The 56574-nt window shown below is 74.9% G+C and carries 56 protein-coding genes and 1 pseudogene (1 of these 57 only partly in view); 17 read left to right on the top strand and 40 right to left on the bottom strand.

What is annotated here, in order from left to right; genetic code table 11:
• Both ACR9E3_RS27545 and pyk read right to left on the bottom strand, forming a co-directional pair.
• On the bottom strand, positions 1-169 hold the 5' end (the start) of the coding sequence (locus tag ACR9E3_RS27545) for a MalY/PatB family protein (RefSeq protein WP_460384005.1). Its footprint begins 1019 nt before the window's first position; 169 of the gene's 1188 nt are visible here — the first part of the coding sequence; its start codon is at positions 167-169; its stop codon lies off the left edge, out of view.
• Between the two features lie 11 nt (positions 170-180).
• Positions 181-1599, bottom strand: coding sequence for a pyruvate kinase (gene pyk / locus ACR9E3_RS27540; protein ID WP_460384004.1), 1419 nt, complete (start codon positions 1597-1599; stop codon positions 181-183).
• 86 nt (positions 1600-1685) lie between these two features.
• On the opposite strand from pyk, the gene ACR9E3_RS27535 reads away from it, so the two are divergent.
• The 6 genes from ACR9E3_RS27535 (at position 1686) to ACR9E3_RS27510 (ending at position 8054) form a co-directional block, all read left to right on the top strand.
• Entirely contained in the window at positions 1686-2954 is a 1269-nt protein-coding gene (locus tag ACR9E3_RS27535) for an AI-2E family transporter (protein WP_460384003.1), read from the top strand.
• 157 nt (positions 2955-3111) lie between these two features.
• Positions 3112-4764, top strand: a complete 1653-nt coding sequence (locus tag ACR9E3_RS27530) for a hypothetical protein (protein ID WP_460384001.1) — start codon at positions 3112-3114, stop codon at positions 4762-4764.
• Between the two features lie 96 nt (positions 4765-4860).
• A complete protein-coding gene (locus ACR9E3_RS27525) occupies positions 4861-5361 on the top strand; it encodes a hypothetical protein (RefSeq protein ID WP_460383999.1) in 501 nt (166 codons plus the stop codon).
• Between the two features lie 62 nt (positions 5362-5423).
• Positions 5424-6275 (top strand): DUF4097 family beta strand repeat-containing protein, encoded by an 852-nt coding sequence (locus ACR9E3_RS27520; protein WP_460383998.1) that lies wholly within the window; start codon positions 5424-5426, stop codon positions 6273-6275.
• 10 nt (positions 6276-6285) lie between these two features.
• Positions 6286-7257: an ATP-binding cassette domain-containing protein gene (locus ACR9E3_RS27515; RefSeq protein ID WP_460383997.1), complete on the top strand. Its 972-nt coding sequence runs from the start codon at positions 6286-6288 to the stop codon at positions 7255-7257.
• Positions 7254-8054 (top strand): ABC transporter permease, encoded by an 801-nt coding sequence (locus ACR9E3_RS27510; protein ID WP_460383995.1) that lies wholly within the window; start codon positions 7254-7256, stop codon positions 8052-8054. The genes ACR9E3_RS27515 and ACR9E3_RS27510 overlap by 4 nt, the downstream gene beginning before the upstream one ends.
• Here the strand turns inward: ACR9E3_RS27510 and ACR9E3_RS27505 are convergent.
• The 9 genes from ACR9E3_RS27505 to ACR9E3_RS27465 form a co-directional block, all read right to left on the bottom strand.
• Positions 8051-10411, bottom strand: a complete 2361-nt coding sequence (locus tag ACR9E3_RS27505) for a RelA/SpoT family protein (RefSeq protein ID WP_460384111.1) — start codon at positions 10409-10411, stop codon at positions 8051-8053. The two genes, ACR9E3_RS27510 and ACR9E3_RS27505, sit on opposite strands and share 4 nt — an antisense overlap.
• Positions 10412-10836: 425 nt before the next feature.
• Positions 10837-11382 (bottom strand): adenine phosphoribosyltransferase, encoded by a 546-nt coding sequence (locus ACR9E3_RS27500; protein ID WP_460383994.1) that lies wholly within the window; start codon positions 11380-11382, stop codon positions 10837-10839.
• On the bottom strand, positions 11379-12806 hold the full coding sequence (gene secF / locus ACR9E3_RS27495; protein WP_460383993.1) for a protein translocase subunit SecF: 1428 nt from the start codon (positions 12804-12806) through the stop codon (positions 11379-11381). The genes ACR9E3_RS27500 and secF overlap by 4 nt, the downstream gene beginning before the upstream one ends.
• Positions 12803-14629, bottom strand: a complete 1827-nt coding sequence (secD, locus tag ACR9E3_RS27490; RefSeq protein WP_460383991.1) for a protein translocase subunit SecD — start codon at positions 14627-14629, stop codon at positions 12803-12805. The genes secF and secD overlap by 4 nt, the downstream gene beginning before the upstream one ends.
• 101 nt (positions 14630-14730) lie before the next feature.
• Positions 14731-15177, bottom strand: coding sequence for a preprotein translocase subunit YajC (gene yajC, locus ACR9E3_RS27485; RefSeq protein ID WP_460383990.1), 447 nt, complete (start codon positions 15175-15177; stop codon positions 14731-14733).
• A 69-nt stretch (positions 15178-15246) separates the two neighbouring features.
• Positions 15247-16305 carry a Holliday junction branch migration DNA helicase RuvB gene (gene ruvB, locus ACR9E3_RS27480; RefSeq protein ID WP_460384110.1) on the bottom strand — a complete coding sequence of 353 codons (1059 nt, stop codon included), beginning with the start codon at positions 16303-16305 and terminating at the stop codon, positions 15247-15249.
• Positions 16306-16325: 20 nt separating this feature from the next.
• Complete coding sequence (ruvA, locus tag ACR9E3_RS27475) at positions 16326-16934, bottom strand: Holliday junction branch migration protein RuvA (RefSeq protein WP_460383988.1); 609 nt, start codon at positions 16932-16934, stop codon at positions 16326-16328.
• A gap of 46 nt (positions 16935-16980) precedes the next feature.
• Positions 16981-17922 carry an alpha/beta fold hydrolase gene (locus tag ACR9E3_RS27470; RefSeq protein ID WP_460383986.1) on the bottom strand — a complete coding sequence of 314 codons (942 nt, stop codon included), beginning with the start codon at positions 17920-17922 and terminating at the stop codon, positions 16981-16983.
• 131 nt (positions 17923-18053) lie between these two features.
• On the bottom strand, positions 18054-18683 hold the full coding sequence (locus ACR9E3_RS27465) for a crossover junction endodeoxyribonuclease RuvC (RefSeq protein WP_460384109.1): 630 nt from the start codon (positions 18681-18683) through the stop codon (positions 18054-18056).
• Positions 18684-19045: 362 nt separating this feature from the next.
• Here ACR9E3_RS27465 and ACR9E3_RS27460 point away from each other — a divergent pair.
• Positions 19046-19492: pseudogene (locus tag ACR9E3_RS27460) on the top strand (nuclear transport factor 2 family protein); the annotation flags it as partial.
• A gap of 18 nt (positions 19493-19510) precedes the next feature.
• Here ACR9E3_RS27460 and ACR9E3_RS27455 read toward each other — a convergent pair.
• Positions 19511-20131 carry an alpha-ketoglutarate-dependent dioxygenase AlkB gene (locus ACR9E3_RS27455; RefSeq protein ID WP_460383985.1) on the bottom strand — a complete coding sequence of 207 codons (621 nt, stop codon included), beginning with the start codon at positions 20129-20131 and terminating at the stop codon, positions 19511-19513.
• 38 nt (positions 20132-20169) lie between these two features.
• Between ACR9E3_RS27455 and ACR9E3_RS27450 the strand changes: the two genes are divergently transcribed.
• The gene (locus ACR9E3_RS27450; RefSeq protein WP_460383984.1) at positions 20170-20436 is read left to right on the top strand and encodes an acylphosphatase; all 267 of its coding nucleotides are present in this window, start codon (positions 20170-20172) and stop codon (positions 20434-20436) included.
• Positions 20433-21545, top strand: a complete 1113-nt coding sequence (locus tag ACR9E3_RS27445; RefSeq protein WP_460383982.1) for a winged helix DNA-binding domain-containing protein — start codon at positions 20433-20435, stop codon at positions 21543-21545. Before ACR9E3_RS27450 ends, ACR9E3_RS27445 begins: the two co-directional genes overlap by 4 nt.
• Here ACR9E3_RS27445 and ACR9E3_RS27440 read toward each other — a convergent pair.
• The 3 genes from ACR9E3_RS27440 to ACR9E3_RS27430 are packed head-to-tail and all read right to left on the bottom strand — an operon-like array spanning position 21529 to position 23805.
• A complete protein-coding gene (locus tag ACR9E3_RS27440) occupies positions 21529-22518 on the bottom strand; it encodes an endonuclease/exonuclease/phosphatase family protein (protein WP_460383981.1) in 990 nt (329 codons plus the stop codon). The two genes, ACR9E3_RS27445 and ACR9E3_RS27440, sit on opposite strands and share 17 nt — an antisense overlap.
• 2 nt (positions 22519-22520) lie before the next feature.
• Positions 22521-23024, bottom strand: a complete 504-nt coding sequence (locus ACR9E3_RS27435; protein WP_460383979.1) for a GNAT family N-acetyltransferase — start codon at positions 23022-23024, stop codon at positions 22521-22523.
• A 19-nt stretch (positions 23025-23043) separates the two neighbouring features.
• Positions 23044-23805: a YebC/PmpR family DNA-binding transcriptional regulator gene (locus tag ACR9E3_RS27430; RefSeq protein ID WP_460383978.1), complete on the bottom strand. Its 762-nt coding sequence runs from the start codon at positions 23803-23805 to the stop codon at positions 23044-23046.
• Between the two features lie 192 nt (positions 23806-23997).
• Here ACR9E3_RS27430 and ACR9E3_RS27425 point away from each other — a divergent pair, with 192 nt between their 5' ends.
• The 3 genes from ACR9E3_RS27425 (at position 23998) to ACR9E3_RS27415 (ending at position 26585) form a co-directional block, all read left to right on the top strand.
• Entirely contained in the window at positions 23998-24492 is a 495-nt protein-coding gene (locus ACR9E3_RS27425; protein WP_460383977.1) for a PaaI family thioesterase, read from the top strand.
• 109 nt (positions 24493-24601) lie between these two features.
• On the top strand, positions 24602-26026 hold the full coding sequence (locus ACR9E3_RS27420) for a PQQ-dependent sugar dehydrogenase (protein WP_460383975.1): 1425 nt from the start codon (positions 24602-24604) through the stop codon (positions 26024-26026).
• 85 nt (positions 26027-26111) lie between these two features.
• Positions 26112-26585 carry an SRPBCC family protein gene (locus tag ACR9E3_RS27415; protein WP_460383974.1) on the top strand — a complete coding sequence of 158 codons (474 nt, stop codon included), beginning with the start codon at positions 26112-26114 and terminating at the stop codon, positions 26583-26585.
• A 7-nt stretch (positions 26586-26592) separates the two neighbouring features.
• Here the strand turns inward: ACR9E3_RS27415 and ACR9E3_RS27410 are convergent, their stop codons facing one another.
• The 16 genes from ACR9E3_RS27410 to ACR9E3_RS27335 form a co-directional block, all read right to left on the bottom strand.
• On the bottom strand, positions 26593-27072 hold the full coding sequence (locus ACR9E3_RS27410; protein ID WP_460383973.1) for a winged helix-turn-helix transcriptional regulator: 480 nt from the start codon (positions 27070-27072) through the stop codon (positions 26593-26595).
• Positions 27069-28112, bottom strand: coding sequence for an LLM class flavin-dependent oxidoreductase (locus ACR9E3_RS27405; RefSeq protein ID WP_460383972.1), 1044 nt, complete (start codon positions 28110-28112; stop codon positions 27069-27071). Before ACR9E3_RS27405 ends, ACR9E3_RS27410 begins: the two co-directional genes overlap by 4 nt.
• The gene (locus tag ACR9E3_RS27400) at positions 28112-28624 is read right to left on the bottom strand and encodes an SRPBCC family protein (RefSeq protein WP_460383971.1); all 513 of its coding nucleotides are present in this window, start codon (positions 28622-28624) and stop codon (positions 28112-28114) included. The genes ACR9E3_RS27405 and ACR9E3_RS27400 overlap by 1 nt, the downstream gene beginning before the upstream one ends.
• Positions 28625-28716: 92 nt before the next feature.
• Positions 28717-29337, bottom strand: coding sequence for a pyridoxal 5'-phosphate synthase glutaminase subunit PdxT (gene pdxT / locus ACR9E3_RS27395; RefSeq protein WP_460383970.1), 621 nt, complete (start codon positions 29335-29337; stop codon positions 28717-28719).
• Positions 29338-29363: 26 nt separating this feature from the next.
• Positions 29364-29816: a hypothetical protein gene (locus ACR9E3_RS27390; protein WP_460383968.1), complete on the bottom strand. Its 453-nt coding sequence runs from the start codon at positions 29814-29816 to the stop codon at positions 29364-29366.
• Positions 29817-29838: 22 nt separating this feature from the next.
• Positions 29839-30414: a hypothetical protein gene (locus ACR9E3_RS27385; RefSeq protein WP_460383966.1), complete on the bottom strand. Its 576-nt coding sequence runs from the start codon at positions 30412-30414 to the stop codon at positions 29839-29841.
• Between the two features lie 43 nt (positions 30415-30457).
• Positions 30458-31360 carry a pyridoxal 5'-phosphate synthase lyase subunit PdxS gene (gene pdxS, locus ACR9E3_RS27380; protein ID WP_460383965.1) on the bottom strand — a complete coding sequence of 301 codons (903 nt, stop codon included), beginning with the start codon at positions 31358-31360 and terminating at the stop codon, positions 30458-30460.
• A 106-nt stretch (positions 31361-31466) separates the two neighbouring features.
• Positions 31467-32519: an NUDIX hydrolase gene (locus ACR9E3_RS27375; protein WP_460383963.1), complete on the bottom strand. Its 1053-nt coding sequence runs from the start codon at positions 32517-32519 to the stop codon at positions 31467-31469.
• Positions 32516-33706, bottom strand: a complete 1191-nt coding sequence (locus ACR9E3_RS27370; RefSeq protein WP_460383962.1) for a glycosyltransferase family 4 protein — start codon at positions 33704-33706, stop codon at positions 32516-32518. The genes ACR9E3_RS27375 and ACR9E3_RS27370 overlap by 4 nt, the downstream gene beginning before the upstream one ends.
• Positions 33707-33719: 13 nt before the next feature.
• Entirely contained in the window at positions 33720-33992 is a 273-nt protein-coding gene (locus tag ACR9E3_RS27365) for a hypothetical protein (RefSeq protein WP_460383960.1), read from the bottom strand.
• Positions 33993-34026: 34 nt separating this feature from the next.
• A complete protein-coding gene (locus tag ACR9E3_RS27360; protein ID WP_460383959.1) occupies positions 34027-35490 on the bottom strand; it encodes a sugar porter family MFS transporter in 1464 nt (487 codons plus the stop codon).
• A complete protein-coding gene (locus ACR9E3_RS27355; protein WP_460383958.1) occupies positions 35487-36464 on the bottom strand; it encodes an ROK family glucokinase in 978 nt (325 codons plus the stop codon). Before ACR9E3_RS27355 ends, ACR9E3_RS27360 begins: the two co-directional genes overlap by 4 nt.
• Positions 36461-37210 carry an HAD family hydrolase gene (locus ACR9E3_RS27350; RefSeq protein WP_460383957.1) on the bottom strand — a complete coding sequence of 250 codons (750 nt, stop codon included), beginning with the start codon at positions 37208-37210 and terminating at the stop codon, positions 36461-36463. Before ACR9E3_RS27350 ends, ACR9E3_RS27355 begins: the two co-directional genes overlap by 4 nt.
• A complete protein-coding gene (locus ACR9E3_RS27345; protein WP_460383956.1) occupies positions 37207-39855 on the bottom strand; it encodes a glycoside hydrolase family 65 protein in 2649 nt (882 codons plus the stop codon). The genes ACR9E3_RS27350 and ACR9E3_RS27345 overlap by 4 nt, the downstream gene beginning before the upstream one ends.
• 55 nt (positions 39856-39910) lie before the next feature.
• Complete coding sequence (otsB, locus tag ACR9E3_RS27340) at positions 39911-40732, bottom strand: trehalose-phosphatase (protein WP_460383955.1); 822 nt, start codon at positions 40730-40732, stop codon at positions 39911-39913.
• Between the two features lie 274 nt (positions 40733-41006).
• Complete coding sequence (locus ACR9E3_RS27335; protein WP_460383953.1) at positions 41007-42212, bottom strand: ROK family transcriptional regulator; 1206 nt, start codon at positions 42210-42212, stop codon at positions 41007-41009.
• A gap of 192 nt (positions 42213-42404) precedes the next feature.
• Between ACR9E3_RS27335 and ACR9E3_RS27330 the strand changes: the two genes are divergently transcribed.
• Together ACR9E3_RS27330 and ACR9E3_RS27325 are read left to right on the top strand one after the other, a co-directional pair.
• Complete coding sequence (locus ACR9E3_RS27330) at positions 42405-42785, top strand: metalloregulator ArsR/SmtB family transcription factor (protein ID WP_460383951.1); 381 nt, start codon at positions 42405-42407, stop codon at positions 42783-42785.
• On the top strand, positions 42775-43512 hold the full coding sequence (locus ACR9E3_RS27325; RefSeq protein WP_460383950.1) for a DUF899 family protein: 738 nt from the start codon (positions 42775-42777) through the stop codon (positions 43510-43512). The genes ACR9E3_RS27330 and ACR9E3_RS27325 overlap by 11 nt, the downstream gene beginning before the upstream one ends.
• A gap of 6 nt (positions 43513-43518) precedes the next feature.
• On the opposite strand, the gene ACR9E3_RS27320 is transcribed toward ACR9E3_RS27325, so the two are convergent.
• The 6 genes from ACR9E3_RS27320 to ACR9E3_RS27295 all read right to left on the bottom strand — a co-directional run bounded on the left by ACR9E3_RS27320 (position 43519) and on the right by ACR9E3_RS27295 (position 50155).
• Positions 43519-44442 (bottom strand): hypothetical protein, encoded by a 924-nt coding sequence (locus ACR9E3_RS27320; protein ID WP_460383949.1) that lies wholly within the window; start codon positions 44440-44442, stop codon positions 43519-43521.
• 223 nt (positions 44443-44665) lie between these two features.
• Positions 44666-45592, bottom strand: a complete 927-nt coding sequence (locus ACR9E3_RS27315) for a phosphatidylinositol mannoside acyltransferase (protein ID WP_460383947.1) — start codon at positions 45590-45592, stop codon at positions 44666-44668.
• Positions 45589-46251 (bottom strand): phosphatidylinositol phosphate synthase, encoded by a 663-nt coding sequence (gene pgsA, locus ACR9E3_RS27310; protein WP_460384107.1) that lies wholly within the window; start codon positions 46249-46251, stop codon positions 45589-45591. The genes ACR9E3_RS27315 and pgsA overlap by 4 nt, the downstream gene beginning before the upstream one ends.
• A complete protein-coding gene (locus tag ACR9E3_RS27305; RefSeq protein ID WP_460383946.1) occupies positions 46248-46802 on the bottom strand; it encodes an HIT family protein in 555 nt (184 codons plus the stop codon). Before ACR9E3_RS27305 ends, pgsA begins: the two co-directional genes overlap by 4 nt.
• Positions 46802-48859 carry a threonine--tRNA ligase gene (gene thrS, locus ACR9E3_RS27300; protein ID WP_460383945.1) on the bottom strand — a complete coding sequence of 686 codons (2058 nt, stop codon included), beginning with the start codon at positions 48857-48859 and terminating at the stop codon, positions 46802-46804. The genes ACR9E3_RS27305 and thrS overlap by 1 nt, the downstream gene beginning before the upstream one ends.
• Before the next feature lie 39 nt (positions 48860-48898).
• Entirely contained in the window at positions 48899-50155 is a 1257-nt protein-coding gene (locus ACR9E3_RS27295) for an alpha/beta hydrolase fold domain-containing protein (RefSeq protein ID WP_460383944.1), read from the bottom strand.
• Positions 50156-50249: 94 nt separating this feature from the next.
• On the opposite strand from ACR9E3_RS27295, the gene ACR9E3_RS27290 reads away from it, so the two are divergent.
• Positions 50250-51461, top strand: coding sequence for a helix-turn-helix domain-containing protein (locus tag ACR9E3_RS27290; RefSeq protein ID WP_460383943.1), 1212 nt, complete (start codon positions 50250-50252; stop codon positions 51459-51461).
• A 10-nt stretch (positions 51462-51471) separates the two neighbouring features.
• Here the strand turns inward: ACR9E3_RS27290 and ACR9E3_RS27285 are convergent, their stop codons facing one another.
• From ACR9E3_RS27285 to ACR9E3_RS27275, 3 genes are all read right to left on the bottom strand, one after another.
• Positions 51472-52626 carry a fatty acid desaturase family protein gene (locus ACR9E3_RS27285; protein ID WP_460384106.1) on the bottom strand — a complete coding sequence of 385 codons (1155 nt, stop codon included), beginning with the start codon at positions 52624-52626 and terminating at the stop codon, positions 51472-51474.
• 357 nt (positions 52627-52983) lie between these two features.
• Positions 52984-54150, bottom strand: coding sequence for an iron-containing alcohol dehydrogenase family protein (locus ACR9E3_RS27280; protein WP_460383942.1), 1167 nt, complete (start codon positions 54148-54150; stop codon positions 52984-52986).
• Between the two features lie 106 nt (positions 54151-54256).
• Positions 54257-55342: a mandelate racemase/muconate lactonizing enzyme family protein gene (locus ACR9E3_RS27275; RefSeq protein ID WP_460383941.1), complete on the bottom strand. Its 1086-nt coding sequence runs from the start codon at positions 55340-55342 to the stop codon at positions 54257-54259.
• A 72-nt stretch (positions 55343-55414) separates the two neighbouring features.
• Between ACR9E3_RS27275 and ACR9E3_RS27270 the strand changes: the two genes are divergently transcribed.
• Both ACR9E3_RS27270 and ACR9E3_RS27265 read left to right on the top strand, forming a co-directional pair.
• Positions 55415-55867, top strand: a complete 453-nt coding sequence (locus ACR9E3_RS27270; protein ID WP_460383940.1) for a hypothetical protein — start codon at positions 55415-55417, stop codon at positions 55865-55867.
• On the top strand, positions 55864-56574 hold the full coding sequence (locus ACR9E3_RS27265) for an IclR family transcriptional regulator (protein ID WP_460383939.1): 711 nt from the start codon (positions 55864-55866) through the stop codon (positions 56572-56574). The genes ACR9E3_RS27270 and ACR9E3_RS27265 overlap by 4 nt, the downstream gene beginning before the upstream one ends.

The following is a 56574-nucleotide window of genomic DNA, read 5'->3' as shown; positions in this document are numbered from 1 at the left end:
GCCGCACCGCCTCGGCCACGGCGTCGGCCACCGGGTAGTCCATCTCGGCGACGAACGCGCCGATCAGGCCCCGCCCGTGGGACTGCCCGGGCGTCGACCACTTCCAGCTCCCGGCGGCCCGCATGTGCTCGGCGGTCAGGGCGTCGAAGCGGTGTCCCGTCGTCGTCATCGGCGGCGAAACTATCGGGCGTCCTCACCGATCTTGTGCACCCGCAGCAGGTTGGTCTTGCCCACGGTGCCGGGCGGCGACCCGGAGACGATCACGACGAGCTCGCCGGCGCCGAACCGGCCGATCTCGAGCAGCGACGCGTCGACCTGGCGGATCATGGCGTCGGTGGTGTCGGCCCACGGCACGAGGAAGGTCTCGACGCCCCAGCTCAGCGCCAGCTGGCTGCGCACCTCGGGCACCGGGGTGAACGCGAGCACCGGCAGCCGGGTGTGCAGGCGGGCCAGGCGCCGCACGGTGTCGCCGGTGCGGGTGAACGCGACGAGCGCACGCGCGTTGAGGCGCTCGCCGATGTCCCGCGCGGCCGTGGTGACCACGCCGCGCTGGGTGCGCGGCACGTGCTGGATCGGCGGCACCGACGCCGGCCCGACCTCCACGGCGGCGACGATGCGCGACATCGTCTGGACCGTCTCGATCGGGTAGTCGCCGACGCTGGTCTCGCCGGAGAGCATCACCGCGTCCGCGCCGTCGAGCACGGCGTTGGCGACGTCGGAGGCCTCGGCGCGGGTCGGGCGGAAGCTGTGGATCATCGACTCGAGCATCTGCGTGGCGACGACCACCGGCTTGGCGTTCTCGCGCGCGATCTGCACCGCGCGCTTCTGCACCAGCGGCACGTCCTCGAGCGCGAGCTCCACGCCCAGGTCGCCGCGCGCGACCATGATCGCGTCGAAGGCGAGCACGATCGCCTCGAGCGCGTCGACGGCCTCGGGCTTCTCGAGCTTGGCGATCACCGGCAGCCGCGCGCCGTACTCGTCCATGATCTTGTGGACGAGCTCGGCGTCGGCCGGCGACCGCACGAACGACAGCGCGATCATGTCGACGCGCAGGCCGAGCGCGAAGCGCAGGTCGGCCTCGTCCTTGTCGCTCATCGCGGGCACCGACACGGCGGTGTTCGGCAGCGAGATGCCCTTGTGGTCGGACACCCGCCCGCCCTCGATCACGCGGGCGACGACGTCGCGGCCCTCGACGGCGGTGACCTCGAGGGCGACGTTGCCGTCGTCCACCAGCAACGACTCGCCGGGACGGCAGTCGTCGGCGAGGCCCGAGTACGTGGTGGAGACGCGGTCGTGGGTACCCGCGACGTCCTCGGTGGTGATGCGCACGGTCTCGCCCGCCGCCCACATCTGGGGGCCGTCGACGAAGGTCCCGAGGCGGATCTTCGGGCCCTGGAGGTCGGCGAGGATGCCCACCGCCCGGCCCTCGGCGTCGGCCGCCTCGCGCACGCGCAGGTAGGTCCGTTCGTGGTCGGCGTGGGTGCCGTGGCTGAAGTTGAGCCGGGCGACGTCCATGCCGGCGCGGACGAGGTCACGGATGGCCTCGGGTGAGGACGTCGCAGGCCCCAGCGTGCACACGATCTTGGCTCGTCGGCTCACGGCCCCATGCTAGACGCCTCTGCACCGATCCAGCAGCGCTCCCACGACACCGAACGCCGCTCGGCACGCAGGGTTACGGTGCGGGGGTGACGCCGTCCGCCGCCCCGGACCCCGCCGCGGGCGACGGGGCCGATCATCCCGCCGGCGGCGTCCTGCTGCCGGACCGCAAGCGTCGCTGGCAGGTGCCCGCGGGCCTGGAGATCGCCACCGGGCTGGCCTGGCGCCTGCTGCTGCTCGCCCTCGCGCTCGCGGTGGTCCTGTACGTCCTGGGCCTGCTCGGCGCCGTCGTCGTCCCGGTCGTGCTCGCGCTGATCGCCGCCTCGCTGCTCGCCCCGTCGGCGCACGCCCTCTCGCGCATCCCGTGGCTGCCCCACGCGGTCGCGACGGCGATCGTGATCGTCGGCGGTGTCGCGCTCGTGAGCGCGGTCTTCTACGGCGTCGGGCTGGCCTTCGTCTCCGGCATCCCCGAGCTCTCCTCCCAGCTCGTCGCGAGCGTCGCCGGCATCCAGGAGTGGCTGCGCACGGGACCGCTCGGACTGAACAACGACCAGTTCACCGCGATCGGCAACCAGGTCCTCGCCACCCTCCAGTCCAGCCAGGCTTCGCTGGCCCAGAGCGCGCTCGGTGCGGTGAGCACCGTCGGCGAGGTCCTCACCGAGCTGCTGCTCGCGCTGTTCACGCTGATCTTCTTCGTCTACGACGGCGGGACGGTGTGGCGGTTCGTCCTGAAGGCCTTCCCCCGCCAGGCCCGCGACCGCGCGGACATCGCCGGGCGCCGGGCGTTCGCCTCGCTCGTGGGCTACACCCGCGCGACGATCCTCGTCGCCGCCGCGGACGCGATCACCGCGGGCGTGGGCCTGTGGCTGATCGGCATCCCGCTGCCGGTCCCGCTCGCCGCCCTGATCTTCTTCGGCGCCTTCGTCCCGACCCTCGGCGCCGTGGTGTCCGGCGTCGTGGCCGTGCTGGTCGCCCTTGTCAGCGGCGGGATCACCGACGCGCTGCTCGTCGTCCTGCTGCTCGTGCTGGTGCAGAACCTCGAGGGCTACATCCTCCAGCCCCTGCTGCTCGGGCGGTCGATCAAGCTCCACCCGCTCGCCGTGGTGCTGCCCATCGCCTGCGGGCTCGTGCTCGCCGGCATCGCCGGGGCCCTGCTCGCGGTCCCGCTCGTCACCGTCATCGACTCCGGCGTCCGGTCGCTCACCCGGCCCTCGGATGGCCCCGGCCTCGACCCGGACTCCGTGGACGCGCTCGACCCCCGCTCGGCCCGACCGGACTGGTACGACGTCGACCAGCCGCCGCGGAGCTTCGTGGCCCGCGCGGTCGACTCCCTGGCGCACCGGCGCTCGGCGGGCTAGGTCGACCCCCGGGGACGGAGAGATCCAGGACCGTCCGCGCGTCCATTCGGGTGACGTTGTTACACCGGTGGCCCGTCTGGCGATGCACCGCACGGATCACGCACGGGGGCCGTGCGGTCGGATCCTGACATCCGGGGGGATCGCCATGGGGGGTTCGGTGAGCGCGGCCCACGCCGCCGCCGAGGACACGAGTGCCGGGGACCGCGGGACGGTGCGCCGACGACCGTGGTCGGTGGCGTGGAGCGCGGTGGTGGCCGTGGTCGCCGCGGTGCCGGTCGTCGCCGTGCTGCTGCCCGCACAGCTGGTGGTGATGGACGGCGGCCTGCACCTGTCATCGTCGGTGGCCCTGCGCTCGACGGTGACGGGCCGGTGGCCCGAGCTCCTCTCGTGGCGCCCCGGGCTGCCCCCGAACCTCACGGTCGAGCTGCTGATGGCCGCGCTGAGCGGCCTGGTCGACCCGGACGTCGCCGTCCGCGCGGTCGTCGTGCTGGCACTCGTCGGTTTCGCCGTCGCGGCGGTGGTCCTGGTCCGCGCCGCGGGGGCGCCGCCGTGGACGGCACTGCTCGTCCTGCCGATGCAGATGAACGCGATGGTCATGGTGGGCCTGCTGGGCTTCCTCGTCGCGGTCACCCCGGCCCTGCTCGCCGTCGCCCTGGTGCTGCGACGGCCCGGGCGCTTCTCGGTCGCCGCGGTCACGGCCCTCCTGGTGCTCACCTGGCTCACCCACCTCGTGCCGGCACTCGCGGGCCTGGTCGGCGTGGTCGCGGTGGTCGTCGCCCACGAGCTGCCCGGTGCGCCCGGTGGCGCCGTGCGGGCCCTGCGCCGCCTGGCCGCCCCGGTGGTGGTCGTACTCGGGCTCACGGTGCTCTTCCTCCTCGCCGGCGGCACCGACGGGTCCCGCGGGGCGTCGCCCTTCGGCGGCGGTCTCGACGTCCTCGAGCTGCGGACGCCCCTGATCGCGCTCGCCCAGCCCGAGTACCTCCTCGCCCGCGTGCTGTCCGTCGCGCTGTACGGCGCGGCGGTGGTGCTGGTGCTCCAGCGGTGGCGCCGCGGCGCGCTCCGGCCGGTCGCGGCGGACGGGCTGCTGGTGGCCGCGGTCGTGCTGGGTGTCGCCGCGGCCGTGGCACCGGACCGGATCGGCTCCACCTCCTACGTGGCGGGCCGGCTCTCGATCTTCCTGCCGATCTTCCTCGGGGCGTGGGTCGCCACCGGCTGGACGACGACGCCCGACCGGTGGGCCCGCCGCGCCGTCGCCGCGGCCGCGGCATTGGCCACCGTCGTCGCCCTCGCGGTCCCGCTGGCCCGGGTCCCGGCGATGGCGTCGTTCGGTCAGGACCTCGCCGAGCTGCGCGGCCTGGCGCCGTGCGTCCCGTCGGGGGCGACGATCGCCCAGCTCAGCGTCGACGGCGGGCACGACCGCGCGGTCCGGCTCACCCCGACGGTCGACCTGGCCGGGTACCTCGCGGTCGAGCGGGGTCTCCTCGACCTGCGCAACGTCTCCGGCTCGGTGTCGTACTACACGTGGTCGCTCGCTCCCGGCGCCCGACCGGTCCCCGCGCTGGCGCCGGTGGACGAGGCACTCGACGACGTCCCCCCGAGGATCACCCTCGGCGCGGCCGTCGAGCGCGGCTACCCCCTCCAGACGGTCGTCGTGTACGGACGCCGCGACGCCGCACCCGACGTCCTCGACGACCCCGGGTGGCGCGGCACCGAGGCCGACCTCGTCCGCGACTTCCGGCGGGTGCGGACGACCCCGACCGGGCTGGCCGAGCTGTGGGTCCGCAAGGACGTGGTCTCACCCTGCGGCTGATCCCGCCCGCTATGGCCCCGGCCGCCACGCCGTGATGGCGCCATCCTGGCGCCGAGAATGCTTGCCCATGGCACCATCAGGTGCCACAGTGGCGCCATGCAGCTGAGCGAGTACGTCGACCGGCTCCACGGGGAGTTCGCCGCCGCGGCCGAGGCGGCGGGCCCGGAGGTCCGGGAGGCCGCCGAGCGGCTCGTGACGCCGCTCGACGCGGCGGTGCGGCTCGTGCTGCTGGAGGCCCTGGCCGCGGCGGCCGAGGAGATCACCCTCGACCTCGCGCCCGGGTCGGTCCACCTGCGCCTGCGCGGCCGGGATCCCGACTTCGTCATCGACGGTGTCGGCCCGGTCGCGCCCGCCGAGCCGGCCACCGCCGCGGTCTCGGCCTCGCCGGCGCCCGCCGAGGTCCCGGTCGCCGACACCGGGCCGGCGGCGCGCGTCAACTTCCGCCCGCCCGAGAGCCTCAAGGCCCGCATCGAGTCCGCCGCCGCGCGCGACGGGCTCTCGGTCAACACCTGGCTCACCCGCGCCGCGACCGCGGCGCTCGAGCCCCGTACCGACGCCGCGCCGGCCCGGTCCGCCCGCGGCGGCTGGTTCGGCTAGCGGCCCACCCACCAGCACCACCGGACTCACGGGATCCAGGGATCCCGAGGAGGCGATGACCCGTGCCCACGTTCGACACCCCCGGACCCGTCACCGCGAGCGTCGACCTGCCGATCGGCGACCTGCGCGTCGTGGCGAGCGACCGCACCGACACCACCGTCGAGGTCCACTCCTCGAGCGGTGACCGCGCCGAAGCGGAGGCGGTGCGCGTCGAGCTCGTCGGCGACGAGCTCCGCGTCCAGGGCCGCAGGCTCGGCCTGCGCACCCTGCTCGTCCCCACCCCCGGGCGATCCCTCGAGGTCGAGATCGCCCTGCCCACCGGCTCGTCCCTCACCGCCCGCTCGGGCTACGGGGGCGTGCAGGTCGAGGGCGGCATCGCCGGCTGCCGCGTGGAGACCGCGTACGGCGACGTCCGTCTCGAGGACGCCGGACCGGTCGACCTCACCACGAACTACGGCGCGGTGCGCGTCACCGGCACGGTGGACGGCGACGCGACCGTGGTCGCCGACCACGGCGAGGTGCGGCTCGGGCGGATCACCGGCGACGCCGACCTGCGCACCAAGCACGGCACCATCCGCGTCGAGGAGGTCGGCGGCACCGCCCGCCTCACCGGCGTGCACAACGACCTCGAGCTCGAGGCCGCCACCGCCGACGTCGTCGCGCGGAGCGCCTACGGCCGCATCCGTCTCGGCCGCGTCGTGCGCGGCGAGGTCACGCTCACCAGCACCCACGGCCGCCTCGAGGTGGCCGTCGACCCGGCGAGCGCCGTGTGGCTCGACGTCGACACCCGCGGTCGCGTGCGCAACGCGCTCGAGCCCCGGCCTGGCCCCGAGGGCTTCGCCGAGAGCGTCACCGTGACCGCCCGCTCGCAGGACGGCGACGTCGTCGTCCGCCGATCCGTCACCACGTCCTGAGGAGACTCCCGTGCCCGGACCCGCGATCCTCGCCCAGGGGCTGCGCCACGCCTACGGCGACCACACCGTGCTCGACGGCATCGACCTGCGGGTCGAGGAGGGCTCGATCCACGCCCTGCTCGGACCGAACGGCGCCGGCAAGACCACCGTCGTGCGCATCCTCTCGACCCTCGTCACCCCCACCGCCGGCGACGTCCGCGTCGCCGGCCACGACCTCGCCGCCGACCCGGAGCGCGTCCGCGCGGCGATCGGTGTCACCGGGCAGTTCTCGGCGGTCGACGGCCTGCTCACCGGCACCGAGAACCTCCGGCTCATGGCCGACCTGCGCCACCTGGGGCGCCGCGAGGGCCGCCGACGCACCGCCGAGCTGATCGAGCGGTTCGACCTCGCCGCGGCCGCCGGCCGCCCGGCCGCGACGTACTCCGGCGGCATGCGCCGGCGGCTCGACCTCGCCATGACGCTGCTCGGCGACCCCCGGATCGTCTTCCTCGACGAGCCGACCACCGGCCTCGACCCGCGCAGCCGCCGCGATCTGTGGGACGTGGTGCGCGAGCTCGTCGCCGACGGCGTGACGATCCTGCTGACCACGCAGTACCTCGAGGAGGCCGACCAGCTCGCCGACCGCGTGGCCGTGCTCGACGGGGGCCACGTCGTCGCCGACGGCAGCCCGGCCGCGCTCAAGGCACGCGTCCCGGGCGGTCACGTCCGGCTGCGCTTCGCCGACGCCGCGGCGCTCGACCGTGCCGGGGCCCGCCTCGGCCCCGGCGCACCCGACGTCGCGGCGCTGACGCTCGACGTCGCCGCGGACGGCACCCCTCGTGCGCTGCGCGACCTGCTCGACCGCTGCGACGCGGTGTGCGACGAGGGCGACCTCGTCGGCGTCACCGTCCACACCCCCGATCTCGACGACGTGTTCCTCGCCCTGACCGGACGCGAGGCGCAGCGCAGCCGGACCACCGACCCGACGGAGGTCGCCGCATGACCACGGTCGCCCCGCCCACGCACACCCTCACCGACACGGGGGTGATGGTGCGCCGCAGCCTGCTGCGGATGCGGCGCTACCCGTCGCTGACGATCATGCTGATCGTCTTCCCGCTGCTGTTCCTGCTGCTGTTCGTCTACGTCTTCGGCGGCACCCTCGGCGCCGGCCTCGGCGGCCCGGGCGCCGGGCGGGCCGAGTACCTCGCCTACCTCGTGCCCGGCATCCTGCTCGTCACCGCGGCCTCGATCGCGCAGGGCACGGCGATCACGGTCGCGATGGACATGACCGAGGGGATCGTCGCCCGCTTCCGCACCATGTCGATCGCCCGCAGCTCCGTGCTCACCGGGCACGTGGCCGGGGCCGTCGTCCAGACGGTCCTCGCCCAGGTCGTGGTGCTCGCCGTCGCGCTGCTGCTCGGCTACCGGCCCTCCGGCGGGCTCACCGGATCCCTCGCCGCGCTCGGGGTCCTGGCCGTGGTCGGCGTCGCCCTGGCCTGGCTGTCGGTCGCGCTGGGCATGCTCGCCCCGAGTGTCGAGACCGCGAGCAACCTGCCGATGCCGCTGGTCTTCCTGCCGTTCCTGGGCAGCGGGTTCGTGCCGGCGGAGTCGATGCCCGCGGGCCTGCGGTGGTTCGCCACCTACCAGCCGTTCACGCCGATGACCGAGACCGTCCGCGGCCTGCTCGCCGGCACCCCCGTCGCGGGGTCGACCCTCGCGCTCGCCCTCGCTTGGTGCGTCGCGATCGGCCTCGGCGGCCTGCTCGGCGCCCGCCGCCTCTACGCCCGGTCCCGCTCCTAGCCCGCGGAGGTCACCCGGTACACGTCGTAGACGCCCTCGACGTTCCGCACCGCCTTGAGGACGTGACCGAGATGCTTCGGATCGCCCATCTCGAACGAGAAGCGGCTCACCGCGACCCGGTCGCGCGAGGTGGTGACCGACGCCGACAGGATGTTGACCTTCTCGTCGGCGAGCACCTTGGTGATGTCGGAGAGCAGGCGGTGCCGGTCGAGGGCCTCGGCCTGGATCGCGACGAGGAACAGCGCGCTCGACGACGACGCCCAGTGGACGTTGACCAGTCGCTCGGGCTCGCTGCGCAGCTCGTCGGCGTTGGTGCAGTCGGTGCGGTGGACGCTGACGCCGCCGCCGCGGGTGACGAAGCCGAGGATCCCGTCGCCGGGCACCGGCGTGCAGCAGCGCGCGAGCTTGATCCAGACGTCGGAGGAGTCGGACCCGTCGCCGCCGTCCTCCATGTCGTCGATGACGACGCCGACGTCGCCGGTGCCGCGGCGGCGCTGGACCGTGGAGGGCGTCGCGCGGTCGGCGAGGTCCTCCTCGGTCTGCTCCACGCCGCCGAGCAGCGCGACGAGCCGCTGCACGACGTGGCGGGCCGAGACGTGGTGCTCGCCGACGGCGGCGTAGAGCGCCGAGACGTCGGCGTAGCGCAGCTCGTGGGCCAGGGCGGCCATCGAGTCGGCCGAGACGAGGCGCTGCAGCGGCAGGCCGGTGCGGCGCGCCTCGCGGGTGATCGCCTCCTTGCCGCCCTCGATCGCCTCCTCGCGGCGCTCCTTGGCGAACCACTGCTTGATCTTCTGCTTGGCCCGCGGGGACGCGACGAACGACAGCCAGTCGCGCGACGGGCCGGCGCCCTCGGCCTTCGAGGTGAAGATCTCGACGACCTCGCCGTTCTCGAGCGCGCGCTCGAGGGCGACCAGCCGGCCGTTGACCCGACTGCCGATGCACTTGTTGCCGACCTCGGTGTGCACGGCGTACGCGAGGTCGACCGGCGTCGACCCGCTGGGCAGCGTGATGACGTCGCCCTTGGGCGTGAAGACGAAGATCTCGCGGGTGGCGAGGTCGTAGCGCAGCGACTCGAGGAACTCGCCCGGGTCCGCGGCCTCGCGCTGCCAGTCGAGCAGCTGGCGCATCCACGCCATCTCGTCCAGCTCGAGGGTGCCGTCGCCGTTGCTGGACGCCTTGTGCGAGCCGTGCGAGCCGTGGGCGCCCTTGTACTCCTTGTACCGCCAGTGCGCGGCGATGCCGTACTCGGCGGTGCGGTGCATCTCGTGGGTGCGGATCTGCACCTCGAGCGGCTGCCCGTCCGGGCCGATCACGGTGGTGTGCAGCGACTGGTACACCCCGAAGCGGGGCTGGGCGATGTAGTCCTTGAACCGCCCCGGCATCGGCTGCCACAGCGCGTGGACCATGCCCATGGCGGCGTAGCAGTCGCGCACGTCCTCGACCAGCACCCGCACGCCCACCAGGTCGTGGATGTCGTCGAAGTCCTTACCCTTGACGATCATCTTCTGGTAGATCGAGTAGTAGTGCTTCGGGCGGCCGAGCACCTCGGCCTTCACCCGCGCCTCGGTGAGCTGGCCCGACACCTCGTCGATCACCTTGCGCAGGTAGGTGTCGCGGCTCGGCGCGCGGTCGGCGACCAGGCGGACGATCTCGTCGTAGCGCTTGGGGTGCAGGATCGCGAACGCGAGGTCCTCGAGCTCCCACTTGACCGTCGACATCCCGAGCCGGTGGGCCAGCGGCGCGAGCACCTCGAGCGTCTCGCGGGCCTTCTTCGCCTGCTTCTCCGGCTTGAGGAAGCGCATCGTGCGCATGTTGTGCAGCCGGTCGGCCAGCTTGATGACGAGCACCCGGGGGTCGCGTGCCATCGCCACGACCATCTTGCGGATCGTCTCCGCCTCGGCCGCCGCGCCCAGCTGGACCTTGTCGAGCTTGGTGACGCCGTCGACGAGGTGGGCGACCTCCGCGCCGAAGTCGGCCGAGAGCTTGTCCAGCGAGTACGCGGTGTCCTCGACGGTGTCGTGCAGCAGCGCCGCCACGAGCGTCGTGGTGTCCATGCCGAGCTCGCCGAGGATCGTCGCGACGGCCAGCGGGTGGGTGATGTAGGGGTCGCCGCTCTTGCGCATCTGGCCGTCGTGGAACTGCTCGGCCGTGTCGTAGGCGCGCTGCAGCGTGCCCATGTCCGCCGACGGGTGCAGCTCCCGGTGCACCGCGGCGAGCGGCTCGAGCACCGGCTTCACGCCGCCGGAGCGCTGGGCGGTGATCCGCCGCGCGATCCGCGCGCGGACGCGGCGCGTCGCCGACGGCGGACGCGTGGTGTTGACCGGCGGGGCCGGCGAGAGCCCGGCGGCGTCGAGCACCGCGTCGTCGCCGGTGTCGTGGCCGTTCCCGTTCGGGCTCGGGTCGGGTGCGTGCGTGGTCGGCGTGCCGTCGTCCGGGGCCGCCTCGGGGCCCGGACCGGTGGCGCGGGGGGTGCCCGCGGCGTCGACGTCCTGGCTCACGCGTCGTCCTTCCCTCCCGGGCGAACGGCGGACCCGCGCCCGCCCTGCGTCCGGAATCCATCCAGCGTATCCCCGCGTGCACGGCGTGTCCGGGCGGTCGGGTACCGAAAGGGCGATCGGTCGCCCGCGATCGGTACGCGTGGGTGACGCCGGTGGCCCCGGTCGGGGCGCTCCGGTCCGCGCGACGGGCGGTCCGGCGGCCGTCGCCCCCGGCGCGGGGAGCGGACGAGCGGCGCGCCCGGGAGACCCGCCCGGTCGCGATCAGCGGGCGGTCAGCGGTGGGACTACTTCGCGAGGAGGGCGTGCACGGGGTGGCCGTCGAGCCGGTCGCGACCGTGCAGGGCGGGCAGCTCGAGCACCACCGACACGGCCCCCACCCGCGCTCCCGCGCCCTCGACCAGCGCGCACGCGGCGGCCGCGGTGCCCCCGGTGGCGAGCACGTCGTCGACGAGCAGCGCCCGCGCCCCGGGCCGCAGCACGTCGGCGGGGAGCTCGAGGGTCGCCGAGCCGTACTCGAGGTCGTAGGACTGCGACGCGGCGACGACGGGCAGCTTGCCCTGCTTGCGCACGGCGACGACGCCGACCCCGAGCGACTGGGCCACGGCGGCGCCGAGCAGGAACCCGCGGGCCTCGATGCCGACGACGACGTCCGCGCCGTGCTCGGCGCCCGCCGCGAGCAGCCGCGTCGTCGCGGCCAGCCCGGCGCCGTCGGCGAGCAGGGCGCTGAGGTCCCAGAACCGGATGCCCGGCGTCGGGAAGTCCGGGATGTCGCGCAGCAGGCCGGCGACCCGGTCGAGGTCGGCGGCCGGGTCGGTGGTCGAGGCGCTCACTTGCGGCGCTTGCCCGAGGGGCGTGCGGCCTTGCCTGCGGGGCGGGCACCGGGTCGGGGCGCGGCCGAGCGGGCGCCCGATCCGGGCGCGGCGCGGCCGGCTCCGGCGGCGGCGACCTCGCGGGTGTCGAGGACGTCGGTGGCCGGAGCGGAACGGTCGGGCCGCGGCTCCCCCGCCTCGGCGCCGTCGCCGCCGGCCGCGCGCCGCGCGACCTTGGCCCGGCGGTTCGCGACCTTCTGGGCCTGCGCGGCCCACTTCTTGTCGCGCATCGCGAGGTCGGAGACGATCGGCGTGGCCAGCAGGATCGACGACGCGGCGCCGATGATCGTGCCCACGAGCTGGACGAGCGCGAGGTCGCCGAGCACGCCGACACCGAGCAGCACGACGCCGACGACGAACAGGCCGATCAGCGGCAGCGCGGCGATCAGCGAGGTGTTCAGCGACCGCATCAGCGTCTGGTTGACCGCGAGGTTGGCCGCCTCGGGGTACGTGCGGCGCGTGAGCCCCAGCAGGCCGCGGGTGTTCTCCCGGACCTTGTCGAACACGACGACCGTGTCGTAGAGGGAGAACCCGAGGATGGTCAGCAGGCCGATCACCGTCGCCGGCGAGACCTCGAAGCCCACCAGCGAGTAGACGCCGGCGGTGATGATGATGTCGTTGGCCAGGGCGATGAGGGCCGCGAACGCCATCCGGCGTTCGAAGTAGAACGACAGGTAGACCGTCACCAGCACCAGGAACACCGCGAGCGCGATGAGCGCCTGGCGGGTGATCTCCCCGCCCCAGCTCGCGCTGACGGCGCTGTCGGAGATCGCGTTCTGGTCCGGCGCGCCGGACGTCCCGAGCGGCTGGAACTGGGTGAACAGGGCCTGGCGCAGCGCGACGACCTGGCCGATGTCGAGCCGCTCGGACCGGATGATGATCGTCGCGGTGGCGCCCTGGCCCGCGGACTGCACCGACGTCGCCGGGAAGCCCAGCGCCTGGGCGTAGGTCCCCTCGACCTGCTGGCTCGTGATCGGGCCGGTGGCGCCGACGGCCGGCATCTGGACGCTGGTGCCGCCCTCGAAGTCGATGCCGAAGTTGAAGCCGCGGATGACCATCGACAGGATGCAGACGACGAGCGCGGCGCCGAAGATCGCGTACCAGGTCTTCGAGCGCCCGACGATGTCGAGCCCGCCGTTGCCGCGGTAGAGCGAGTCGAGACGGCTGCGCCGGCGCGGGCGGTCCCGGGTCGCCGGCTCGTCGGCCTCGTCGGCGTCCTCGGCGTCGGCCTCGTCGATCGCCGCGTCGAGCTCGGGGTCCTCGGCGGCGTCGGCGTCCTCGAGGTCGTCGGCGGCCGGGTCGAGGCGGTCGTCGTCGACCGGCGTGTCCACGGAGGTGTCGCCGGCCCGGTTCCCGGCGCGGCGGCGTCCGGTGGGGCGGGTCATCGCGCACCTCCCCGTCCCGCGCGGCTGCGCGTGCGGTCGGACGGGGAGCCGTCGGGGCTGCCGTTCCCGGGGCCGGTCCCCGGGCGACCCCCGGCGCGGCGGGCCCCGGGCCGGGGCGTCGTCGACCCCTTCCTCGGCCCGGGGACGTGGCGCACCACCTCGCCCAGGCCGGACCAGGCGGGGCTGGAGAACAGGCGCGAGTTCGACGCCATGGCCAGCAGGGGGTGCGTCACGAGGAACACCACGACGAGGTCGAGGACGGTGGACATGCCCAGGGTGAAGGCGAAGCCCTTGACCTGGCCGACGGCGAGCACGTAGAGCACCACGGCGGCGAGGAAGCTCACCGCGTCGCCGGAGAGGATCGTGCGTCTCGCGCGTATCCATCCGCGGGGTACCGCCGAGCGGAAACTTCGTCCCTCGCGGACCTCGTCCTTGATCCGTTCGAAGAAGATCACGAACGAGTCGGCGGTGATGCCGATCGCCACGATGAACCCGGCGACGCCCGCGAGGTCGAGGGTGAAGCCGATCGTGCGCCCGAGCAGCACGAGCACCGCGTAGACCACCGCGCCGGACAGGATCAGCGACAGGATCGTCAGCACGCCGAGCGCCCGGTAGTAGAAGAGCGAGTAGATGAACACCAGCGCGAGCCCGACCAGCCCGGCGATGAGACCGGCCTGCAGGGACGCGTACCCGAGCGTCGCGGACACCGTCTGCGCCTCGGAGGTGTCGAACGACAGCGGCAGCGACCCGTAGCGCAGGACGTTCGCGAAGTCGGTGGCCGACCCCTGGTTGAAGTTGCCGGAGATCTGCGCGTTGCCGTCGAGCAGCGGCTGGACGATCCGCAGCGCCGAGACCACCTGCGAGTCCAGCACGACCGCGTTCGAGTTGTTGACGTTCGCGCTGGTGTAGTCGGCCCACGTCGTCGCCGGCTGGCCGCCCTTGAAGGCGAGGTTGATGATCCAGCCGACGCCCTGGGGGTTCGGGTTGGGCGTCGCGCTCGCCACGTCGGTGCCCGAGAGGATCGCCGGGCCGAGCAGGTACTTCTCGGTGCCCTCGCGGTTGCACGACACCAGCGGCTTCGCCGGGTCGTCGTAGCCCCGCAGCGGGTCCTCCACCGCGCAGTTCAGCGCCAGCGCCGCCTGCTCCTGCACCGCCGGGTCCTCGCTCTGGCGGGTCGTCTTCGCCTCGGCGATCGCCTGGGCGAGGCGCGGGTCCTGCGAGGTGCCGCCGCCGGCCTCGGCCCCGGGCGGTGGCGTGGGGACGGGGGGCTGGGCGGGCCGGTCGGCGCCGGCGGGCGGGCCGAGCGGGGCGCTCTGCCCGCCGGGGGTCTGCCCCGGCGTGCCGGCGCCGCTCGCGCCGCCCTGCTGTCCCGGCGCCTGACCGGCCGCGCCCTGGTCGCCCGGCTGCCCCTGTTGACCGGGCTGACCCGGCTGCTGGTTGGCCGGGATCGGGCCGCCGAGCACCGGCCGGAAGTACAGCCGCGCGGTCTGGCCGAGCGAGCGCGCCTGGTCGCCCTCCTGGCCGGGGACGGTGATGACGAGGTTGTTGCCGTCCTGCACCACCTCGGCGCCGCTGACGCCGAGCCCGTTGACGCGCTGGTCGATGATCTGGCGCGCCAGGTTGAGCTGGTCGTTGGTCGGCGGCGCCCCGGTCTCGGTGCGCGCCGTCAGCGTCACCCGCGTGCCGCCCTGGAGGTCGATGCCGAGCTTCGGCGTCGGGGACCCGTCCCCGGTGAAGAACACCAGTCCGTAGAGCGCCGCGACGACCACCACGAAGGCGGCGAGGTAACGCCCGGGCCGGAATCGGACGGTCGGAGGGGCCACGCTGCGTTGCTCCAGGAAGATCGGGTCGGTGAGCCGGTGGGCTCGACGCGAGGGTAGGCGCCGGGCCCGACGCTCCCGGCGCCGCCCCGCCTCCTACGGCGTCAGGAGCTGCGCGGCGACGAGACGTTGTCGGTCGCGTCGGACGCGGCGTCCTTCTTGTCCGCCGCGATGTCCGACTTCGCCGGCGAGCCGTTCGTGCCCGCGTCCACGACCGGGGTGGACTCGGTCGGCACCGACGACTCCGGCAGCGCCTCGTGCGCGGTGTCGTCGTCGGTGTGCTCGGCGCCCGCGTCGCCCACGAGGGTCTCGCGGACCGCGGCGCGCAGCCAGGTGGTGACGACGTCCGGGGCGATCTCGAGGTCGATGGTGCGCTCGTCGTCGACGTCGACCACCGTGCCGCTGATGCCCGAGGTCATGACGACCACATCGCCGACCTTGATGCTGTTCTGCAGCTCCTTCTGCTTGTTCTCCTGCTTCTTGCGCTGCCGGCTGGACATGAACACCAGACCGATCATGAACAGGATGAGCAGGGGGAAGATCAGGTCCATCGTTCTCCGATCAGCGGGCGGGCGCGGCGGCGGTGCGCCCGGCGTGTGTCCGATTCCGAGTCTGCCAGCTCATCCGAACAGCGTGCCCTGGCCCCGCTCGTCGTCCGGCGCGTCGAACGCCGTAGGAGGCGCCTCCTGACCCAGATGGCGCCACGCGGCGGCCGTCGCGACTCGCCCGCGTGGCGTACGGGCCAGCATCCCGGCCCGCACGAGGTAGGGCTCGCAGACCTCCTCGACCGTGCCGGGCTCCTCCCCCACCGCCACGGCCAGCGTCGACACCCCGACCGGCCCGCCGCCGAAGCTGCGGACCAGCGCACCGAGCACGGCGCGGTCGAGCCGGTCCAGCCCGAGCTCGTCGACGTCGTAGACGGCCAGGGCCGCGCGGGCGACGTCGCGCGTCACGGCGCCGTCGGCGCGGACCTCCGCGTAGTCGCGCACGCGGCGCAGCAGGCGGTTGGCGATGCGCGGCGTGCCCCGGGAGCGCCGGGCGATCTCGGTGCCGCCGTCGGGGCGCAGGTCGACCTCGAGGATCTGCGCGCTGCGCCGCAGCACCAGCTCCAGGTCGGACGGCTCGTAGAACTCCATGTGCCCGGTGAACCCGAAGCGGTCCCGCAGCGGGCCGGTGAGCGAGCCGGCCCTCGTCGTGGCGCCGACGAGCGTGAACGGCGCGACGTCCAGCGGGATCGACGTCGCGCCCGGGCCCTTGCCGACCACGACGTCGACCCGGAAGTCCTCCATCGCGAGGTAGAGCATCTCCTCCGCGGGCCGGGCCATGCGGTGGATCTCGTCGATGAACAGCACGTCGCCCTCGACGAGGTTCGACAGCATCGCCGCGAGGTCGCCCGCCCGCTCCAGCGCCGGACCGCTGGTGATGCGCACGGCGGCGCCGAGCTCGTGACCGATGATCATCGCCAGGCTGGTCTTGCCGAGGCCGGGCGGGCCGGAGAGCAGCACGTGGTCCGGCGGCCGTCCGCGGCGCATCGCCCCTTGGAGGACGAGGTCGAGCTGCTCGCGGACCCGGGGCTGGCCGATGAACTCCGTCAGCCGCGCGGGCCGCAGGCGGTTCTCGAGATCGGACTCGCCGTCGGCGGCCGTGCTCGCCAGCGCCCGCTCGAGCGACTCCTCCATCTCGTCCGCGTGCGGCTCGTTCATCGCGGGCCCAGGCGGGAGAGCGCCGCGCGCAGGACGGCCGAGGAGTCGGACGGCCCGCCGTTGCCCAGCACCTCGTCGACCGCCTTCTCGGCGGGCTTCGCGGCGAACCCGAGCCCGACGAGCGCCTCGACCACCTGGTCGCGCAGGCTGCCCGTGGCGACCGGACTCGCGGCCACCTCGCCGTCGGCGGCGTCCGCGGCGCTCGGCGGGGCCACCTTGTCGCGCAGCTCGACCACGAGGCGCTCGGCGCCCTTGCGCCCGATGCCCGGCACGCTCATCAGCGTCGTGAGGTTGCCGTCGGCGAGGGCGTGGCTCAGCGCCGCCGGGTCGAGCACGGCGAGGGTCGCCAGCGCGACACGTGGCCCGACCCCGGACACCGTCTGCAGCAGCAGGAACATCTCGCGCTCGGCGTTGTCGGCGAAGCCGAAGAGCGTCAGCGAGTCCTCCCGGACCACCAACGCGGTGTCGAGCCGGGCGGACTGTCCGCGGCGCAGGCGGGCGAGCGTGGCCGGCGTGGCCTGCACGGCCAGCCCCACGCCGCCGACCTCGACCACCGCGTGGTCGAGCCCGACCGAGAGCACCTCCCCGCGCACCGACGAGATCACCGCTGGACCCTCCCGACGTCGCGGCTGGCGAACACGCGTTCGAAGGTTACCGGCCGCCCCCGACGGTCCCGCGGACCGCCGCGCCGCCCTCCAGGTACTCCGCGACCACCGGCGCGAGGACCGCCGGGACGACGAAGTGCTCCTGGCCCGCCATCGTGCGGTGCTCCGCGCCCGGGACCGCCGCGGCGAGCGCGGCGACGGCGTCGCGCACCCACCCGGGGCTCGCCGCGCCGTCGAGGGCGAGCAGCGGGACGGTGAGGGCGGCGAGACGCGCCGCCGGCAGCACGTCGCGCGTCACGAGCGCGACGTCGTGCGGCAGTGACGGGGCCAGCGCGACCGTGCCCGCCCAGAACGGGGTGGCGCGCAACCGCTCGACCGGGGCCGGCGCGGCCGCCGGGAACCCGCCGAGGAACGCCGCCGCGGCGTCGTCGTCACGGCCCTCGCGCAGCGCGGTCATGGTGGCGACGGCGAGGTCACGGCGCGCGCCGGCGTCCGCACCGTCGACCCGCCACGGCGCCTCGTGGGCGACGACCCGGCCCGCCGGCACGCCCCGCATCACCGCCTCGAGCACCAGGACCGCGCCCGCCGAGTGCGCGTAGTGGGCGGGCGCGGGGCCGGCGTGCCCGCCACCGGCGTGCTCTCCACCGGCGTGCTCGCGGCCGGCGTGCTCGCGGCCGGCGTGCTCGCCGCAGGCGTGCTCGACGACGGCGGCGAGGTCGGCAACCTCGGCGGCCACGAGCGTCTCGCCGTCGGGACCGAGCGGATCGAGCGCGGGATCGGGCGCGCCGCCGCTGTCGCCCCGGCCGCGGCGGTCCCAGAGGTGCACCGTGAACCGGTCGGCCAGCGCCTGCGCGAGCAGCCGGACGCCCGCCCGGCCCTGCAGTGCCCCGGTCGTGAGGACCAGCGGTGGCCCGGCGCCGAGCGTCTCGACCTCGATCCGCGTCCCGTCAGCGGAGATCACGTGCTCGGGGGCGGGGCGCGCGGTCACGGTCGCTCGGTCACGGTCGCTCGGTCACGGTCGACCGATCACGGGCGCTCGGCGTGTCGCGTGAGCGAGCGTGTGGCGATCCTGGCGTGGGACGCCAGGAAAGCCGCATCGCTCGAACACCCGCGCCCCGGTCAGCGCGGGGCCTTGCCGGCCCGGCTCGGGGTGCTCGGGGTGCTCGGGGTGCTCGGGGTGCCTGTCCGGCTCGCCTTGCGGGCGGCGGCGAGGCGGGCGCGGTGGCGCTTGGTGACCTCGGCGGCACGGGCCTCCGCCTCGGCCATGCGCGCGATCATCGGGGCGCGCCAGCAGTGGCAGACGGCGAGCGCGAGGGCGTCCGCGGCGTCCGCGGGGCGCGGGGCGGTGTCGAGCGCGAGCACGCGGGTGACCATGGCCGTCACCTGCTCCTTGCCCGCCCGGCCCGACCCGGTGACCGCGGCCTTGACCTCGCTCGGCGTGTGGAACGCGACCGGCAGCCCGGCCCGCCCGGCGACGAGCGCGACCACCCCGCCCACCTGGGCGGTGCCCATCACCGTGCGGACGTTGTGCTGGGCGAACACGCGCTCGACGGCCACCACGTCCGGCCGGTGCTCGGCGATCCACGCCTCGACGACGTCGGCCACGGCGCCGAGGCGCTCGGCGACCTCGGCGTCGGGCGGGGTGCGGACCACGTCGACCGCCACGGCACGCACGGCCCGGCCGCCGCGGCCCTCGACCACGCCGAGACCGCAGCGCGTCAGCCCGGGGTCGACGCCCAGCACCCGCATGGCCCGCGACGCTACGCGGCGCGGGGTCGGCGGCCCGCCCACCTCCCCCGACGCGGCGTGTCCCGCGCCGCCCGTGATCAGGAGCACCTGGTGCACCGGCCCCCGACCTCGGCGGTGGACCACGCGCCCCTGATCTCCCCGGGCAGCGCCGACGCCCGCGGGAGCCGCACCTACTGCATGATCGACACGAGTCAGGACCTGCGGAACGTGCCGGTCGCCACGCCACCGGTCGCGCGAGGACACTCGTGACACTCTCGGGAGATCGAGATGGAGAGCCCGCCGACAGCCGGTGACCCGCCGGCCGCCCCAAGGCGGCCCGCGCGAGGAGGAGCGAGCCCGTCACCACGAGCCGGACCGAGGAACCCCGTCCGCCGTTCCCGCCGTTCGACGAGGAGTCGGCGCGCGCGAAGGTGCTCGCCGCCGAGAACGCGTGGAACACCCGCGACCCGGAGAAGGTCGCGCTGGCCTACACGCTGGACACGGTGTGGCGGAACCGCGACGAGTGGGTCACAGGGCGCGCGGAGGTCGTCGACTTCCTGACCCGCAAGTGGGAGCGCGAGCGTGACTACGTGCTCCGCAAGTCGCTCTGGACCTACGCCGGCCACCGCATCGCGGTGCGCTTCCAGTACGAGTGCCGCGACGCCGCCGGGCAGTGGTGGCGCAGCTACGGCAACGAGAACTGGGAGTTCGCCGACAACGGCCTCATGCGCCGGCGCGAGGCCAGCATCAACGACCTGCGGATCGCCGAGGAGGACCGCCGCCTCCGCGGCCCCCGCGAGGACGGGGACACGAGCGAGATCCCGATCTGACGACGACTCCGACGACCGCTACGGCCGTGGCCCCGGGTCGTCGTGGCGGAACGTGACGCTGACCCGCGGGCCGGCGCCGGGCCATTTCGGCACCGTGTGCTGCCAGTCGTGCTGGCAGCGCCCGCCCATGACGAGGAGGTCGCCGCCCGCGACGGTCAGCCGCGTCGAGGTCCCGCCCGCCAGCGGCCGCAGCCCGAAGCGCCGCGGCGCGCCCAGGGACACGATCGCGACGATCGGCGCCTCGTGGGTGAACCGCACGCGGTCGCCGTGCCAGGCCACGGAGTCGGCGCCGTCGCGGTAGTAGTTGCACCCCACGCGGTCGAACCGGACGCCGTAGCGCCGGGTGAGGACCTCGGCGACGGCGGGCAGCGGGCCCGGGGCCTCGTCGATGCGCCACCCGCACGTCAGCCGCGGCTCCATGACGTCCTGGTCGTACATCCGGCGGCGCCGCTGGTCCCACGGTGCCTCGGCCACGATCGCGTCGAACCACGCGTCCGCGCCGGCGATCCAGGCCGGGGCCAGGTCGACCCACGAACGGTCGTCGAGCACGATGCGCCGCAGGACGACCGCCGGGTCGACCTCCGGGCTCCCCGCGTCCTCGCCGCCCCCGAACAGGGAGGGCGTCCACGCGGCGGTCACCCGATGAGTAGAACACACGTTCGAACGGAGTGCGAGAGGTGCAGAGCAAGCACATCGTCGTCCACGGGCGCGTGCAGGGCGTCTTCTACCGCGCGAGCGCCCGGGACGCCGCCGGTGACCTCGGCGTCGCCGGCTGGGCGCGCAACCGCGACGACGGCACCGTCGAGATGGTCGTCGAGGGCGAGGACGACGCCGTCGACAAGATGATCGCCTGGGCGCGGGAGGGGTCGCCGCACGCCCGGGTCACCGACGTCGAGGTGACCGACGCCGAGCCGCAGGGCCTGCGCACCTTCGAGACCTCGTGACGGCCACGCCGGAGATCAGCCCGGCGCAGGTCCGCCGCTTCCGCCTGCACCGCCAGTTCCTGGTCCACCGCGACGGAGACGGCCCCGTCGGCATCGCCCGCCGGCTGGTCGGGGTCCAGGCGCAGGTGCCCTCGGCCGCGGCGCAGGCGGTGGGCATCCGCACGGGCGCGGGCACCGCGGACGACGGCGCCGTCGAGGCCGCGCTGACCGCGGGGACGCTGGTGCGCACGTGGGCGGCCCGCGGCACGCTGCACCTGCTCGCCGCCGACCAGGCGCCCGCGCTGCTCTCCCTGCTGGCCTCGGCGCGGTCGTGGGACAAGGGCTCGTGGCAGCGCGAGTTCGCCACCGCCGAGCAGATGCGCGCCCTCGAAGCGGCCGTCGTGGCGGTGTTCGCCGACCACACCGCGCCCCTCACCCGCGACGAGCTCACCGCCGCGCTCACCGCCCACAGCGGCCACGCCGACCTGACCGGCGCGCTGGGCTCCGGCTGGGGCACGGTCCTCAAGCCGCTCGCGTGGCAGGGACTGCTCTGTCACGGCCCGGCCGCCGGGCAGCGGGTGACGTTCACGAGCCCGGCGCGCGCGCTCCCGGGCTGGCCCGGCCTGCCCGACCCCGACGAGGCCGCCCGCACGATCATCCCGGCCTTCCTCGCCGCCCACGGGCCGGCGAGCCCCGAGGCCTTCGACGCCTGGCTCCTGCGCGGCGGCACGAAGAAGGCCCGGCTCCGGAGCTGGTTCGCCGGTCTCGTCGCCGACGGGACGCTCACCGCGGTCACCGTCGACGGCGCGGCCCGCTACGCCGCCACCGCCGATCTCGAGGACCTCCGCGGCGCCGACCCCGTCGGCCCGCGCCTGCTCGGCCCGTTCGACCCCTACGTGCTCGGCGCCGGCACCGCCGACCCCGACCTCGTGCCCCCGGAGCACCGCACGGACGTCAGCCGCGCCGCCGGCTGGATCGCGCCCGTGGTCGTCGACGACGGCCGCGTGGTCGGCACGTGGAGCCTCGACGACGGCGCGGTCGCCCCGTTCGACGGGCCGGTCACCGGGCTCGCGGAGGAGCGCGCCGCGTGGGAACGGGTGCTGGGCCGCCCGCTCACGCCCCCGGGCTGAGTCCCCGGTCCGAGCGCGACACGAGCACCGTGACGACGAGCGCCGCGTGGTCGGTGGCGGGGATGCGCGACGTCGCGAGGTCCACCGGCGTCACCGGGCCGGACACGAGCACGTGGTCGATCGCCGCGAACGGCGGGACGGCCCGGTCGGTGGGCCACGTCCCGTGCAGCGCGTCCCCGAGCTCCCGCGCCGAGTCCGTCCAGGTGCTCGAGATCAACTCCCGCAACGGCCGGTGGTCGAGCGTCGCGTTGAGGTCCCCGACGATCAGCCGCGGCGGCCCGTCGAGCCCCGCCGGGCCGGGCAGGTCGGTGATCTCGCGGGCCCAGCCCTCGGGGTCGTCACGGAAGACCGGTGCCGCCGGGTGGGCGACGACGACGTCGACCGGCGCGGCCGGCGTCAGCACGCGGGCCGTCACCTGCGAGAACACCCCGGGCCGCAGGGGCAGGCCCGACGGCGCCAGCGGGTGGCGCGCGACCAGGGTCGTGCCACCCGCGCCGCTGCGCGCCATCGACGCGCGGAACGGCAGCTCCGCGCCCAGCCCGGCCTCGTCGAGGCGCCGCTCCGCCGCGGGCGTCACCTCCTGCAGCCCCAGGACCTCGACCCGCCGCTCGCGCACCAGCGCCACGACGGCGGCCGGGTCCGCCCGGCCGAACTGCAGGTTCACGGTCGCCACGACCACCGCAGCGCTGGTCGGCCCGGGGCGGATCATCGGGTCGCCGTACGGCACGGCACGGGGCACGACCACCGCGGCGAGCGCGAGCGCGGCCACCACGGCGACCACCCCCACGGCCCACCGCCGCAGCACCAGGGCCAGCACGGCCACGACCGCGGCGACGACGGCCACCGCCGGCGTCAGCGGCAGCAGGGCGAACGCCGTCGGGGACCCGGCGGGCGCCCACCACCAGAACGGGACCCAGAGGGCGACGACGGCCGCGGCGAGCCCGAGCAGGACCCCGACGACGCGCGAGCTCACCCTCACCGCGGCGCCAACCGCTCCATCCGCAGCAAGTCGACGCCCGCGCTGTCGACCCGCCGCCCGGTCTCCTCGTAGCCCGCGCGCCGGTAGAGCCGCAGGTTCTCCTCGCTGCGGGCGCCGGTGACGAGCCAGGTCACGTCGCCGGGGGCCAGCTCGCCGTGCGCGCGCTCGAGCAGCGCCCGGCCGATGCCGTGGCCCTGCGCGTCGGGAGCGACCGAGAAGCGGGCGAGCTCCGCGCAGCCGGAGCCGCTGCCGATGCCGCCGCCGACACCGCCCCGCAGGCGCACCGACCCCACGAGCCGCTGCCCCGCCCACGCGCCGAAGCCGCGGACGTCGCCCCGGCCGAGGTCCGCGGCCAACGCGGCGACGGTCTCGCGCAGCGGCGGGATCTCGGTGGTGCCGTAGCGGCGCGCCTCGGAGAGGTACGCGGCGTACTGCACGGTCAGCGCCTCCCCCGCGTCGGCGCCGTGGAGCGCGGCCACGACGCACGGCACCGTCGTCACGGGCGAGGTGTCATGCCGGTCAGCCGACCTCGGCCATGACCTCGTCCGAGGCGTCGAAGTTCGAGTAGACGTTCTGGACGTCGTCGGAGTCCTCGAGCGCGTCGATGATCCGCAGGACCTTCCGCGCGCCGTCGGCGTCGACCTCGACGTTCATCGACGGGACGAACGACACCTCGGAGGAGTCGTAGTCGAAGCCCGCCTCCTGCAGCGCCTTGCGGGTCTCGACGAGGTCCGAGGGGTCGGTGAGGACCTCGAAGCTCTCGCCGTAGTCGTTGACCTCCTCCGCGCCGGCCTCGAGGACGGCGAGCAGCAGGTCGTCCTCGGCGAGCTCACCGGACGCCTGCGCCTTCGGGACGATGAGGACGCCCTTGCGGGTGAACAGGTACGCCACGGAGCCCGGGTCGGCCATCGCGCCGCCGTTGCGGTTCATGGCCGTGCGGACCTCGCCCGCCGCGCGGTTCTTGTTGTCGGTGAGGCACTCGACGAGCACCGCCACCCCGCCCGGGGCGTAGCCCTCGTAGGTGATGGCCTGGTACTCGGCCCCGCCGGCCTCGGCGCCCGAGCCGCGCTTGACCGCGCGGTCGATGTTGTCGTTGGGCACCGACGTCTTCTTCGCCTTCTGGATGGCGTCGTAGAGCGTCGGGTTGGCCGCGGGGTCGCCGCCGCCGGTGCGCGCCGCGACCTCGATGTTCTTGATCAGCTTGGCGAACATCTTGCCGCGCTTCGCGTCGATCGCGGCTTTCTTGTGCTTGGTGGTCGCCCACTTGGAGTGGCCGCTCATCGCTCCCGCCCTTCGTCTCGCACGCACCGCTCCCGGGCTGGTCCTGCTGGGCCCGGCCGGCGCTGGTGGCGGTGTCCACCGCGCACGCTTCCGACGGTCCAGTCTACCGACGGCCCCGCGCGGCGGGCGGGACGGTACGGTGCGGAGACATCTGGGTCCCGATCCGATACTCAGCACGGCGACAGGAGCACGATGGACGTCACGACGCGCGAGCGCACCCACTCCTGGTCCGACCCCCGCGAGCTCGCCGCCGCGGCGGGCTCGCGCAGCGGCCTCGAGTTCCTGCAGGCCATGGCGGACGGCACCCTCCCGCCGCCGCCGATCATGACGCTGGTCGGGGCGGCGGTGGCGTCGGTGGAGCCCGGTCGCGTCGTGTTCACCGTCGAGCCTGCGGAGTTCCACTACAACCCGATCGGGTCGGTGCACGGCGGCATCTACGCGACGCTGCTCGACTCGGCGGCCGGGTGCGCCGTGCACAGCACCCTGGAGGCCGGGGTCGCCTACACGAGCCTGGATCTCTCGGTGAAGTTCCTGCGCAAGCTCACCGCCGACTCCGGCACCGCCCGCGCCACGGGTCACGTCGTCCACGCCGGGCGCAGCACGGCGCTGGCCCGTGCCGAGCTCGTCGACGGGGCGGGGCGCCTCGTCGCCGAGGCCACCTCGAGCTGCCTGATCCTGCGGGGCTGAACCAGCCCACGCCCGCATCCGAACACGGGCCCGGGCGCGCGGAGCACCCGGCCGTGTGGTGCGCTGGCGTCCGTCGGAACGTCGGGACGAGTCGAGACGAAGGGGCGCGATGCCTGCCGCGAGACCGTGGAGACGCGCCGCGACGGGGGCCACCGCGGTCCTGCTCGCGCTGGCCGCTGCCTGTGGTGGGGCCGCCACCCCACCCGCGGCGCCGGGCAGCTCGCCCGCGGCTCCGGCCGACCCCGCGCGGACGGCGTCGGCCGGCCCCACCGGCGGCGAGGGGCCCGCTCCCTCGGGCGCGGCCACCGAGGGCCTGACGCCGGTGCCCGTCACGGTGCCCGCCGGCATGGGCGACGACCCGTTCAACGCCCCCCGCCAGGCGCTGGTGCCGCCCGGCTGGTCGATGGCCGTGTGGGCGCGCGTGCCCGGCGCCCGGATGGAGGCGTTCGCCCCCGACGGGGCCCTGCTGGTCTCGCGCCCCGGCGCCGGCGAGGTCGTGCGGCTGGTCGCCGGGCCGAACGGTCCGACGAGCACGCCGCTGGTCGACGGGCTGACCCAGCCGCACGGGCTGACCTTCGTCGGGAACACCCTCTACATCGCCGAGAGCAACGCGGTGCGGTCCTACCCGTACCAGGGCGGCTCGCTCGGCGCGCCGACCACGGTCGTCGACGACCTGCCCGACGCGCGGAGCCCCGACCTGCGCGGCGCCTACGCGCACGCGCTCAAGAGCGTCGCGGTCGGCCCGGACGGCTCGGTGTACGTCTCGGTCGGCTCCACCGCCAACGTCTCGCCCCAGGACCGGGACTCGACCCCGCAGCGGGCGTCGATCCTGCGCATCCCGCCGGGCGGCGGTGCCGCGGAGCCGTACGCCCGCGGCGTGCGCAACGGCACCGGCCTGGCCGTCGCCCCGGACGGCGCGGTGTGGACCGCGGTCAACAACCGCGACAACATCCCGTTCCCCTACGACCGCCCCTACGGCGACGACGACGGGTCGGCGCGCGGGCGCGTCATCCCCGACTACGTCGACGACCACCCGCCCGAGGAGCTCGCCCGGCTCTACCCCGGCCGCGACGTGGGGTGGCCGTTCTGCAACCCCGATCCCGACGTGAACCCGGGCGTGGCCGGCAGCGCGGTCGACCCGTCCGATGTCCCGTTCGTCGCCGATGCCGAGACGAACCCCGACGGCCGCGCGCTGGACTGCCGGTCGCTGACGCCGATCGAGCAGACGATGGGCGCCCACTCGGCGCCGCTCGGGCTCGCCTTCGGCACGCTCCCGGCCCCGTACGGCCAGGGCGCGCTCGTCGGCGTGCACGGGTCGTGGAACCGCCAGACGCCCCGCGCGCCGGAGGTCTCGTTCTACTCGTGGCGGGGCGGCGCGCTCGACGGGCAGCGCACCCTCGTCGGCGGCTTCCAGGGCCCCGACGGCTCCCGCTGGGGGCGGCCCGTGGCCGCGGTGCAGGGGCCCGACGGGGCCGTCTACATCACCGACGACGGCGCGGACGCCGTCTACCGCCTGGCCCCGCCCGGACGCTGACGCTGCGCCGATCCAGTCGTGCCCAACCGTTTGCGTGCCGGACGTGTGGGGCACGACACCTCCGTCCACCAACGGAGGGGAATCCATGAGTGAGCAGGTCACCGTCACCCGCACCGTCGACGCGCCGCCCGAGCAGATCTTCGCGCTGCTCAGCACGCCCGCCCGCCACCACGAGTTCGACGGCGCCGGCATGCTGCGGGGCGTCGACGGTGAGGGTGCGGTCAGCGGCATCGGCGACCAGTTCGTCATGAACATGCGCAACGACGTGCTGGGCGACTACCAGATGCTCAACACCGTCACGGCCTACGACCAGGACCGCCGGATCGGCTGGGCGCCGCAGCTGCACCCGATCGACGGCTACACCGACAAGCTCGGGAACGTCACCGCGAAGGGCCACACGTGGACCTGGGAGCTCGCGCCCTCGGGCGGCGGCACCGAGGTCACCCAGGTCTACGACTGGAGCGGGGTCCAGGACGCCGACTTCAAGGGCTTCTTCCCGCTCGTGACCGAGGACCAGATGACGCAGACGATCGACAAGGTCGCCGACGCGGCGCGCTGACGCCCGCTCAGTGCGCGGCACCCCGGGCCCCGGGCCCGGGCGTGCTGCGCACCCGGTCCTCCGCGCCCAGGCGGTGGCCGTCCGCGCACTCCGCCACCAGCTCCACCGGCGCCCCGCAGCCCTCGTGGCGCACCACCACCGGCGGCCCGTCGGCACGGTGGCGGTCGCCGTAGGCCATCAGCGCCATGAGCACCGGCCGCAGGTCCCGCCCGGCCTCGGTGAGCCGGTACTCGCGGCGCGTCCGGCGGCCCGGCTCCCGGTACTCCCGCGTCTCGACGAGGCCGGCGTCCGCCAGCACCGCCAGGCGCCGGGCGAGCACGGTGCGGGCGATCCCGAGGTGCGCGACGAGGTCGTCGAAACGGCGCACGCCGTGCAGGAGGTCGCGCACCACGAGCATCGTCCACGGCTCGCCCAGGACGGTCATCGTGCGCGCGATCGAGCACGCGCCGCTCTCGACGTCGCGCCAGCGCAGCGGCGTCTCCGTCATCCGACCTCCTTCATCAGCTCGATCGCGCGCCCCAGCGTGTCCAGCCGCTCGCCGAGGTCCGCGCCCGCCGGGTAGAGCCGCACCGTGGTGATCCCGGCGTCGCGCCAGGCGCGCAGGCGGTCGCGCACGCCGTCCTCGGTGCCGATCAGCGTGGTCGCCGCGACCATCGCCCGCGGCACCGCGGCGGCGGCGTCGTCGCGGCGCCCGTCCCGCCACAGCGCGCCCACCTCGGCCGCGACGTCGGCGAACCCCTGGCGGGCGTAGGCGTCGCGGTAGAAGTTCCGGCTCGCCGAGCCCATCCCGCCGAGGCTGAACGCGAGGCCCGCGCGGCGCGCGTCGAGCATCGCGTCGAGCTCGTCGGGGTCCTCGGCGAACGCCACCTCGGCGCCCTGGCACAGGTCGAGGTCGGCGAGCGTGCGCCCGGCCGCCGCGGCGCCCGCCGCGAGGCGGTCGAGCGAGGTGGCGGCGCCCTCGGGGACGAAGCTCGTCCCGAGCCAGCCGTCGGCGACCTCGCCGGTGAGGTGCAGCATCCGCGGCGAGAGGGTGGCCAGGTAGATCGGGACGGGGTGCTCGGCGCGCACCGACACCCGCATCGGGCGGGCCTCCCCGCCGGGCAGGGGCAGCGTGACGTGGCGCCCGGCGTAGGCGACCTTCTCCCCCGCCATCACCCGCCGCACGACCTCGACGGTCTCGCGCATCCGCCCCAGCGGGTGGGCGAACGGCACCCCGTGCAGCCCCTCGACGACCTGGGGCCCGGAGCTGCCGAGGCCCAGGAGGAAGCGGCCCTCGGCGAGTGTCTGCAGGGTCAGTGCGGTCTGGGCGATCAGAGCCGGGGTGCGGGTGCCGACCTGCACCACGCCGGACCCGAGCAGCATCCGGTCGGTGCGCGCCGCGAGGTAGCCCAGCGGCGACGGCGCGTCGGACCCCCACGCCTCGGCGACCCAGCACACGTCGAGGCCGAGCCGTTCGGCCTCGACCACGAAGTCGACCGTCTCGGCCCACGGCGCGCCGGAGGCCTCGACGGTGGTGGCCGTGCGCATCAGGACTCGGCCCGCTCCTTGATCCCCGCCAGCGTGCGCTCGATGCCCGCCCGGAACTCCCGCAGCCGGCCGGCGACGATCCGCTCCTCCTTGTCGGGCATCCGCTCGATGACCTTCGTCAGGTTCGACGGCCCCGGACCCATCTGCGCCCACTGCCGCAGCTCGGTGCCCTCCCCGACGGGCGTGAGGGTGAACAGCCAGGTCGCGGTGGGGTTGGCGGTGTCCATCACGGCCCACGAGAAGCGCCGTTCCTCGTCGCACTCGACGACGGTCGACACCGTCTCCCACTCCCCCGCCTGCGGGTGGGAGTTCCGGCCGCGGAAGCGGTGGCCCACCGCGGGCGCCTCGCCCTCGGCCGGCCCGTCCGGCGCCGGCAGCCAGTGCGCCTCCTGGAGCTCCTCGGAGGTGTCGGCGACGACCGCGATGTCCCGGACCAGCGGCCACACCCGCGCCGGGGGAGCGGCGATGTGGACCTCGGCCTCGACGGTGGGGCGGTCGGCGTAGCGCGGCATCGGGGCAGCCTACCGGCCTGGGTCCGCCGTCGACACCCAGCACGCACGTGAGCGAACTTCGGGGCTATAGCACCAAAGTTCGCTCACGTACGTCAGCCGGCGGCGGCGTACTCCCGCACCCGGCGCAGGAACAGGTCGTGCAGCCGGGCGTCGCCGGTCTGCTCGGGGTGGAACGCCGTCGCCATCACCGGGCCCTGCCGCACCGCGACGACCTTGCCCGACGCCGGCCCGGGTACGGCGCCGGGCACCCGCGCCAGGACCTCGACCCCGCGACCGGTCGACTCCACCCACGGGGCGCGGATGAACACCGCCCGCACCGGCCCGCCGACGACGCCGGTCACCGCCAGGTCCGTCTCGAACGACTGCACCTGCCGGCCGAAGGCGTTGCGGCGCACCGTGATGTCGAGGGCGCCGAGCTGGTGCTGGTCGGGGCGCCCGTCGATGGCCTCGCGGGCCAGCAGGATCATCCCCGCGCACGACCCGAACGCCGGCATCCCCGCGCGCAGGCGCTCGCGCAGCGGCTCGAGCAGCTCCACGGCCTCGAGGAGCTTCGAGAGGGTCGTCGACTCGCCGCCGGGCAGCACCAGCCCGGCGACCTCGGCGAGCTCCGCGGGCCGGCGCACCGGGCGGGCCTCCGCGCCGCAGGCGCGCAGCGCGTCGAGGTGCTCGGGGACGTTGCCCTGCAGGGCCAGGACGCCGACGGGTGCGGTCACGCCCCCAGTCTAGGAAGGCGGGGTGCTCAGCCGCCGGTGCCGCCGGGGTCGCCGAAGCGGGCGCGGTACTCGTCGAGGTGCTGGGACGCGCACATGCGCTCCTGCTGCTGGCCCTGGGCCTGCGCCATGCACTCGTCGAGCGTGAGCCCCTCGCCGAAGGTCCCGATCCCGAGCAGGCCCGGCACGACCAGCCACGCGCCCACGATGAGACCGATGAGCGCGAGCACGAAGCCGCCGAGGGAGGCGCCGCCGCTGCGCTCGCGGTCGTGGAACGCGCGGCGCGAGCCGACGAAGCCGACGACGAGCCCGACGACGCCGAAGGCCACCCCCAGCCACGCCAGCCAGTCCATGTCCCAGATCAGGCCGGAGAGTCCGGTGCCGACGGCGAGGATGCCGAGGGCGAGCGCGCCGGTGCCGAGGCCGCCGTCACGCTCCCGCGGGTCGACGCTCTCGCGGGCGGGGCGGGAGGCGGACGTCATGGCGGAATCCTGCCACCGCCGCCTACTCGGCAGCGCCCGGGTACCGCTGGTTGAACTCCTGGAGATGCTGCGACTTGCACATGTGCATCTCACGGGCGGTGGTCGACTGGGCCATGCACTGGTCGAGCGTCAGGCCGTCGCCGAACTGTCCGGTGCCGAACAGCGTCGGCCAGACGATGATCGCGCCCGCGACGAGCCCGACGGCCCCGGCGACGAGCCCGCCGAGCGAGGACGCCCCGTCGGTCGCCAGGTTGTGGAAGGCCCGACGGGCGCCGAGGTACCCGGCGACCACAGCGGGCAGGCCCAGGACCACGCCCGCCCAGCCCGTCCAGCAGGTCGCCACGGCGAGCAGCCCGAGCACGAGCGCCGGGGTGCCCATGCCGTTCTTCTTCGCGGGCTCCTCGACGGGCTCCGCGTCCTGGGCCGCCTTCCGGCGCCGCGTCACGGGGGCCGGCGCCGGGGCGGGGGCGGCCGGCTCCGGTCCGACGGCCCGGAGCACGTCGGTGCTCGCCTCGGGGTCGACGTCCTGCGTCCGCGCCGTGGCCGGCCGGTGCATGTCGACCAGCCGGCGTGGGGAGCCGCCGTGCGGGGTGGTCATCGCCCGCATCGTCCCACGCGCCGCGGTGATCGCCGCGTGAGCCTCACCAACCGCGGGTCGCGAGCCGCTCGTGCTCGGGCATGTCGGACGTCGTGCGCCCGACCATCGCCTCGCCCAGGCCCGCCGAGACCTTGGCGATCACGTCCGGGTCGTCGTGGAAGGTCGTCGCCCGCACGATCGCCTCGGCACGCTTGGCCGGGTCGCCGGACTTGAAGATGCCCGAGCCCACGAAGACGCCCTCGGCACCGAGCTGCATCATCATCGCCGCGTCCGCCGGGGTGGCGATGCCGCCAGCGGTGAACAGCACGACCGGCAGCCGGCCCGACTCGGCGACCTCCTGCACGAGCGACACCGGGGCCCGCAGCTCCTTGGCCGCCGCGTAGAGCTCCTGGGTGTCCATCCGCGACAGCGCCCGGATCTCCGAGCGGATCGCGCGCATGTGGCGGGTGGCCTCGACGACGTTGCCGGTGCCGGCCTCGCCCTTCGACCGGATCATCGCCGCGCCCTCCCCCAGGCGGCGCAGGGCCTCGCCGAGGTTGGTCGCGCCGCAGACGAACGGGACGGTGAACGCCCACTTGTCGATGTGGTGGGCCTCGTCGGCCGGGGTGAGCACCTCGGACTCGTCGACGTAGTCGACGCCGATGGACTGCAGCACCTGCGCCTCGACGAAGTGCCCGATGCGGGCCTTCGCCATGACCGGGATCGAGACGGACTCGACGATGCCCGCGACCATGTCCGGGTCGGACATGCGCGCCACGCCGCCCTGCGCGCGGATGTCGGCGGGCACGCGCTCGAGCGCCATCACGGCGACGGCCCCGGCGTCCTCGGCGATCTTCGCCTGCTCCGGCGTGACGACGTCCATGATCACGCCGCCCTTGAGCATGTCGGCGAGACCGCGCTTGACCCCTCCGGTGCCGGTGGCGGGGGCGGTGTCGGGCCTGGTCACGGTGGGTCCTCCGGGTGCAGCACATCGACGGTGACGTCACAACGATCGTACGACCGCCCGCGGCCCGCGTGCCGTGACGCGGTGCACGATCCGGCACGTCGAGGGGTCAGTGGATCGCCAGCGGGGTCCCGCCCGGTTCGAGGGCCTGCGGATCGGCGAGCAGGTCGGGCAGCTGGTGGGGGTGGACGACGTCGAGGGTCACCGCGAGCTCGGCCGGCGTCCACCACCGGTGCCCGCGCACGGTGCGGGACTCGTGCTCGGTGAAGCCGCTCGTGTCGATCCCGCCGGACGGCACGTGCGCGACGTGGAAGAGCTCGCGGCCCGCGTAGGTGGCGCCGCCGGCCTCGAACACCACCTCGCGCACCCAGAGCGGCCCCCGCACCTGCGCGGGCTCGACGTCCAGGCCGGTCTCCTCGGCCAGGGTGCGCGCGACCGCGGCCCGGGGCTCCTCGCCCGGCCGGACCCCGCCGCCGGGGGCGAACCAGAACGACTCCGCGGGCCGCGCCGGGTCGACGCCCTCGAACAGCAGGACCCGCCCGTCGTCGTCGACCACGACCACCCGCACGGCGTCCTGGGCCGCCCGCACCGCCGGCGCCGCGGCGTGGGCGCCGTCCGGGCCCGGCTCGGCGATCTCGAAGTAGCGCGGCACCGGCGCGGTGCCCGCCAGGTGCAGCCAGCGCACCATCCGGCGCCCGCGCAGGGCGCGCGTGTCCCGCACGGCGTCGTTGTGCACCCGGCGGGCCACAGCGACCCGGGCGTTCGCGTCGGCGAGCTCGGCGGCGAGGTCCGCGGGCAGCGCGGCGGTGTCGAGGGGCGCGAGGGCGCGGGTGAGGTCGTTCTCGGCGGCCTCGCGGTCCGGGTCGAGCACGCCGTCCTCGGCCGCGCGGGTCGTGGCGGCGGCGCGGGCGGCCGCGCGCAGGGCCCGCCGGTCGGCGTCGTCCATCGCCACCGGGCCCGCGGTCGCGGCGACGGCGCGGACGACGGCGGCGCGGCGGTCGAGCACGGCGGCGAGCCCGGCGGCGGCGGCGTCGGTGCGCACGTGCAGCCGGTCGAGCCTGCGGGCCCGCGCGATCATCACCGCGGCGGTCACGACGACGAGCAGGAGGACGGCGGTGGCGACGATCGCCACCAGCACGCCGACGGGACCGGGGAGCGTCACGAGGAGGACCGTAGGTCCGCCGCCGGCCGTCGCGCCGCCGGGGTCGACAGGGTCCCGCCGGCGCCGACGCGGCGGGGATCGGCGGCGACGGCGACCTCGTAGACGCGCAGCACGGCGGCCGCGACCACCGACCAGTCGAACGCCGCGACCCGCTCGCGCCCGGCGCGGCGCAGCGCCTCGCGGCGGGCGGGGTCGTCGAGGAGCGCGGCGACCGCGGCGCTCCAGGCCCCGGCGTCCCCGGTGGCGACGGTGACCCCGGCCGGGGGCTCGCCCAGCACCCGGCGGAACGCGTCGATGTCGCTGGCCACGACCGGCGCCCCGGCCGCCATGCCCTCGGCCAGCACGACGCCGAAGCTCTCGCCGCCGGTGTTGGGCGTGGCGAGCAGGTCGACCGACGCCAGCATCGATGCCTTCGTGGCCTCGTCGACGGCGCCGAGCAGGTCGATGCGGTCGGCGAGCCCGGGCCCGGCGAGCTCGCGCAGCTCGTCCTCGTCGCCCCGGCCGACGACGAGCAGGCGCAGGTCCGGGCGCCGGGCCGCGAGCGGGCGCAGGGCCTCGAGCAGCAGGGGCATCCCCTTGCGCGGCTCGGTGTAGCGCCCGACGAAGCCGACCGTGGCGCCGTCCCCGTGGTGGGGGCGCCCGGGCAGCGGCGGCGCGTCGGCAAACGCGCCGACGTCGACGCCGTTGGGGATCTCGACGGCGTCGCCGCCGAGGTGCTCGACGTAGACCTGGCGCGCCAGCGGCGACACCGCGATCCGCGCCGTGACCCGCTCCAGCAGCGGGCGCAGCACGGGCTCGAAGAACGTCATGGTGCGCGAGCGCGGGGTCGACGTGTGGAAGGTGGCGACCACCGGCCCCTCGGCGACGACCAGGGCCAGGAAGCTCAGGCTCGGCGCGGTGGGCTCGTGGACGTGCAGGACGTCGAAGTCGCCGTCCCGCAGCCAGCGGCGGACCCGCGCCAGCGAGACGGGCCCGAACGTCAGGCGGGCGACGGAGCCGTTGTACGGGACGCCGACGGCCTTGCCCGCCCGCGTCACCCCGGCGGGCACCGGCGTCTGCGGACCGGCCGGCGCGAGGACGTCGACGTGGTGACCCAGACCGGTCAGCGCCCGGGCGAGGTCGAGGACGTGGGCCTGGACCCCGCCGGCCACGTCCAGCGAGTACGGACACACGATCCCGATGCGCATGGCGGACGCCAGCCTACTGAGCCCGCGTGAGACTCCTGTGCTGGGCGGGGCGCTCGCCCGCACGGCCGCCGCCGGCGGACCCCGGCGGGCGGCGCACCGCGGTGTCGCGGCGGGAGCGGAACGCGCACGGCCGACCCGGACCGCAAGGGCGGCCCGGGTCGGCCAGGCAGCGCGGAGGGTCCGCACCGCGGCGTGCGCCGATCTCGGCGAGCAGGGCGGCGCGGTCGGAACCCTCGTCGAGGGTCAGTCGGAGGCGGCGGCAGGGCAGGTCGACCAGGAGATCCATGCACCTGATCGTCCTGCCCGCCGCCAGGGGATTCTCAGGCCACCATCTCCTCGAGCTCCTTGCCCTTCGTCTCCTGCACGTACCTCGACACGAAGAAGAAGGACAGGAGGGCGAAGAAGGCATAGAGCCCGTACGCGAACGCCAGGCTGAGGTCGGCCAGCGCCTGGAAGCTCACCGTGATGAGGAAGTTCGCGATCCACTGCGCGGCGGCGGCGACGGACAGCGCCGCGGCTCGCAGCCAGTTCGGGAAGATCTCACCGAGCAGCACCCAGACGACCGGACCCCACGTGACCGCGAAGGACACGACGTAGAGGTTGGCGGCGACGAGGGCGATCGGCCCCCACGGCCCCGGCAGGGTGGGCGACTCCGAGCCGTCGGAGCCGACCGTGAGCACGGACTGCGAGAACGCGATCGCCATGATCGTGAGCGTCACGAACATGCCGGCCGAGCCGCCGAGCAGCATCGGCTTCCGGCCGACCCTGTCGACGATGAGGATCGCGACGACGGTCGACAGCACGTTGATCAGCGCGTTGATCACCGAGGCGAGGAACGAGTCGCTCTCGGAGAACCCGACGGCCTGCCACAGCGTCGTCGAGTAGTAGAAGATCACGTTGATGCCGACGAACTGCTGGAAGACCGACAGCAGGATGCCGACCCAGACGATCGGGCGCAGACCCGCCGCGTGACCGCGCAGGTCGCGCAGGCTGGGCTTCTCCTCGCGGTCCAGCGTCTCGGCGATCTCGCCGACCTTGTGCCGCACCGCCTCGGCGGTCGTCCCCAGGACGTTCGCGAGGACGACACCCGCCTGTTCGAGCTGTCCCTTGGCGACCAGGTAGCGCGGCGACTCCGGGATCCGCAGGGCGAGGACCGCGTAGATGACCGACGGGATGATGCCGACGAGGAACATCCAGCGCCAGGCCTCGAGGCCCAGCCAGAACGTGTTCGCGGCACCGCCGGCCACGCCCGCGAGCAGGGCGTCGGAGAGCAGGGCGACGAAGATGCCGAGCACGATCGCCATCTGCTGCAGCGACGCGAGGCGCCCGCGGATGTGGGCGGGCGCGATCTCGGCGATGTAGGCGGGGGCGATCACCGAGGCGATGCCGATGCCGACGCCGGCGAGGAACCGCCAGATGATGAGGTCCCAGACCGCGAAGGCGAGGCCGGACCCGATCGAGCTGATCGCGAACAGCGCGGCCGCGACGAGCATGACGCGGACGCGGCCGTACCGGTCCGCGACGGGCCCGGCGAACCAGGCGCCCACCGCCGACCCGAGCAGGGCCACGGCCACGGCGAAGCCGGACAGCAGCGGACTGTTCTCGAGGCCGAACTGACTGTTGAGGGCGTCGACGGCGCCGTTGATGACGCTGGAGTCGAAGCCGAACAGGAAGCCGCCCACGGCGGCGACGATGGAGATGAGGATCGCCTTCGCGGTCGTCTTCTCCCGTGAGCCGGGAGCGCCCGGCTGGGACCCTGGTGTGGATCCTGGATCGCTGGTCATCGGTCACTCCCCGGAACGGCACTGTCATCACTGGTCCGGGCCAGGTCGGCGGCACCGACCATCCCGGCTTCCCACCCCATCTCCGCGAGCCGGACCTCCGCGACGGGCCGGTGGCCGCGTCCCGTGAGGTTGGCCCGGAAGGTCTCCTCGACCCGGCCGCGCAGCACCTCGCCCGCGGCGGAGACCCCGCCACCGATGACGAAGAGCGACGGGTCGAGCACCGCCGCGAGCTGGGCGAGGCCCAGCCCGATCCAGCGGCCGATCTCGTCGAAGCAGTGCAGGGCGCCCACGTCGCCCTGCTGGGCCGCGGCGGTCACCATCTCCCCGGTGATCGCCTCGGGGTCTCCCCCGGCCGCCGCGAGCAGGCCGGCCGCGAACGCCGGCGAGTGCCGCGCGATCTCGCGGGCCTCGCCCACGAGAGCCCGCCCGGACCCGTACTGCTCCCAGCAGCCCTGCAGCCCGCAGCCGCACCGGCGGCCGTACGGGACCATGGTGATGTGGCCGATCTCGGCGGCGACACCGAAGCCGCCGCGCAGCAGCCGGCCGTTGGTCACGATCCCGCCGCCGACACCCGTGCCGATCGTGATCGCCACGAGGTCGTCGTGGTCGCGCCCGGCGCCGAAGCGGGACTCCGACCAGGCCACGGCGTTGGCGTCGTTCTCGACCACCACCGGCAGGTCGAGCCGGCCCATCAGCTCGCCGCGCAGGTCCTCGTCGCGCCACGCGAGGTTCGGCGCGAACATCACCTTGGCGCGGTCGGCGTCGACGAACCCCGCCGCGCCGATCCCGACGCCGACGACGTCGTGGTGGCTCGCCAGCTCGCGCACCCCGTCGGCGATGGCCTCGAGCACCAGGTGGGTGTCGGTGGCCGGCGTCTCGCGACGCGTCGACGCGATCAGCTTGCCGGACTCGTCGACCACGCCCGCCGCGATCTTGGTGCCGCCGACGTCGACGCCGACGGTCAACCCGCTCACGAGGTCGTCACCAGCTCGTGCCGGCCGAGCGCGGCGACGTCCACCGTCCCCATGTCGGTGACGACGATGTTCGCGCCCTCGGCGGCCAGCGCGTCGACGTCGTCGGCGCGCGAGACACCGAGGGCGCCGAACCCCCCTGCCTTCGCGGCCTGGATGCCGTTGACCGCGTCCTCGGCGACGAAGGCGTCGGACGGGTCGACGCCGAGCTCCTTCGCCGCCGTCAGGAAGATCTCCGGGTTGGGCTTGCCCTGGGCGAAGTCACGACCGGAGACGTCCACGTCGAAGTAGCCGTGGAGGTTCCCCTCCGCCCCGAACCGGGACAGGTCGACCCGCTCGAGGAAGAGCTTCGCGTTCTTCGACGACGACGCCGCGGCGATCGGGATGCCGGACTTCTTCACGTCCACGACGAACTGCACGGCGTCGTCGTAGGCCGAGAACCGGCCCTCCGAGATCAGCCGGATGATCATCTCCTGCTTGTACTCGCCGTACTCCTGCACCCGGCGGTCGATGTCGGGCACGCCGAAGTACTCGAGGGCCGCGGTGGCCCCGGCCTTGCGCGGCTTGCCCGACATCCGCTCGTGGTAGAGCGCCGGCGTGAACTTCTCGGGCGTGTAGCTCGTCTGCGAGACGATGTCCGACCAGGGGCCCTCCATCAGCTCGCGCAGCGACTCGCGCCAGGCCTCCTCGTGGGGGGAGTCGACGAGGACGCCGTCCACGTCGAAGATCGCTCCTGTAAAGCCGCTCATGCGCCGTTCCCTCCGTCGTCGTGCGCGCCGCTGGTGGTCGAGCTCTGCAGGGGGCCGTCACCATCGGTGGCGGTGGCGGCGGTCTCCGGGGCGGCCGTCACCGCGGCGGGCGCCGTCGACGACGCGACCCGTCCCTCGCGGTCGAGCGACACCGTCCACTCCTGGCCGGCGCCCAGCTCGCGGACCTCGTCGCCGAGCCCGATGCGCACCGGGTGGCTGAAGCCCTCGGACTGCACGGCCACGGTCAGCGACCCGTCGGCGACCGAGACGCGCAGCGAGGTGCCCTGGAAGACCAGCGAGAGCGCGAGCCCGTCGAGGCGCAGCGTGAGCCGCGGGGCGAAGTGCAGGACGCCGTCACGGGCACTGGCACCGAGGTAGGCCCGCTGGAGCAGGTCGAGGGTCCCCGACATGACCCCCATGTGGATGCCTTCCTTGGTGGTGCCGCCCTGCACGTCGCCGATGTCGGACTCGACGGCGACGAGGAAGCGCTCCCAGGAGCTCTCGGGGTCGATGCCGGCGAGCACCGCGGCGTGCGCGACGAGCGAGAGCGTCGAGCCGTGCGAGGTGCGCCGGTCGTAGTAGGCGACGGTGCGGCGGGCGAGGTCGTCGTCGGACGCGATCTCGTCGTAGCCCAGCCGCGAGAGGATCTCGCGCAGCTCGTCCTGGGTGAACAGGAAGAACAGCATGACCGCGTCGGCCTGCTTGGCGAGCTTGTAGTGGTCGGGGTCGTCGCCCTCGGCCTTGAGGATGCGGTCCATCCGCTGGATGTTCCGGTGCCGCGCGCGGTAGCCGTCCCAGTCCAGCTCGGCGAGGGACTCGTAGCCCTCGAACTGGGTGATCACCGGGTGACCGGAGTCGTCGCGGTGGATGGGGACGTCCATCGAGGTGGCCATCTCCGACCAGCGCGCGATCTCGTCGTCGGTGATCCCGAGACGGCTGCGCAGGGCCCGGCGGCGGCTCTTGGGCAGCAGCGCGAGCACCTTGGGCGCGGTCGCGGCGATCCACGCGACCATGACGTTGGTGTAGGCGTTGTTGCGCAGCCCGCCGGCCTCGGCGCCCGGGTAGCGCTCGTGGAACTCGTCGGGGCCCATCACGCCGTGGATCTCGTAGCGCCCGCTGTCCGGGTCCTTGTGCGCGATCGAGGCCCAGAAGCGCGCGATCTCGAGCATGAGCTCGGCGCCGTAGTCGCGCAGGAACTCGAGGTCGTCGGTGGCCTGGTAGTACTGCCAGACGTTGTAGAAGATCGCCGCGTTGACGTGGCGCTGGTTGTGCGAGTGGTCGGGGTCCCACTGGCCCGAGAGCGGGTTGAGGTGGACGACCTGCGTCTCCTCGGTGCCGTCGCTGCCCGACTGCCACGGGAACATCGCCCCGCGGTAGCCGGCCTCGGCCGCCGCCGCACGGGCCTCGGCGAGGCGGCGGTAGCGGTACATCAGCAGCCCGCGGGTGATCTCCGGGAGCCGGTAGTTGAGGAACGGGTAGACGTAGAGCTCGTCCCAGAACACGTGGCCGCGGTAGGCCTCGCCGTTGAGCCCGCGCGCCGGCACGCCGGCGTCGTGGCGGGCCGTGTGCCGCGAGCAGACCTGCAGCACGTGCGCCATGTGGAAGCGCAGCAGCAGCTGGATGCGCGGCTCGGCCGGCACCTCGAGGTCGGCGACGTCCCAGTACTCGTCCCAGGCGTCGACGTGCTCGGCGAGGCAGCCCGCGAAGTCCGGGTAGCGCTCGACGTGCCGGCCGGCCGCGGTGAGCGTCTCGGTGATCGCGTTGTCGTGGCTGGTGAAGAACGACACGATCTTCTCGACCCGCACGGTCTCGCCCTCGGTCAGGTCGAGGTCGAGCACCTGCTGGATGTAGTCGTTCATCTGGTGCAGCGTCCGGGCGGGCTCGATGCGCTCCCAGCCGCGGCCGCGCGCCCGGTAGATCCGCGTCCGGGCGGCCTCGGACACGTAGAGGTTCGACTGCCGCGTCCGCACCTTCAGCGCGATGATCTCCGGCCCGAACGTGCGCGGGGTGACGGGGTCGAGGTGGCGGCCCTCGAGGTCGCGGTAGCGGGCGACCATGGTGTTGTCGACGCGGCCGTCGATCGCGGACACGATCCCGATCCGGCCCGACCAGTTCTCCGCGGTGAGCGTCCACTCCATCGCCGCCTGGTGGCTGTGCGCCATCGACACGAAGCGGCGGCTGCGCAGCGTCGTCTCGCGGCCCGCGCGGTCGCGGAAGCGGAACTCGCGGCTGGCCGTGGCGCTGCGGATGTCGTAGGAGTGCCGGTAGTCCAGCACCTCGACGTTGTCGAGCCGGATGGCCTCCTCGCCCTCGATGCGCAGCTTGAGCACGAGCCAGTTCGGCAGGTTGACGAGGTCCTCGTTGAGCACCGGGCGCCCGCCGAGGATCGTCGTCTCGCGGTTGTAGGCGCCGTGCGCGTACGTGCCCGCGTAGTGCTTCGGCGCGTCGGTGTCCTCCCACTCCGCGGCACCGCGCGTGCAGAAGTAGCCGTTCCCCGTGCTGGTCAGCGCCTCGCGCAGGCCCTCGTCGTCGGGCGCGAAGCCGGTCCAGGTGAGCGTCAGGCCGTCGGCGACGGCGCCGCCGGGCAGGACGGTGCCGTCGCTGCCGGCCGTGGTCGGGTCGGGAACCGTGTCGGTCGCGGTCACGGGGTGCTCCGTACTCCTGGGGGTGCGGACGGGGTGCTCTTCGGGCTCATCGGGCTCATCGGGCGAGGCCGTCGAGGAACCGGCCGACCTCGTCGACGGTCGCCAGCGCGGCGGTCGCCGAGGTCTCACGCGCCGGCGCGTCGGCGGGGTCGATCACGAGGATGCCCAGTCCCGGCTCGCGATGATCATCGCGATCGGCGAGCGCGCGGAAGGCGTCCTCGTCGGTGATGTCGTCGCCGAGGTAGATCGGCACGATGTCCGGGCGGTCGAGGTCGAGGACGCCGATGAGGTGCTCGACGGCCTTGCCCTTGTTCCAGTCGATCTTCGGCTGGATCTCGTGGACGAACTTCCCCGGCGTCACCTTCAGCTGCCCGGGGTGCTCGGCCAGCACCGCCTCCACCAGGGCCTCGACCCGGGGGCGGTCGGCGTCGGCGACGTGGCGGTCGTGCAGGGCGACCGAGGCGTGCTTCGGCTCGACCTGGGTGCCCTCGATCTCCGCGGCCGCGCGCTGCACGCGCTCGGTGACCTCCGCGACGAGGTCCTCCCAGCCCTGCGACGCCTCGTGCACCACCGGGCCGCGGACGGGGTCGTAGATGTCGAAGCCGTGGCTGCCCGCGATGATCAGGTCGTCGAGGCCCATGAGCTCGGCGACCACGGCGCGGTCGCGCCCGGAGACGACGCACACCGAGCAGCGGCCCGCGAGCGACCGCACGATCTCCCGCATCCGATCGGTCATGATCGCGTCCTCGGGACGCGGGACGATCGGCGTCAGCACGCCGTCGTAGTCGAGGAAGACCGCGGGACGGCGGCCGCGCAGGCGCTCGGCCACCGCGTCGGCGTCGAGCGCGTGCGGCAACCGGTCCGCCGTCGTGGTCACGGAGGAGACGGAGCGGACCGGAGCTCGACCGTCGTCTGCTGGCACGGTCACCAGGGCCTCCGCATCTCCGGGCGCCGTTGTCGTGTGATGCGAGCCACAGGCTAGGACGACGCCCGGTTGTCGTCAACGGATGAACACAGCGACACGATCTTCGCGCGCTCCGGAGGTGAGCGCCACGTGAGGTGACCCGTCCGGGGCAACGGCCGCCGGGAGCCCGTCACCGTGCCGTGACGCTCTCCGTCCGGTGTCCGCCCGCCGTGCGCCCGGCGTGTCCTCAGAGGCGGACGCTGCAGTGGTCGAGCGCCAGCGCGAGCGCCCCGAGCACCGGCGCGCGCTCGGCCATCTCGGCGATCACGACCGACGCCGTGCGGGTGGTCCCGGGCAGCGCGGCGGCCTCGAGCGCGGCGTGCAGCGGCGCGAGGAGGAGGTCGCCGGCCTGGGCCAGCTCGCCCCCGACGACGATGCGCCGCGGGGTGAGCACCGTGCACAGGCCGGCGAGCGCGGCGCCGACGTGGTGGCCGGTGTCGGCGAGCACGCGGCGCGCCGGGGCGTGGCCCTCGTGGGCGCGGGCGACGACGTCGGCGACGGTCAGCGGGGCGCCCAGCAACGGCTCGAGCATCGCGGTGACCGTGCGCGTGGAGACCACCGTCTCGAGGCACCCGCGGTGCCCGCAGCGGCAGACCGCGGCGAAGCGGTCGCCCGGCTCGACCGCGACGTGGCCGATCTCGCCCGCCGTCCCGTCGGGCCCCCGGTAGAGCCGCCCCGCCAGCACCATCCCGGCGCCCACACCGTCGGAGAGCTTGAGGAACAGGCCGTCGTCCACGCCGCGCAGCGCGCCCCAGCGCTGCTCGGCGAGGGTGCCGAGCGTGGCGTCGTTGTCGACCCACGTCGGCACGCCCAGGTGCTCGGAGACCCGGCCGGCGACGGGCACGCCCACCCACCCCGGGAGCACGCCGGACGCCCCCACCGCGCCGGTCGCGTGATCGAGCGGCGCCGGCAGGCCGACCACCGCGCCGCGCAGCGCGGCGCGGGCGATGCCGGCCCGGTCGAGGACGCCGTCGAGCAGGCGGGCGGCGGTCGCGAGCCCGTCGACGACGCCGTGGCCGTCGGGGAGGTCGGCGCGGGCCTCCGAGCGCTCCGGCGGCGACGTGTGCCCGGGCGTCGCCGCGGGGTCGGCGACGTCCGCGAGGGCCACCCGCACGTGCCGGTGGCCGAAGTCGATGCCCGCGACCACCCCGGCGCCCCGGACCAGGCGGACGGCCCGCACCCGGCGCCCGGCCCGCACCTCGTCGCCCGCCACGAGCACGCCGGCGGCACCCAGGTCCCGCACGATGTTGGACACCGTCGCCGGCGCCAGCCCGGTGCTCTCGGCGATCTCCGCCTGCGTCGGCGACCCCTCCGCGCGGACGACGTCGAGCACCCGCCGGCGGTTGGCGTCGCGCAGGCCGGTCGGCGAGCCGGGCCGCGACGCCGTGTTCACGAGTTGAATCCTAGACCCCGTTCGTGTGGTCCCGGTCACGCTTGCGCCGAACGGACGACGACACGAGGCGAACGCAGCATCCGATCCGCGAAGGCGCCCAGCGCGTGCTTGACGCAACTCTTGGGTTGCCATAGTTTCGCAACTCGCCAGTTGCTACTTGTGGGAGGTGCCGTGGGATTCCCGAGCGCATCGATGCCGCCTGACGGGGAGCCCGACGAGCTCGAGGCCGTCGCCGAACAGGTCTTCGTCGCGCTCGCCGACCCGACCCGCCGCGCCCTGCTGGCGGCCCTCGCCGCCGGGGGGCCCGCCACGGCCACCGACCTCGCCGAGCGTCTCCCGATCTCCCGCCAGGCGATCGCCAAGCACCTGGCGCTCCTCGGCGACGCGGGCCTCGTCGTTGCCGAGCCCGGCGAGCGGCGCCGCGTCCGGTTCCGGCTGCGCTCCGCACCGATGCGCGTGGCCCAGCGGTTCCTCGCCGCCCTCGCCCACGACTGGGACGACCGCCTCGACGGCCTCGTCGCCCATCTCGACCGCACGAACGATCCCGATCCAGGAGGACCTCATGACCGCTGAGACCCACTCCCCCGCGACGCCGGCAGCCCTGCCGCCCGTCGTCGACCGCGCGACCTGGCAGCAGGAGCGCGACGCCCTGCTGCTCCGCGAGAAGGCGCACACCCACGAGGGCGACGCGATCGCCGCCGCCCGCCGCCGGCTGCCGATGGTGGAGGTCGACGCCGCCGCTCCGCTCACGGACGCCGACGGCCCCACGACGCTGCTGGCGGCCTTCGAGGGCCGGACCCGGCTCGTCGCCTACGTGCACATGTGGCACGCGGGTCACCCGGCCGCCGACCAGTGCCCAGGGTGCACGTACTACAACTCCCAGGTCCGCGAGCTGGCCTACCTCCACGCCCGCGACGTCACGTACGCGACCTTCTGCCAGGGCCCCTACACCGAGAGCGTGGCGTACCACGACTTCCTCGGCCTCGAGAGCCCCTGGTACGCACTGGACGCCGCCGGCCAGGAGGCCCTCGGGCTCGACGGCGGCTTCGCGCTGCTGTGCTTCGTCCGCGACGGCGACCGCATCTTCGAGACCTACCGGACCCGGGGCCGCGGCGTGGAGGTCATGTCGCCGACCTACGGGCTGCTGGACATGACCGTGTACGGGCGCGGCGAGCCGTGGGAGGACTCCCCCGCCGGCTGGCCCCAGCCCCTCGTCGTCGACGGCGGCGACCTGCGGGCCGACGGCCGCCCGGCGGCCCAGTGGCCCCGGATCGCGGCCGGGCACACCCCGGCTCCCTGAGGGACCTCACGCCGCCGCGCCGTACACCCGCGGCGCCCGCGGTCGCGGCGGGAACCGGCCCCGCATGTCCGGGAGGTCGCGCCCCAGGCGCCGGTCCACCCGCGCGAGCAGGACCGCGATGCTCTCCACGATGTGCTCGACGCTGTGCGCGGGCTCCGCGCCGAACCTGGCGATCTGCCAGCCGCCCGCGATGAGGTGGCCGGCCCGGGCGAGCGACTCGTCCTCACCGCGGTCGACGAGCACACCCGAACGCGTGGCGGGCCAGGCGAGGTCCAGCGCGTCCCCCCAGGCGACCATGGGCGGCGGGAGCCGGGCGAGCAGCACCCCGAGCCGCACCCGGGTGCGTCGCGGCGTGTCCGACCAGGGCTCCAGCAGCGCGGCGACCGCGCGCACCCGCGCCATCCCGCGCTCGCCCGTGTGCCGGTCGGCCAGGGCGACGAGCTCCCGCGCCCCGAACCCGGTACGCCCGGCCAGCGCGTCGCCGACGACCACCGCCTCCACCGTCGGCAGCCGGCGCGCGACCTCGAGGACCGTGCGCGCGGGCGAGGTGAGGCGCAACGGTGGGTGGCCGGCTCCGTCCGGTTGCTCGACGACCTCGTCGATCGCGAGCGCGGCCTCGCGGACGTCGAGCCCGGCCCGGGATCGTGTCCCGGAGGTCGGGACGAGGACCTCCGTCGCCGCACCGGCCCGCCCGACGTCGGCGACGGCCTCCTCGACCCCGTACAACAGCGCCGCCGCCGTGCCCGTGATCGCCCCGTCGAGATGCCGCACCATCGCCGTCCGAGCCGTCGTCCGCTGGTCCAGGGGCACGCCCGCCGCGACGTACACGTCGGGTCCCAGCGGGACGAAGTGCGGCCCCGCGAGGTCCCGCTTCCTCACCAGGCCCCGGGCGCGGGCCTCGGACCCCCGGAACGGTCGATCGAGCTCCATGTCGGGTTCGACGCAGCTCCCGTGCCTCCGGTTCCGTCGACCAGCAGCTCGGCGCCGCCGACGCCGCCGGCATGCTCTCCATCTCGATCTCCCGAGCCTGTCACCAGGACCGGTGTTCCTCCTGACACGCTCGGGAGATCGAACTGGTGAGCACCCGCGACCAGGGTCCGTGGCCCGTCGCCGGTCGACCCAACCGTCGAGCCGACCGAGGGCCGCGCGCCCCTCAGTCCTGGTCGTGCCAGACGCGCTGGAGCATGTGCCAGTCGGTGGGGTGCTCGGCGATGTCGGCGGCGAAGACGTCGGCGACGCGCTGGGTCGCCGCGGGCACGGCCGCGCGGTCGGGGACGTCGACCGGCGGGTGGATGCGGAAGCCCCAGCCCTCCTCGCCGGTGTCGGGGTCCTCGGTGAACCAGAGCCCCACGGGCAGCAGCGCGGCACCGGTGGCCGCGGCGAGGGACGCGGGACCCGGAGGCATCGAGGACGGCGCGCCGAAGAACGTGACGGGCACGCCGTGGGCCGAGAGATCCCGGTCGGCGACCAGGCACACGACGCGCCCCTCGCGCAGGGCGCGCACGAGCCCGCGGACCGGCGAGTCACCGCCCGTCATCGGCAGGATCTCCATGCCGAGCGACTCCCGGTAGGCCACGAAGCGCTCGTAGAGCGACTCCGGGCGCAGGCGCTCGGCGACGGTGGTGAAGCGGCCGGAGTGCGCGACGAGCCAGAGCCCGGCCATGTCCCAGTTGCCCGAGTGGGTCAGGGCCACGACCGCGCCGCGGCCGGTCGCGAGGGCGGCGTCGAGGTGCTCCTGACCCTCCACGTGGGGCCGGCGTACCAGCGCCTCGTGGTCCATCGCGGGCAGGCGGAAGGCCTCGCGCCAGTAGCGCGCGTAGGAGCGGAGGCCGGCCGCGGTGAGGGCGTCGAGCTCCGCGTCGTCGGCGTCGGGGCGGACGCGGGCGAGGTTGGCACGCAGGCGCCGCACCCCCCGGCCGCCCCGGCGCGCGGCGAGGTCGGCGCCGCGCGCGAAGGCCCAGCGCGCCGCCGGCTCGGGCACGGCGCGCACGAGCCGCCAGCCCGCGGCGTAGCCGAGGTCGCTCGCCCGCTCCCCCAGCGACTCCCCCGACGACGCTCCCGCCGGTGCCGTGGCCGTCACCCGGCGGCCTCCGGGTGGTCGGTCGCCGCCGGCCCGGTGACGCCCGTGGCCGCCCCGTACTGGTCGCGGGCGCTGCGCCACACCGCCAGGACGCGCTGGCCGACCGTGATGACCGAGCCCACCGTGAGCAGCCACAGCGCGACGTCGAGCGCGTAGGGCACGCCCAGCCCGGTGAGACCGCAGCCGGCGAGGCCGAGGATCAGGCGCTCGGCGCGCTCGACCAGCCCGCCGTCGGCGCGCAGGCCCGCGGCCTCGGCGCGCGCCTTGATGTAGGAGATCAGCTGGCCGGTGACCAGGCAGGTCAGGGCGAGGGCGGCGAGCAGGGGGCGGTCCGCCGTGAACGCCCACCACACGATGCCGGCGAACACGGCGCCGTCGACGAGGCGGTCACCGACGGAGTCGAGCACCCCGCCGAACGGGCTCGACACGCCGCGCGCGCGGGCCATCGCCCCGTCGAGCACGTCGAGCATCGCGAAGGCCCAGACGACCAGCGACGCGGCGAAGAGGTGCCCGGTGGGGATCAGCAGCAGCGCGGAGGCCGTGGAGGCGACGGTCCCGACGATCGTGACGAAGTCCGGGTGCACCCCGCGGCGCACCAGCCACCCGGCGGTCGGCTCGATGCCGCCCTTCATCGCGGCCCGGGCCCACTCGTTGATCACGTGCGCCACGCCTCCGCGAGCCGGCCGCGGGTCTCGGCCAGCAGCTGCGGGATCACCTTGGTCTGGCCGACGACGGTGATGAAGTTGGCGTCGCCGCCCCAGCGGGGCACGACGTGCTGGTGCAGGTGGTCGGCGAGCGAGCCGCCCGCGACGTGCCCGAGGTTGATCCCGACGTTGAACCCGTGCGGCGCGGCCACCGACCGCAGCGCGCGCAGCGCCTGCTGGGTGACCGCGACGAGCTCGGCGGACTCCTCGACGTCGAGCTCGTCGAGCCCGGCGACGTGGCGGTAGGGCACGACCATGAGGTGGCCGGGGTTGTACGGGTGCAGGTTGAGCACCGCGTACGTGCGCACGCCGCGGTGGAGCAGGAGACCGTCCTCGTCGTCGAGGGTCGGGATGCGGCACAGCGGGCACTTCCCCGAAGCCTCGCCGGTGTCCGTCTCGCCGGCGATGTAGGCCATCCGGTGCGGCGCCCAGAGACGCCGGAAGCCGTCGGGGGTACCGGCACCCCAGAGCTCGTCGAGGTCCCCCGGCGCTGACTCCTCGGACATCAGGGCGTGAACACGTCCGCGTCCGGAGAGGAGTTCTCGCGGCGGCGGACCCAGTCGACGAGGGCAGCGACAGCCTCGTCCACCGGCACCCCGTTGCGCTGGGATCCGTCGCGGAACCGGAACGACACCGCGCCGGCGTCGGCGTCCTTCCCCCCGGCGAGCAGCAGGAAGGGCACCTTCTGCAGGGTGTGGTTGCGGATCTTCTTCTGCATGCGGTCGTCGGAGTCGTCGACCTCGACGCGCAGGCCCTCGGCCTTCAGTCGGGCGGCGATCTCCGCGACGTAGTCGGCCTGGTCGCCCGAGACCGGGATGCCGACGACCTGCACCGGCGCGAGCCAGGCCGGGAACGCACCGGCGTAGTGCTCGGTGAGCACCCCGAAGAAGCGCTCGATCGAGCCGAAGAGCGCCCGGTGGATCATGACCGGCCGCTGGCGGGACCCGTCCGGCGCCGTGTACTCGAGCTCGAACCGGTCCGGGAGCATGAGGTCGACCTGGATGGTCGACATCTGCCACGTGCGCCCGATGGCGTCCTTGGCCTGCACCGAGATCTTCGGCGCGTAGAACGCCGCGCCGCCCGGGTCGAGCACGAGGTCGAGCCCGGCGCCCTCGGCGACCTCGCGCAGGACCTCGGTCGCCTCCTCCCACGACTCGTCGGAGCCGATGGACTTCTCCGGGTTGCGGGTGGAGAGCTCGAGGTAGAAATCGTCGAGGCCGTAGTCGCGCAGCAGGTCGAGCACGAACTGCAGCAGGCTCGCGATCTCGCCCCGCATCTGATCGCGCGTGCAGTAGATGTGCGCGTCGTCCTGGGTGAAGCCCCGGGCCCGGGTCAGGCCGTGGACCACGCCGGACTTCTCGTACCGGTAGACCGTGCCGAACTCGAAGAGCCGTAGCGGCAGCTCCCGGTAGGACCGCCCGCGCGACCGGTAGATCAGGTTGTGCATCGGGCAGTTCATCGGCTTGAGGTAGTAGTCGATGGCCGGGCGCTTGACCGTCCCGTCCTCGGCCCGCTCCTCGTCGAGCTCCATCGGCGGGTACATGCCGTCCGCGTACCACTGCAGGTGGCCCGAGATCTCGAAGAGGTGGCCCTTGGTGGCGTGCGGGGTGTTGACGAACTCGTAGCCCGCCTCCGCGTGGCGCTGCCGGCTGTAGTCCTCGAGCTCCTTGCGGATGATCCCGCCCTTGGGGTGGAACACCGGGAGCCCCGAACCGATCTCGTCGGGGAAGCTGAACAGGTCGAGCTCGGCGCCGAGGCGGCGGTGGTCGCGCCGCTCGGCCTCGGCGACCCGCTCCAGGTGGGCGTCCTGCGCCTCCGCCGACTCCCACGCCGTGCCGTAGATGCGCTGGAGCGCCGCGTTGCGCTGGTCGCCGCGCCAGTACGCGGCCGACGAGCGCAGCAGCCGGAAGGCCGGGATGTAGCCGGTGGTCGGGATGTGCGGCCCGCGGCAGAGGTCGCCCCAGACGCGCTCACCGGTGTGGGCGTGCACGTTGTCGTAGGCCGTGAGGTCGCCCTCGCCGACCTCCATGATCTCGGCGTCGTTCTCGGCGCCGGCACCCTTGAGGTCGACCAGTTCGAGCTTGAACGGCTCGCCGGCCAGCTCCTCGCGGGCGGCGTCGAGGGAGGCGTACTCCCGGCGCACGAACCGCTGCTTCGCCTTGACGATCCTGCGCATCGCCTTCTCGAGGGCCTCGAGGTCCTCGGGCGTGAAGGGGCGGTCGACCGCGAAGTCGTAGTAGAAGCCGTCGGTGATCGGCGGGCCGATGCCGAGCTTCGCCTCGGGGAACAGCTGCTGCACCGCCTGGGCGAGGACGTGCGCCGCCGAGTGGCGGATCACGGCACGCCCGTCGTCCGTGTCGGCGGCGACGGGCTGGATCTCGGTGTGGCCCTCGGGCGACCAGGAGAGATCCCGGAGCGCGCCGTCCGCGTCGCGCACGACGACCACGGCCTGCGGGCCGGACGACGGGAGTCCCGCCTCGCGCACCGCCTGCCCGGCGGTGGTGCCGGCCGTCACCCGAACGCTGTCGAGGACGGCGGGCTGGGGCGCGGCGAGCGAGGACACGACGGATTCTCCCGAGGTCGAGCAGTGGACACCACGAGCCTATCGATCGTCGCCACCGGCCAGCCCCACCACCGCCTCCAGGAAGGCCGCGATCGCCCGCACCGTGACGAGGGTGCGCGCCGTGGGGACGAGGTCGAAGCCGTGCTGGGCGCGGGCGAGCTCGGCGTGCACCACCGGCGCCCGCGACACCGCCCGCAGCCGGGCGACGAAGGCCCGGGACTGGGCCGGGACGACGATCGCGTCGCCGGTGCCGTGCAGCACCATGAACGGCGGCGCGCCGGGGTGGACCCGCGCCGAGGGAGAGGCCGCGACGTAGGGATGGGCGTCCTCGCCGAGCGCGTTCGGCATCATCGTCTCGGCGAGCAGCTCGTCGAGCGTGCCGCTGCCGTCGTCGGTGGTGAGGTCGTAGATCCCGTAGAGGCACACGGCGGCGGCGACCCGGGTGTCGGCGTCGGTGAAGCCCGGCTGCCAGGCCCCGGGCGTCAGCGCCGCCAGGGCCGCGAGGTGGGCGCCGGACGACCCGCCCGTGATCGCGATGCGGGCCGGGTCGCCGCCGTGGCGCGCGATGTTCTCCCGCGCCCACGCGATCGCCCGCTTCACGTCGACGATCTGGGCGGGCCAGCGCTCGGCGGGTCCGAGCCGGTAGTCGACGCTCACGCACACCCAGCCGCGCCGGACCATGTGGGCCATCAGCGGGTGGGCGTCGGCGGCCTTGCTGCCCGACGACCAGGCCCCGCCGTGGATCTGCAGCAGCACCGGGGCGCGCGCGTCGTCCGGGAGCGAGGGGTGGCGCCAGACGTCGAGCAGGTTGGCGACGGGGTCCGGGCCGTAGGCGAGGTCGCGGGCCGAGGCGTAGCGCTGCCGGGCGAGCAGGGAGCCGAGGACGCGACCGCGGGCGGGGAGCTCGACGGGGCCGAGCTCGGCGCGCAGGGCGTCGGCGAGGCCCTCGACGTCGCGGCGGGCGCCCTGGTCGAGGACGAGGAGCACCCCGATGCCGGTGGCGGCGGCCGTGAGCCCGACCCGTCCCGCCGGGCTCCGGGCGGCCCCGCGGCGCACGGCGACCCCGGCCGCCGCCCCGACGAGCAGCGCCGTGGCCCGCGGGGTCTCGGTGGCCGTCGACGACAGCAGGCTGCCGAGCACCGCCGCCGGCCACCGGCGCGTCAGCGGCCGCAGGCCGGAGCCCGCGACCAGCAGCGCGAGCGTCCCGACCACCACCGACGACCGCGCGCCGGGCTCCCGGAGTGCGGTCCCGAGCGCCGCGAGCACGACACGGCATCCCCGCGCGGCCCGGTGCACCCGATCATTGTCGGCCCCGGGACCCCGCCGCGCGTCTCGGGTGCCGCGTCCCACGGAGCCTGGCGTCCGCCGCCGATCCTGCGACACTGGTCGTGTGAGCGACGGTGTGCGTGAGGTGACGGACGCGTCGCGACGTCACCCCTGGGCCGACGTGCCGGAGATGGCCCGGGCGCGGTTGCGGTCGGTGGTCCTGGGGACCGCCGACGAGATCATCGCGACCGTGCGGGCGGAGGTCGCCGAGTACGCGCTGTCGATGGACGGCGAGTTCGGCCGTCGCATCCGCCTCGGGGTCTCGGTGGCCCTGGACCAGTTCCTCGACCTGCTGGGCACCGACGACGCCCTGCCCGACACCGCCGTCTACTTCGAGCTCGGCCGGGTGGAGCACCGGCACGGGCGCACGATGGACGCCCTGCAGAGCGCCTACCGCATCGGCTCGCGGGTGCTCTGGCGACGGATCGCCGCCGAGAGCGACGGCCACGGCCTCGAGGCCGACGCCATCTTCCGGCTGGCCGAGGCCCTGTTCGCCTACATCGAGCAGCTCGCCGCGGCGTCGGTGTCGGGCTACGCCTACGAGCAGTCGATGGCCGCCGGGTCCCGCCAGGCCCGCCAGCACGCCCTGGTCGAGCGCCTGTGCCGCACGCCCGCCCCGGAGCTCCCCGAGCTCGAGGCGCTCGCCCGCGAGGCCGGCTGGCCGATGCCGAAGTCGCTCGCCGCGCTGGTCACGACGGAGGAGTCACTGGCCCTCGTCGGCCGGCGGATGCCGCCGGACGCCGCCGCCTCGGTGGTCGACCGGGTCGGCGTCGTGTTCGTCCCGGACCCGGACGCGCCCGGGCGCACCGACGCGCTCGCCGACGCCCTGCGCGGCACCACGACCGCCGTCCTCGGACCGACGGTCGGGCCCGAGCAGGTCCCGCGCACCGTCACGCGGGCGCGGGCGGCCTGGTCGCTGCACCTCGAGGGGCACCTGCCCGGCGAGGGCCTGGTCCGGGCCGACGACCACCTGCTCGTCCTGCTGCTGCACGCCGACGTGACCCTGACCGCGGACCTCGTCGCGCAGCGCCTGGAGCCGCTGCGGCGGATGACCGCCGCCGCGCGCGACCGCGCCGTGACGACGCTGACGGCCTGGCTCGACGCGCACGGCGACATCGCCGAGGCCGCCACCCGCCTGCACGTGCACCCACAGACCGTGCGCTACCGGCTCGCCCGCCTCAAGGAGGCGTTCGCGGGCGTCCTCGACGACCCGGCCGGCCGCCTGGAGGTCGCCCTCGCCCTCCGCGTGGGCGATCCCGCCGTCGCGGAGGGCTAGCGAGCGGCTCTCAGGCGGCGGCGGGGGTGGCCGCGGCGTCGAGGGACTCCGCACGCCGGCGACCGAACGGCAGGGCGCGCAGGCGCTGCTTCGCGGTGCGCTTGTGCCCGCCGGGGAACGACAGCCGCGCGATCTTCGCGAGCACGCCGCCGTACTGCTTCCACATCGGACCCGAGTGGTAGGGCAGGCCGTAGCGGCGGCACAGGTCGCGGATCTCGGGCGCGATCTTGCGGTAGCGCCGCGAGGGCATGTCCGGGAACAGGTGGTGCTCGATCTGGTGCGACAGGTTGCCGGTCATGATGTGCAGCAGCACCGAGCCGTCGATGTTCGCCGAGCCGAGCATCTGCCGGACGTACCACTCGGCCTGCGACTCGTTCTCCAGCCGCTCCTCGTCGAAGGTCTCGACCTCGACGGGGAAGTGCCCGCAGAAGATCACGGCGTGCGACCAGATGTTGCGGATCATGTTGGCGACCACGCTGCCCATGAGGGCGGGGACGAACGAGGGCCCGGACAGCGCCGGGAACACCACGAAGTCCTTGAGCGCCTGCTTGCCCGCCTTGCGGCCCATCGCCTTGAGCTCGGGGAGCTTGTCCTTCCAGGTGGCCTCGCCGCGCTGGATCTCGTCGAGCTCCAGGTCGAACGCCGCGATGCCCCACTCGAAGATCATCGCGAGGCCGGCGTTGGTGAACGTCTGGACCAGGTAGATCGGCTGCCACGGCTGCTCGGGGTCGACCCGCAGCACGTTGTAGCCGATGTCGCGGTCCTTGCCGTGCACGTTGGTGTACGTGTGGTGCAGGTAGTTGTGGGTCTGCTGCCAGCTGCGCGCCGTCGAGACGTGGTCCCACTCCCACGTCGTCGAGTTGATCTCCGGGTCGCGCATCCAGTCCCACTGCCCGTGCAGGACGTTGTGCCCGATCTCCATGTTCTCGAGGATCTTGGCCAGGGCGAGCGACGCGGTGCCGGCGAGGAACGCCGGCGGGAACATCGCGCCCAGCAGCAGGGCGCGCCCGGCCGCCTCGAAGCCGCGCTGGGAGCGGATGACGCGGCGGATGTAGCGCGCGTCGTCGTCGCCGAGCGTGGACATGACGCGGTCGCGGATGGCGTCGAGCTCCGCACCCAGCCGTTCGATGTCCTCGACGGAGAGGTGCTCGGTCGACGGGGTGATGTGCGCCGTGCTGGCGCCGGGGCGGCCGGGGCCGGTCGGCGTCTTGGCGTCGTTGATGCGGGTGACGTGCTCGGGGATGGTCTCGTCGAGGACGGTCACGCGGGGCCTCCTGCGGCGGTCCGGGGGGAGCGGCGGGCGCCGGACGTGCCGGCGAGCGCCCGCTGGTGGATCACGCTCCCGACCGTAGGTACCGCCGCGACGGTGGCTCTACGCGCGCAGCGAGGAGTCCGCGGGCAAACCTGTTGCATGACCACAAATCCGGGCGTACGGGCCCGGAGGTTCACATCGGGCGCACAGCTCTGTGCACAGTCGCGCGGTCACGGCTGACTGTCGTCACGGAGCGTCACCGATCGCCGGTCAGCACCTCCCCAGGAGCGCGACGACCTCCGCGACCGACGACGGGTGGCGCGGGGCGTTGCGGCTGACCGGGTCGGCGAGCGCGGTGCGGGCCAGGACCGTGTGGAGATCGGGCCCCGCGCCGAGGTCGGCGAGCGTCACGCGGGTGCCCACGCTCTCGAGCAGGCCGGCCAGCGCGTCCGGCAGCACCGAGGCCGCCGGCAGCCCCGCCGCCTCGGCCGCCCGTCCCCAGCCGGCGGCGTCGGCGTCGAGGGACCAGCCCACGACCTCGGGCAGCACGGCGGCGAGCGCGACGCCGTGCACCGCGCCGGTGTGCAGGCTCAGGGCGTGCGCGAGGCCGTGCACGAGCCCCAGCCCGCTGCGGGTGAGCGCCTGGCCCGCGAGGTGCGCGGCGACGAGCATCTCGGCGCGGGCGCGCGGGTCGCCCCCGTCCGCCACGGCGACCGGCAACCAGGCCCACGCCCGGCGCACAGCCTCGCCGGCGAAGGCCTCGGACATCGGGTCCCGGCCGCGCGAGGCGAGCGACTCGAGGCCGTGCACGAGGGCGTCCACCCCGGTGGCGGCCGTGGCCGGCGCCGGCAGGCCGCGGGTCAGCTCCGGGTCGAGCACCGCCACGCGGGGCACGACGCTCGCGTCGCCGCAGTAGACCTTCTGCCGCGAGGTGGGATCCTCCAGGACCCCGAAGCCGTTGGTCTCCGCGCCGGTGCCCGCCGTCGTCGGGACCGCCACGACCGGCAGCCCCGGCACCGGCGTCGCCCCGCTGCCGTCGGCCCGCGCCCCGGGCGTCGGGGCGAGCAGGGCGATGCCCTTGGCCGCGTCGAGGCTCGATCCGCCGCCGAGCGCGAGCACCGCGTCGAGCCCGAGGGCACGCGCGTGCTCGGCCCCGCGCTCGACGACGTCGACCGCCGGGTTGCCGGAGACGTCGTCGAAGACCTCGACGGCGACGCCCGCGGCGCCGAGCGGCCCGGTGACGGCGTCGACGACGCCCGCCGCGCGCAGGCCCCGGTCGGTCACCACCAGGACGCGGCGCGCGCCCAGCGCCCCGAGGTGACCGGGAATCCGGGCCACCGCGCCGGGCCCGAAGTCGACGGTCGGCCCGGGGCCGGACAGGAAGGCGGTGCCCGCGGCCACGCCGGCGCACGGGGACGTCGTGACGGGGCCGCTCATGGGCGCTCCTCCGGGAACTCGGCGGTGGACGGGTGGTGGGTGGCGGGCCCGGCTCCCGGGGGGTCAGGAGCCGGGCCCGCCGTCTGGGGGGCCGGGGTCGGGGTGCTCAGGCGAGCACGGCGCCCAGCCCGGGCGCGTCGGGGACGACCAGCATGCCGTCGGCGTCGGGACGCAGCGGCTCGGCGAGCAGGAAGTCGCGCCGTTCGGGAGTCCAGTGACCGGCCGGGTCGTCCGGGAACTCGAGGTAGGGCCCGGCGCCGACGCCCGCCGCGACGTGCAGGTTCGCGAGCAGCCCGAGCCCGTTCGTCCACGTGTGCGGGGTGAACCGGCGGTGCCGAGCGCGGGCGGCCTCGGCGAGCTGGCGGGCCCGCGTCATGCCCAGTGCGAGCACGACGTCGGCCTGGTAGACGTCCAGTGCGTCGGCCTCGAGCAGGGCGAGCGTGTGCGGCAGGGAGTCCAGCATCTCCCCCGCCGCGATCCGCAGCCCCGGGTTGTCCGCGCGCAGCAGGCGGTGCCCCGCGACGTCGGCGTAGGGCAGCGGCTCCTCCACCCAGGCGACGTCGTACTCGGCGAGCCGGCTCACGACCCGGCGGACGCGGGCGAGCTCGAGGGGTTCGGTGACGTCACCGGCCATCCGCCAGGCCTGGTTGAGGTCGACCATGATGTCCAGCCGGTCGCCCACCGCCGCCCGCATCGCGGCGACCGTGGCGACACCCTGGTCGAGCCGGCGCGGGTGTGCGCGGACCTTGACCGCACGGACGCCCTGCTCCACGAGCCGCACGGCGTCCTCGGCACGCCGGCCGGGGGGCTGCTCGGAGCACCACGACGCGTAGACCGGCAGGCGGTCGGTGACGCCGCCGAACAGCGTGGCGACCGGGAGGCCGGCGACCTGCCCCACGACGTCCCAGATCGCCGCCTCGAGCGGCCAGAACCGGCCGGCGTGGAAGCCGACGGACTCGATGCGCCGGACCTGGACCTCGGTGGCGAGCGGGTCGGTGCCCAGGAACAGCTCGCGGTGGGCGTCGAAGCCGGCCATCGTGTCGCCGGAGCCCACGCCGACGACGCCCTCGTCGGTCTCGACGCGCACGATCGTCGCGGCGAAGCGGGTGCGCGGCTCGGGGTCCCACGCGGCGTGGCACGGCGGGTCGAGCACCGTCTCGCGGTGCTCCAGACGGATGTCGGTGATCTTCATTCTCGGGCCTGTCTCCGGCGGCGGACCCGGTCAGTGAAGGTGCGGCGCGCCCCGTCGGCAAGAATGCGTGCGGTGAGCGCAAATCCGCTGGTGGGTGCGGTCCTGCTCGGTACCCACGCCGCCGCCGTGTGGTTCTGCGCGGGCCTGGTCTGGGTGATCCAGCTGTTCGTCTACCCCGGCTTCGCGACGATGCGCGAGGACGGCTGGACCGCCCTGCACGCCCGGCACGCCCGGTTGATGACGCGCCTGGTCACCGGTCCGTGGCTGGTGCAGGGCGTGACCTGCGCGGTGCTGCTGGTGTGGCGCCCGCCCGGCGTCCCGCTGGTCGCGGCGCTGGCCGCGGGGCTCTGCGGCGCGGTGACGGTCCTCGTGACGTTCGTGGCGTCGGTGCCCTGCCACGAGCGCCTGGCGCGGGGCTGGGACCCCGAGGCCCAGGCCCGTCTGACCCGGACCAACTGGTGGCGGACCGGGGCCTGGACCCTCGGCGGCCTCGTCGCGCTGGCGATGGTGGTGCTCGCGGCGTGAGCACGCCGCGCTCGGCCGGGCTGCGCCGCGACGTCGACCTGCTCGCCGCCCTCGCCGCGCCCGAGGCCCGGGCCGCCGGGCTCGGGGTGAGCCGGCTGGCGGCCCTGACCGGCCGGGAGACCTCCCAGGTGTCCCGCGCGCTCGCGGCGCTGGAGGACGAGGGCCTCGTGGAGCGCGACGACCGCTCGCGGCGCTACGCCCTGGGCTGGCGGCTCTACGCGCTCGCCGCCCGGACCGCCGAGGCGCGGCTCGTGCGCTCGGCGGGCCCGGCGCTCGTCGCGCTCGCCGCGCGCACCGGCGAGAACGCGCACCTCTGCCGCCTGCACGGCCTGCGCGTCGCCACCCTGCTCACCGCCGAGCCGGGCCAGGGCGCTCCGCGGGCGCGGTTCGACGTCGACGACATCCCCGCGGCCACCACGTCCACCGGCCGGGTGCTGCTCGCCGAGCGCGAGGGCGCCGCGGCCCGCGCGGTCGGCGCGGACCCGGAGGTGCTCGCCGCGGTGCGCGCGGCGGGCCATGCCGTGGTCGACGGCGAGTTCGATCCCGCCCTCGCCGGGGCCGCCGCGCCGGTCCGCGGGTTCCACGGCGGCGTCGTCGCCGCGCTCACCGTCTCCGGGCCGGCGGCCCGCCTGCGTCCCCACCTCGCGGCGCACGCGGCGGCGACCGTGGCGGTCGCCGCCGACCTGTCCGTGAGCATGGGGGCCTGA

The organism is Actinomycetospora sp. C-140 (assembly GCF_054796175.1).
The sequence above is the reverse complement of the archived record's forward strand: the minus strand, read 5'-3'. Positions and strand labels throughout refer to the sequence as shown.

Coding starts and splice junctions, on each gene's coding strand:
- ACR9E3_RS27275 (WP_460383941.1), bottom strand. CDS start 55,342: ATGAAGATCACCGACATCCGTCTGGAGCACCGCGAGACGGTGCTCGAC.
- ACR9E3_RS27350 (WP_460383957.1), bottom strand. CDS start 37,210: ATGAGCGGCTTTACAGGAGCGATCTTCGACGTGGACGGCGTCCTCGTC.
- secF (WP_460383993.1), bottom strand. CDS start 12,806: ATGACCCGCCCCACCGGACGCCGCCGCGCCGGGAACCGGGCCGGCGAC.
- ACR9E3_RS27410 (WP_460383973.1), bottom strand. CDS start 27,072: ATGACGGAGACGCCGCTGCGCTGGCGCGACGTCGAGAGCGGCGCGTGC.
- ACR9E3_RS27425 (WP_460383977.1), top strand. CDS start 23,998: ATGGACGTCACGACGCGCGAGCGCACCCACTCCTGGTCCGACCCCCGC.
- ACR9E3_RS27325 (WP_460383950.1), top strand. CDS start 42,775: ATGACCGCTGAGACCCACTCCCCCGCGACGCCGGCAGCCCTGCCGCCC.
- ACR9E3_RS27370 (WP_460383962.1), bottom strand. CDS start 33,706: ATGCGCATCGGGATCGTGTGTCCGTACTCGCTGGACGTGGCCGGCGGG.
- ACR9E3_RS27330 (WP_460383951.1), top strand. CDS start 42,405: ATGCCGCCTGACGGGGAGCCCGACGAGCTCGAGGCCGTCGCCGAACAG.
- ACR9E3_RS27385 (WP_460383966.1), bottom strand. CDS start 30,414: ATGACCACCCCGCACGGCGGCTCCCCACGCCGGCTGGTCGACATGCAC.
- ACR9E3_RS27465 (WP_460384109.1), bottom strand. CDS start 18,683: ATGCGGGTGCTGGGCGTCGACCCCGGGCTGACGCGCTGCGGTCTCGGC.
- yajC (WP_460383990.1), bottom strand. CDS start 15,177: ATGGACCTGATCTTCCCCCTGCTCATCCTGTTCATGATCGGTCTGGTG.
- ruvB (WP_460384110.1), bottom strand. CDS start 16,305: ATGGAGGAGTCGCTCGAGCGGGCGCTGGCGAGCACGGCCGCCGACGGC.
- ACR9E3_RS27305 (WP_460383946.1), bottom strand. CDS start 46,802: ATGTCCGAGGAGTCAGCGCCGGGGGACCTCGACGAGCTCTGGGGTGCC.
- ACR9E3_RS27400 (WP_460383971.1), bottom strand. CDS start 28,624: ATGCCGCGCTACGCCGACCGCCCCACCGTCGAGGCCGAGGTCCACATC.
- ACR9E3_RS27415 (WP_460383974.1), top strand. CDS start 26,112: ATGAGTGAGCAGGTCACCGTCACCCGCACCGTCGACGCGCCGCCCGAG.
- ACR9E3_RS27360 (WP_460383959.1), bottom strand. CDS start 35,490: ATGACCAGCGATCCAGGATCCACACCAGGGTCCCAGCCGGGCGCTCCC.
- ACR9E3_RS27365 (WP_460383960.1), bottom strand. CDS start 33,992: ATGGATCTCCTGGTCGACCTGCCCTGCCGCCGCCTCCGACTGACCCTC.
- ACR9E3_RS27390 (WP_460383968.1), bottom strand. CDS start 29,816: ATGACGTCCGCCTCCCGCCCCGCCCGCGAGAGCGTCGACCCGCGGGAG.
- ACR9E3_RS27525 (WP_460383999.1), top strand. CDS start 4,861: ATGCAGCTGAGCGAGTACGTCGACCGGCTCCACGGGGAGTTCGCCGCC.
- ACR9E3_RS27405 (WP_460383972.1), bottom strand. CDS start 28,112: ATGCGCACGGCCACCACCGTCGAGGCCTCCGGCGCGCCGTGGGCCGAG.
- ACR9E3_RS27280 (WP_460383942.1), bottom strand. CDS start 54,150: ATGAGCGGCCCCGTCACGACGTCCCCGTGCGCCGGCGTGGCCGCGGGC.
- ACR9E3_RS27510 (WP_460383995.1), top strand. CDS start 7,254: ATGACCACGGTCGCCCCGCCCACGCACACCCTCACCGACACGGGGGTG.
- ACR9E3_RS27320 (WP_460383949.1), bottom strand. CDS start 44,442: ATGGAGCTCGATCGACCGTTCCGGGGGTCCGAGGCCCGCGCCCGGGGC.
- ACR9E3_RS27420 (WP_460383975.1), top strand. CDS start 24,602: ATGCCTGCCGCGAGACCGTGGAGACGCGCCGCGACGGGGGCCACCGCG.
- ACR9E3_RS27430 (WP_460383978.1), bottom strand. CDS start 23,805: ATGAGCGGCCACTCCAAGTGGGCGACCACCAAGCACAAGAAAGCCGCG.